General features: G+C 71.0%; 51 protein-coding genes and 1 pseudogene (2 of these 52 running past the window's edge). 22 read left to right on the forward strand and 30 right to left on the reverse strand.

The window, feature by feature from the left end; genetic code table 11:
• Window positions 1-1,311, forward strand: partial view of a glycoside hydrolase family 43 protein gene (locus WMF34_RS00645; protein WP_437992079.1) — the 3' portion only. 390 nt of this gene lie to the left of the window's left edge; 1,311 of the gene's 1,701 nt are visible here — the last part of the coding sequence; the start codon falls outside the window, past its left edge; its stop codon occupies window positions 1,309-1,311.
• A 10-nt stretch (window positions 1,312-1,321) separates the two neighbouring features.
• Here WMF34_RS00645 and WMF34_RS00650 read toward each other — a convergent pair whose 3' ends face one another.
• From WMF34_RS00650 to WMF34_RS00665, 4 genes are all read right to left on the reverse strand, one after another.
• Window positions 1,322-2,728: a hypothetical protein gene (locus WMF34_RS00650; protein WP_437992080.1), complete on the reverse strand. Its 1,407-nt coding sequence runs from the start codon at window positions 2,726-2,728 to the stop codon at window positions 1,322-1,324.
• A 369-nt stretch (window positions 2,729-3,097) separates the two neighbouring features.
• A complete protein-coding gene (gene metG / locus WMF34_RS00655) occupies window positions 3,098-5,185 on the reverse strand; it encodes a methionine--tRNA ligase (protein WP_437992081.1) in 2,088 nt (695 codons plus the stop codon).
• A 55-nt stretch (window positions 5,186-5,240) separates the two neighbouring features.
• Window positions 5,241-6,104 (reverse strand): DUF6209 family protein, encoded by an 864-nt coding sequence (locus tag WMF34_RS00660; RefSeq protein ID WP_012232763.1) that lies wholly within the window; start codon window positions 6,102-6,104, stop codon window positions 5,241-5,243.
• 236 nt (window positions 6,105-6,340) lie between these two features.
• A complete protein-coding gene (locus WMF34_RS00665; protein ID WP_012232764.1) occupies window positions 6,341-7,972 on the reverse strand; it encodes a DUF1552 domain-containing protein in 1,632 nt (543 codons plus the stop codon).
• A gap of 418 nt (window positions 7,973-8,390) precedes the next feature.
• Here WMF34_RS00665 and WMF34_RS00670 point away from each other — a divergent pair, with 418 nt between their 5' ends.
• On the forward strand, window positions 8,391-8,897 hold the full coding sequence (locus WMF34_RS00670; RefSeq protein ID WP_437992082.1) for an RDD family protein: 507 nt from the start codon (window positions 8,391-8,393) through the stop codon (window positions 8,895-8,897).
• Window positions 8,898-8,955: 58 nt separating this feature from the next.
• Here the strand turns inward: WMF34_RS00670 and WMF34_RS00675 are convergent, their stop codons facing one another.
• The 3 genes from WMF34_RS00675 to WMF34_RS00685 form a co-directional block, all read right to left on the reverse strand.
• Window positions 8,956-9,276, reverse strand: a complete 321-nt coding sequence (locus tag WMF34_RS00675; RefSeq protein WP_012232766.1) for a hypothetical protein — start codon at window positions 9,274-9,276, stop codon at window positions 8,956-8,958.
• Between the two features lie 137 nt (window positions 9,277-9,413).
• Window positions 9,414-10,358, reverse strand: a complete 945-nt coding sequence (locus WMF34_RS00680) for a radical SAM protein (protein ID WP_044963607.1) — start codon at window positions 10,356-10,358, stop codon at window positions 9,414-9,416.
• A 199-nt stretch (window positions 10,359-10,557) separates the two neighbouring features.
• Window positions 10,558-11,817, reverse strand: coding sequence for a hypothetical protein (locus tag WMF34_RS00685; protein ID WP_044963610.1), 1,260 nt, complete (start codon window positions 11,815-11,817; stop codon window positions 10,558-10,560).
• A gap of 212 nt (window positions 11,818-12,029) precedes the next feature.
• Here WMF34_RS00685 and WMF34_RS00690 point away from each other — a divergent pair, with 212 nt between their 5' ends.
• Window positions 12,030-13,046: a zinc-binding alcohol dehydrogenase family protein gene (locus WMF34_RS00690; protein WP_012232769.1), complete on the forward strand. Its 1,017-nt coding sequence runs from the start codon at window positions 12,030-12,032 to the stop codon at window positions 13,044-13,046.
• A 21-nt stretch (window positions 13,047-13,067) separates the two neighbouring features.
• On the opposite strand, the gene WMF34_RS00695 is transcribed toward WMF34_RS00690, so the two are convergent.
• From WMF34_RS00695 to WMF34_RS00715, 5 genes are all read right to left on the reverse strand, one after another.
• Entirely contained in the window at window positions 13,068-14,936 is a 1,869-nt protein-coding gene (locus WMF34_RS00695; RefSeq protein ID WP_437992083.1) for a hypothetical protein, read from the reverse strand.
• 48 nt (window positions 14,937-14,984) lie between these two features.
• Window positions 14,985-16,097, reverse strand: a complete 1,113-nt coding sequence (locus WMF34_RS00700) for a hypothetical protein (RefSeq protein WP_080598733.1) — start codon at window positions 16,095-16,097, stop codon at window positions 14,985-14,987.
• A gap of 88 nt (window positions 16,098-16,185) precedes the next feature.
• On the reverse strand, window positions 16,186-16,608 hold the full coding sequence (locus WMF34_RS00705) for a hypothetical protein (protein WP_044963613.1): 423 nt from the start codon (window positions 16,606-16,608) through the stop codon (window positions 16,186-16,188).
• A gap of 33 nt (window positions 16,609-16,641) precedes the next feature.
• A complete protein-coding gene (locus WMF34_RS00710) occupies window positions 16,642-17,229 on the reverse strand; it encodes a hypothetical protein (protein WP_012232772.1) in 588 nt (195 codons plus the stop codon).
• Window position 17,230: 1 nt separating this feature from the next.
• Entirely contained in the window at window positions 17,231-17,485 is a 255-nt protein-coding gene (locus WMF34_RS00715; RefSeq protein WP_012232773.1) for a YdeI/OmpD-associated family protein, read from the reverse strand.
• A 162-nt stretch (window positions 17,486-17,647) separates the two neighbouring features.
• Between WMF34_RS00715 and WMF34_RS00720 the strand changes: the two genes are divergently transcribed.
• The 4 genes from WMF34_RS00720 to WMF34_RS00735 are packed head-to-tail and all read left to right on the forward strand — an operon-like array spanning window position 17,648 to window position 20,746.
• Window positions 17,648-18,556, forward strand: coding sequence for a hypothetical protein (locus WMF34_RS00720; RefSeq protein WP_437992084.1), 909 nt, complete (start codon window positions 17,648-17,650; stop codon window positions 18,554-18,556).
• A 2-nt stretch (window positions 18,557-18,558) separates the two neighbouring features.
• Entirely contained in the window at window positions 18,559-19,335 is a 777-nt protein-coding gene (locus WMF34_RS00725) for a hypothetical protein (RefSeq protein WP_437992085.1), read from the forward strand.
• Window positions 19,332-20,234, forward strand: coding sequence for a DUF692 domain-containing protein (locus WMF34_RS00730; RefSeq protein ID WP_437992086.1), 903 nt, complete (start codon window positions 19,332-19,334; stop codon window positions 20,232-20,234). Before WMF34_RS00725 ends, WMF34_RS00730 begins: the two co-directional genes overlap by 4 nt.
• Complete coding sequence (locus tag WMF34_RS00735) at window positions 20,231-20,746, forward strand: hypothetical protein (RefSeq protein WP_437992087.1); 516 nt, start codon at window positions 20,231-20,233, stop codon at window positions 20,744-20,746. Before WMF34_RS00730 ends, WMF34_RS00735 begins: the two co-directional genes overlap by 4 nt.
• 202 nt (window positions 20,747-20,948) lie before the next feature.
• Here the strand turns inward: WMF34_RS00735 and WMF34_RS00740 are convergent, their stop codons facing one another.
• A complete protein-coding gene (locus tag WMF34_RS00740) occupies window positions 20,949-21,644 on the reverse strand; it encodes a Uma2 family endonuclease (RefSeq protein ID WP_437992088.1) in 696 nt (231 codons plus the stop codon).
• 114 nt (window positions 21,645-21,758) lie between these two features.
• On the opposite strand from WMF34_RS00740, the gene WMF34_RS00745 reads away from it, so the two are divergent.
• Complete coding sequence (locus WMF34_RS00745; RefSeq protein WP_437992089.1) at window positions 21,759-23,795, forward strand: hypothetical protein; 2,037 nt, start codon at window positions 21,759-21,761, stop codon at window positions 23,793-23,795.
• 622 nt (window positions 23,796-24,417) lie between these two features.
• Here WMF34_RS00745 and WMF34_RS00750 read toward each other — a convergent pair.
• Window positions 24,418-25,537: pseudogene (locus WMF34_RS00750) on the reverse strand (IS1 family transposase).
• Window positions 25,538-25,818: 281 nt separating this feature from the next.
• Between WMF34_RS00750 and WMF34_RS00755 the strand changes: the two are divergent.
• A complete protein-coding gene (locus WMF34_RS00755) occupies window positions 25,819-27,132 on the forward strand; it encodes an IS701 family transposase (RefSeq protein WP_437992090.1) in 1,314 nt (437 codons plus the stop codon).
• A 475-nt stretch (window positions 27,133-27,607) separates the two neighbouring features.
• On the opposite strand, the gene WMF34_RS00760 is transcribed toward WMF34_RS00755, so the two are convergent.
• From WMF34_RS00760 to WMF34_RS00785, 6 genes are all read right to left on the reverse strand, one after another.
• Complete coding sequence (locus tag WMF34_RS00760) at window positions 27,608-28,372, reverse strand: hypothetical protein (RefSeq protein ID WP_437992091.1); 765 nt, start codon at window positions 28,370-28,372, stop codon at window positions 27,608-27,610.
• Window positions 28,369-29,763 (reverse strand): AAA family ATPase, encoded by a 1,395-nt coding sequence (locus WMF34_RS00765; protein WP_437992092.1) that lies wholly within the window; start codon window positions 29,761-29,763, stop codon window positions 28,369-28,371. Before WMF34_RS00765 ends, WMF34_RS00760 begins: the two co-directional genes overlap by 4 nt.
• A gap of 298 nt (window positions 29,764-30,061) precedes the next feature.
• Window positions 30,062-30,331 (reverse strand): hypothetical protein, encoded by a 270-nt coding sequence (locus WMF34_RS00770; RefSeq protein WP_437992093.1) that lies wholly within the window; start codon window positions 30,329-30,331, stop codon window positions 30,062-30,064.
• Between the two features lie 23 nt (window positions 30,332-30,354).
• Window positions 30,355-30,624 carry a hypothetical protein gene (locus WMF34_RS00775; RefSeq protein WP_437992094.1) on the reverse strand — a complete coding sequence of 90 codons (270 nt, stop codon included), beginning with the start codon at window positions 30,622-30,624 and terminating at the stop codon, window positions 30,355-30,357.
• Window positions 30,621-31,115 (reverse strand): RNA polymerase sigma factor, encoded by a 495-nt coding sequence (locus WMF34_RS00780; RefSeq protein ID WP_437992095.1) that lies wholly within the window; start codon window positions 31,113-31,115, stop codon window positions 30,621-30,623. Before WMF34_RS00780 ends, WMF34_RS00775 begins: the two co-directional genes overlap by 4 nt.
• Window positions 31,116-31,178: 63 nt before the next feature.
• The gene (locus WMF34_RS00785; protein ID WP_437992096.1) at window positions 31,179-31,520 is read right to left on the reverse strand and encodes a transcriptional regulator; all 342 of its coding nucleotides are present in this window, start codon (window positions 31,518-31,520) and stop codon (window positions 31,179-31,181) included.
• A gap of 169 nt (window positions 31,521-31,689) precedes the next feature.
• On the opposite strand from WMF34_RS00785, the gene WMF34_RS00790 reads away from it, so the two are divergent.
• Window positions 31,690-32,079, forward strand: a complete 390-nt coding sequence (locus WMF34_RS00790; protein ID WP_437992097.1) for a hypothetical protein — start codon at window positions 31,690-31,692, stop codon at window positions 32,077-32,079.
• Window positions 32,080-32,099: 20 nt separating this feature from the next.
• Window positions 32,100-34,985 (forward strand): poly(A) polymerase, encoded by a 2,886-nt coding sequence (locus tag WMF34_RS00795; RefSeq protein WP_437992098.1) that lies wholly within the window; start codon window positions 32,100-32,102, stop codon window positions 34,983-34,985.
• A 13-nt stretch (window positions 34,986-34,998) separates the two neighbouring features.
• Here WMF34_RS00795 and WMF34_RS00800 read toward each other — a convergent pair whose 3' ends face one another.
• The 5 genes from WMF34_RS00800 to WMF34_RS00820 form a co-directional block, all read right to left on the reverse strand.
• Entirely contained in the window at window positions 34,999-35,766 is a 768-nt protein-coding gene (locus WMF34_RS00800; RefSeq protein ID WP_012232788.1) for a thaumatin family protein, read from the reverse strand.
• Window positions 35,767-35,894: 128 nt separating this feature from the next.
• Window positions 35,895-36,722, reverse strand: a complete 828-nt coding sequence (locus WMF34_RS00805; protein ID WP_437992099.1) for a hypothetical protein — start codon at window positions 36,720-36,722, stop codon at window positions 35,895-35,897.
• A 326-nt stretch (window positions 36,723-37,048) separates the two neighbouring features.
• On the reverse strand, window positions 37,049-37,708 hold the full coding sequence (locus tag WMF34_RS00810) for a lamin tail domain-containing protein (RefSeq protein ID WP_157906350.1): 660 nt from the start codon (window positions 37,706-37,708) through the stop codon (window positions 37,049-37,051).
• Between the two features lie 142 nt (window positions 37,709-37,850).
• A complete protein-coding gene (locus tag WMF34_RS00815; protein ID WP_012232791.1) occupies window positions 37,851-39,275 on the reverse strand; it encodes a M20 family metallopeptidase in 1,425 nt (474 codons plus the stop codon).
• Window positions 39,276-39,502: 227 nt separating this feature from the next.
• Window positions 39,503-40,762 carry an alpha/beta hydrolase family protein gene (locus WMF34_RS00820; protein WP_437992100.1) on the reverse strand — a complete coding sequence of 420 codons (1,260 nt, stop codon included), beginning with the start codon at window positions 40,760-40,762 and terminating at the stop codon, window positions 39,503-39,505.
• A 251-nt stretch (window positions 40,763-41,013) separates the two neighbouring features.
• Here WMF34_RS00820 and WMF34_RS00825 point away from each other — a divergent pair, with 251 nt between their 5' ends.
• The 3 genes from WMF34_RS00825 to WMF34_RS00835 all read left to right on the forward strand — a co-directional run bounded on the left by WMF34_RS00825 (window position 41,014) and on the right by WMF34_RS00835 (window position 42,914).
• Window positions 41,014-41,748 carry a hypothetical protein gene (locus WMF34_RS00825; RefSeq protein WP_437992101.1) on the forward strand — a complete coding sequence of 245 codons (735 nt, stop codon included), beginning with the start codon at window positions 41,014-41,016 and terminating at the stop codon, window positions 41,746-41,748.
• 130 nt (window positions 41,749-41,878) lie between these two features.
• Window positions 41,879-42,157: a hypothetical protein gene (locus tag WMF34_RS00830; RefSeq protein WP_437992102.1), complete on the forward strand. Its 279-nt coding sequence runs from the start codon at window positions 41,879-41,881 to the stop codon at window positions 42,155-42,157.
• A gap of 22 nt (window positions 42,158-42,179) precedes the next feature.
• Window positions 42,180-42,914 (forward strand): protein phosphatase 2C domain-containing protein, encoded by a 735-nt coding sequence (locus WMF34_RS00835; RefSeq protein ID WP_437992103.1) that lies wholly within the window; start codon window positions 42,180-42,182, stop codon window positions 42,912-42,914.
• On the opposite strand, the gene WMF34_RS00840 is transcribed toward WMF34_RS00835, so the two are convergent.
• The gene (locus tag WMF34_RS00840) at window positions 42,889-43,548 is read right to left on the reverse strand and encodes a YceI family protein (protein ID WP_012232797.1); all 660 of its coding nucleotides are present in this window, start codon (window positions 43,546-43,548) and stop codon (window positions 42,889-42,891) included. The two genes, WMF34_RS00835 and WMF34_RS00840, sit on opposite strands and share 26 nt — an antisense overlap.
• A 21-nt stretch (window positions 43,549-43,569) precedes the next feature.
• The gene (locus WMF34_RS00845; protein WP_044967598.1) at window positions 43,570-44,370 is read right to left on the reverse strand and encodes a dioxygenase family protein; all 801 of its coding nucleotides are present in this window, start codon (window positions 44,368-44,370) and stop codon (window positions 43,570-43,572) included.
• 234 nt (window positions 44,371-44,604) lie between these two features.
• Between WMF34_RS00845 and WMF34_RS00850 the strand changes: the two genes are divergently transcribed.
• From WMF34_RS00850 to WMF34_RS00885, 8 genes are all read left to right on the forward strand, one after another.
• A complete protein-coding gene (locus tag WMF34_RS00850) occupies window positions 44,605-45,531 on the forward strand; it encodes a LysR family transcriptional regulator (protein ID WP_437992104.1) in 927 nt (308 codons plus the stop codon).
• A gap of 406 nt (window positions 45,532-45,937) precedes the next feature.
• Window positions 45,938-47,002 carry an ABC transporter substrate-binding protein gene (locus WMF34_RS00855; protein WP_437992105.1) on the forward strand — a complete coding sequence of 355 codons (1,065 nt, stop codon included), beginning with the start codon at window positions 45,938-45,940 and terminating at the stop codon, window positions 47,000-47,002.
• On the forward strand, window positions 46,999-47,907 hold the full coding sequence (locus WMF34_RS00860; protein ID WP_012232801.1) for an ABC transporter permease: 909 nt from the start codon (window positions 46,999-47,001) through the stop codon (window positions 47,905-47,907). Before WMF34_RS00855 ends, WMF34_RS00860 begins: the two co-directional genes overlap by 4 nt.
• Complete coding sequence (locus WMF34_RS00865; RefSeq protein WP_012232802.1) at window positions 47,883-48,671, forward strand: ABC transporter ATP-binding protein; 789 nt, start codon at window positions 47,883-47,885, stop codon at window positions 48,669-48,671. Before WMF34_RS00860 ends, WMF34_RS00865 begins: the two co-directional genes overlap by 25 nt.
• A complete protein-coding gene (locus WMF34_RS00870) occupies window positions 48,668-50,020 on the forward strand; it encodes an LLM class flavin-dependent oxidoreductase (RefSeq protein WP_012232803.1) in 1,353 nt (450 codons plus the stop codon). The genes WMF34_RS00865 and WMF34_RS00870 overlap by 4 nt, the downstream gene beginning before the upstream one ends.
• 416 nt (window positions 50,021-50,436) lie before the next feature.
• Entirely contained in the window at window positions 50,437-51,759 is a 1,323-nt protein-coding gene (locus tag WMF34_RS00875) for a S41 family peptidase (RefSeq protein ID WP_437992106.1), read from the forward strand.
• Between the two features lie 156 nt (window positions 51,760-51,915).
• Complete coding sequence (locus WMF34_RS00880; protein ID WP_012232805.1) at window positions 51,916-52,554, forward strand: peroxiredoxin; 639 nt, start codon at window positions 51,916-51,918, stop codon at window positions 52,552-52,554.
• The gene (locus WMF34_RS00885) at window positions 52,554-53,864 is read left to right on the forward strand and encodes a hypothetical protein (protein WP_437992107.1); all 1,311 of its coding nucleotides are present in this window, start codon (window positions 52,554-52,556) and stop codon (window positions 53,862-53,864) included. Before WMF34_RS00880 ends, WMF34_RS00885 begins: the two co-directional genes overlap by 1 nt.
• A gap of 92 nt (window positions 53,865-53,956) precedes the next feature.
• On the opposite strand, the gene WMF34_RS00890 is transcribed toward WMF34_RS00885, so the two are convergent.
• The 3 genes from WMF34_RS00890 to WMF34_RS00900 form a co-directional block, all read right to left on the reverse strand.
• Window positions 53,957-54,505, reverse strand: coding sequence for a hypothetical protein (locus WMF34_RS00890; RefSeq protein WP_437992108.1), 549 nt, complete (start codon window positions 54,503-54,505; stop codon window positions 53,957-53,959).
• Between the two features lie 177 nt (window positions 54,506-54,682).
• On the reverse strand, window positions 54,683-55,090 hold the full coding sequence (locus WMF34_RS00895) for a cupin domain-containing protein (RefSeq protein ID WP_012232808.1): 408 nt from the start codon (window positions 55,088-55,090) through the stop codon (window positions 54,683-54,685).
• Between the two features lie 189 nt (window positions 55,091-55,279).
• Window positions 55,280-55,883, reverse strand: the 3' portion of a protein-coding gene (locus tag WMF34_RS00900; RefSeq protein WP_012232809.1) for an alpha/beta fold hydrolase. It continues 89 nt past the right edge of the window; only the last 604 of its 693 coding nucleotides appear in the window; its start codon lies off the right edge, out of view; the stop codon is at window positions 55,280-55,282.

Genomic DNA, 55,883 nt, shown 5'->3' on the forward strand with positions numbered 1-55,883 from the left:
TCCGATCCCGTTCATCTCAACTCGAGCGGCTTCGACCCCTCGCTGTTCCACGACGAAGACGGCCGCAAGTATCTGAGCAACATGCTGTGGGACCACCGGCCCGGCCGCAATCGCTTCGCCGGCATCGTGCTCCAGGAATACTCGCACGCCGAGCGCAAGCTCATCGGGCCTGTCACGAACATCTTCAAAGGCACGGCGATCGGCTACACCGAAGCTCCGCACATCTACAAGCGCGGCGGCTACTACTACCTGATCACCGCCGAGGGCGGCACGTACCAGGGCCACGCCGTCACCATGGCGCGCTCCCGTGACCTCACCGGCCCGTACGAGCTGCACCCCGAGACGTACATCCTGACCTCGCGCGCTCGCGCCGACGTCGCGCTGCAGCGCGCGGGCCACGCTGACCTTTGTGATACGCCGTCGGGCGACGTGTACATGGTCCACCTGTGCAGCCGTCCCATCCCGAACCGCGGGCGCTCGACGCTCGGCCGCGAGACCGCGATCCAGAGGATGGTCTGGTCGGACGACGGCTGGCTTCGCACGGCCGATGGTGAAGGTATCCCGCGCGTCGAGGTCCCAGCCCCCGGCCTGCCCGCGCATCCCTTCCCAGCCCGGGCCGCGCGCGAGGACTTCGATTCACCGCAGCTGCCGATCGACTTCCAGTGGCTGCGCTCGCCCTATCCCGACGAGCTGTTCAGCCTCACCGCACGTCCCGGTCATCTCCGGCTCTACGGCCGCGAGACGCTCGGCAGCCTGTTCCGCCAGTCGCTCGTCGCGCGCCGCCAGCAGGCGCACTGCTACACCGCGGTCACGTCGGTCGACTTCACGCCCGAGCATTATCAGCAGATGGCCGGGCTCATCTGCTACTACAACACGAGCAAGTTCCACTACCTGCACATCTCGCACGAGGAGACGGTCGGGCGCTATCTCCGGATCATGTCGGCGATCCCGGATGGGGTCATGGCAGACGCCTTCACCGCACCCGTCCCCATCCCGGGCACCGCGCCCGTGCACCTGCGCGCCGAGCTCGACCACGACCGGCTCTACTTCGCCTACAGCCTCGACGGTACGGACTGGAGCTGGTTCCCGGAGCACCTGGACGCCAGCATCCTCTCGGACGAGGCCTCCGCGCCCGGCCTTCCCAACTTCACCGGCGCGTTCGTCGGCATGGCGTGCCAGGACATGTCGGGTACCGGGCGCCCGGCCGATTTCGACTACTTCGAGTACCGCGAGCGCGAGTACCTGATCGACCCCAGGCGCCCGCAGCGTGATTTTCCCGCGAGGGAGGCGGGTAAAGAACCTCGTTGTTGACCCGGGGCCCTCAAGGCTCCTTCTTCTTCTTCCACTTCTTCTTTTTTTGCGGCGGCAGCTTCGTCTTCTTCGGGTCCTTGGGCGCCCACGGGACGCGCGTGTCGATCGGCAGGATGTCCTCGTGCGGCAGGGCGCGCTCGCCCTCGCGCTTCACCGCGAACGACGCCGAGACCACGTTGACCTTGTGCGCGCCGATGTCGGACAGATCGCCCTTGGCGCGGAGCCCGACAGGGATGCAGAACCTCCTCTTTCGCTCTTCTTCATCCATGTCGCCCGCCGGCGGCGCCCCGTCGCCCGGGCCGCGCAGCTGGCCGAGCCGACTCGGGTCCTCCATCGCCAGCTGGAGCTGCTCGAGCACCTCCTCGGCGCACACGAGCTCCGGCTTGGGCTTCTTCTTGCTGCCGGATGGATACTGCACCTTGGACTGGACCTTGACCGTGACGGTCACCGGCTGCCGGTCCGGCCCCATCTGCAGCGCGCTCCCCGCGAGCGCCCCCTTGGCCCCGTCCACGATGCGATCCCACGTGGGGCCGTCCCCGGCCGACGCGCTCACCAGCCGGACGCCGAGGACCTGGCCGTCGGCGCCGAGCTTGACCTCGAAGGTCGCCCGCGCGTCGAGGGGCGCGGCCGAGGAGCGGACCATGTCCGCCAGGGTGCTCGCCACGGCGCCCGCGGCGGGGACGCTGATCCCCACGCTCTTGTCCTTGCTGTGCAGCGTCTCGTTCAGCACCGTGCCTGCGATCGCCGGATCCACGGGGCGGGCACGCGGGGCGGCCGTCGGGGCGGCGCGCGGCGCGTCGGGGCCGGGGAGCACGCCGGGCACGGTCCAGAGGGGCGTCCCGAGCCCTGGCGCGAGCGCGATGCCCCCGCCTTCGGCGGGCGGTGCCCCGCCGTACTCGTCGCCGGGCGGCGCCGTCGCCGGGGCCCCCGGGGCCTCCGCGGTGGGCGCCGGGGCCTCCGCGGTGGGCGTAGGAGAGCCGGGAGCCTCGACGGCGGGCGCGGCGGCCTCGGTCGCAGGCCGGGCGGCGGCTTCGGCAGCGGGCGGCGCCGTCTCCGGAGGCGCGGCCTTCGGCTCGGCGGCGCGGGCGGCCGGCGCCGGCCTCGCGCGCTCCACCGAGGCGACCTTGGCCGCCGCGGCGCCCGGCGCGGGCGCCGGCGCCTTCTCGGCCGGAGCGGCCTTGCCAATCTCGCCGGCCGCCTCCGGCTCGTCCGCGACCGGCTCGCCCCCGGCAGGCGCCGCGGGTGCGGCCTGGGAAGCCGGTGGCTCCAGCTCGAAGTCGATGCCATCCACGATCGCGGACGGCTCGGCAGGGCCCTCCGGAGGCCGCTCCGGCGTCGGCGCGACGAGGATCGCGGCGTGCGCCGCGACCGCCATGGCCAGGGCCACGGCATCGCGCCCCCGCAGGGAGATGCTCACCGCCTCCTCGTGTCAAGGCAAGCGCGCATTGGCCAGGTCTAGCACGCCCTCCGGCGCGCGGACCGGCATCCCCGGTGGTTCCCTGCCCACCGTCATGCAAAGCACGATCGCGGCGCGGCGACCGCGAGCACGCTGCGCGGCCGGGGAGGCCGGGGGTGAGGGGATCGCTCCACCCTGCGGGAATGATGGAACCGCCAAGACGCCAGAAGACGCCAAGATTTTTGTGTTTTTCTTGGCGTCTTCTGGCGACTTGGCGGTTCAAAAGACCCCACCTGCGGCCAAGTCCCCCACCACCAGAGGCCGGTGTTTCGCTCCCGTCGTATCGTTGCGCTGTAAGCTGCGCTGAAGATCGCGTGCCGACGTGCGGTATCAGAGCACCGGCGTGCCCGGCGCGGCGTCCTCGACCGTGATGGTGCGGACTCGCCCCTCGACCTCGGCGGTCAGCAGCATGCCTTCGGACACGAGCCCTTTGCCGAAGTCGCGCGGCGGCAGGTTGCAGATGACGACGATCCGCTTGCCCACCAGCTCTTCCGGGGCGTAGCTCGCCGCGATGCCCGAGATGATGCGCCGCGGAGCGCCGTCGCCGGTGTCGACCCGCAGATCGAGCAGCCGGTCCTTCTTCTTCACGCGCTCAGCGCTCGTGACCACGCCGATCCGGAGGTCCAGCCGGGCGAAATCGTCGAACGCCACTGGGCTCTTGCCCTGGCGCGCCGGCGGGGCGGCCTCCTCGGCGCCGCTCGCCGCGGGCGCGGCCTTCGAATCGGCCTTCGCGCCGGCCTGCGCATCGACCTTCGCGCCAGCCTTCGCGTCGGCCTTCCCCGGCTCGGCGTCCGGCCGCGGCGGGGCGAACCGGGCGAGCAGCTCGGCCTCTTTCTCCTTCTCGAGGCGCGGGAAGATGGGCGAGCCCCTGCGGAGCTTCTCGCCCGGCGCTCGCGAGGGGAGCGCCATCGGCCAGCGATCGCTGCCCTCCTCGAACGCGATCGGCGGCAGCCCGAGCTGCTCGCGCATCCTGCCCGCCACGACCGGCATCACGGGGGAGATCATCACGCTGATCGCCTCGAGCTGCTCGATCAACGTCGCGATGATCGTCCCGAGGCGCGCCGGGTCCGTCTTCTTGGCCACCCACGGAGCGGCCTTGTCGATGTAGAGGTTCGCCGCGGCGATCACCGTCCAGATCGCGTCGAGCGCGCGCGTCGGCTGGTTCGCGTCGAACGCCGTCGCCGCGGCCGCCGCGGCCTGCCGCTGCGCCCCGGCGAGCTCCTCCTCGAGCGGGCCCAACGCCCCCTTCGCGGGGACCTCCTCGGCGAACGGGAGCACGCGATTCAGCAGGTTGCCGAGCGCGTTGCCGAGCTCCGAGCCATACCGCGACAGCACGTCCTGGAGGCTGAAGTCGCCGTCCTGACCGAACGAGATCGCGCGCATCAGGCAATACCGCACCACGTCCACCCCGACGAGGGGCGCGCCGGCCGCCGCGCCCGGGCCGCCGGGCAGGGCCGCCGCGGCCGCCTCGGAGAGGGCGCTCGCCACCTCGACGGGGCTGATCGTGTTGCGGAGCGTCTTCGACATCTTCTGCCCGCTGTACGTGAGGAACCCGTGGGCGAAGACCTGGCGCGGCAGCTCCGCCTCGCCGTAGCCGGCCGAGAGCAGGAACGCAGGCCAGTAGACGGCGTGGAAGCGCAGGATGTCCTTGCCGACGAGGTGCACGTCCGCGGGCCAGAAGCGCGTGTTGTCCTCCGGCTCCCGGAGGGCGGTCATGTAGTTCGCCAGCGCGTCGAACCAGACGTACATGACGTGCTTCGGGTCGTCGGGGACGGGGATGCCCCACTCGAACGTGGTGCGGGAGACCGACAGATCCTGGAGCCCCTCGCGCACGAAGCTCACCACCTCGTTCAGGCGGCTCGCCGGCTGCACGAAGGTCGGGTTGCGCTTGTAGTAATCGAGCAGCGCGTCTCCGTACCTGGACAGGCGGAAGAAGTAGCTCTCTTCCTTGACGCTCTCGGCGGGCTTCTTGTGCAGCGGGCAGACGTTCCCGGGCTGCTCCAGGTCCTTCTCGGTGTAGTAGGCCTCGCACCCGACGCAGTAGAGCCCCTCGTAGTGGCCGAGGTAGATGTCCCCGCGCGCCTTGATCCGGCTCCAGAGCTCCTGCACGGCCTTCTTGTGGCGCGGCTCGCTCGTGCGGATGAAGTCGTCGGGAGCGCAGCCGAGCTTCGGCCACGTGGCGCGGAAGACGGCGGCGATCTCGTCGGCGTGGGCGCCCGGCGCGACGCCGCGCGCCTCGGCGGCGCGCTGGATCTTGAGGCCGTGCTCGTCCGTGCCGGTGAGCATGCGGCTCTCGTGGCCGCGCAGCCGGTGGTAGCGGCACAGCACATCCGCGGCGATCGTCGTGTAGGCGGTGCCGAGGTGGGGGACGTCGTTGATGTAATAGATGGGCGTCGTGACGTAGAAGCGGCTCGCCATGGGAACGCCCTCTTAGCATGGGGCGCTCTCCCGCGGCGAGCCGGCGCGGCGCCGATCAGATCAGCGCGTCCTCGGGGAGCTCGGCCTGGTGAAGGACTCCATCCGTGAACACCTGGCCGTCGATCTCGTAATAGAGCCGGAGCTGCACCTTGCGCGCGTCCGGCCGCGGCGACACCGAGCCGGGCGTGGCGGTGGATCCCTGGAAAATCTTGCCGGCGAAGCTGAACTGCTGGTTCGGGCCCCACCCGGTATACGAAAGCGGGATCGTCTCGGCGTGGACGAGCGCGTCGTGGCCGTCGAACACGTGGACATCGATCCATGCGCTGGCGCCCCACGCCGAATGGCTGACCCACGCGTCGAGGTCCAGGTGTATCTGGATGTCTGTCCCCGCGCTCGGCCCCTGCGCGGGCCTCGGGAACGCGTAGACCTTCGAGACCCGAAAGGCCCGGACGTTCGTGATGTCGGGGCGCCGCTGCGCCCCCGCGCGGTAGAGGACCGGCTGCGCCGGGATCCGCGGCGGCGGGCCGCCCACGTCGAACCAGTAGTTGTCGCCGAAGCGCGTGTCCCACGCCTCGCACCGGCGGCTGGTCTGAGAGAAGCCGTGGAACCAGATCTCCGCCTGGGTCGCGTCGTCGGGCACCGAGATCTCCAGGGCCGCGGGCTTGTGCGCGACGACGTGCCCGGGCGGGTTCCCCGGGGCCCGCACCTCCTCGACGACGCTCCCCTGCACGATCGCGCCGCGCGGGTGGAAGCGGACGTAGGCGGTGATGTCGCCGATCTCGGCGCCGCGCCACGTCGTGAAGCAGCGCGACAGGCGGCTGAGCTCATACTCGATCCTGAGCTTCCCCCCGCGCTCGATCGGACCCTGCTGCGCGTGCTGCCAGTCAGGCAGGAACTGGAGAACAGCGGTCGTTGCCATCGGGACCCTCCTTGCATAAACGGGTAGCCAGGAATGGGCAGCCGACGCAAGCGGGACGACGTTTCGGCCGGCTTGAAGGCCGATCGCGCGTCGGCTGATCGCGCGGGCGCGGTTCAGCGGGGCGTGACGGCGGATCGCGCCCCCGCGGACGGCATGGCCCCGGACCGGGCCCAGCTGTCAAGCCCCGGGCCTGGGGAGCTCGCCCCGGCGCGCGACAGGCTCGGGGACGAGACCGCTCACGAGCTCGCCCTGAGCGCGGCGAACTCGCCTGGATCGTGGATGGTGGGGGGATTGGTCCCGCCGCCGATGAAGTCTTCCGTCCGGTCGTACATGCCGAAGTGGGTCACCGGCGCCGAACCGCCCTTCGCCGGGAAACCATCCGGGCCTGCCTTGACCCCGAGGGCGTTCATCAAGCTGCAGTAGTACTTGTTGATCGGCGCGTTGGCGAGCGACGGATCGGTCCCCGTTTCTTGGGATATCGCGTCGACCTGGTCCGACGTGCCGTCGGCACACGTGATCTCGCTGTTGCCGGTCGTGAGATCGGGCGAGCCGTCATCGACGTTCACGGCCCAGCCGGTCTTGAAATAGCCGCCGGCGCTGCCGGCCTGGACGATCGGCAGGTTGTTGAGGTTGCGGGCGCAGCCGTCGGACGCGTCCTGGAACCAGACGGCCGCGCAGTTGTCGAGGAGCGTCCCGTCGCCCTCGTCGATACCGTTCAGCTGCCCGACGAGGTGGGCGAACTTCCTCGCATAGTAGTCGTCGATCTTGAGGATCATGTCGATCACCCCCGGGACGCAGGTGCCCGTCATGCCCGCGTGGTCCAGGCGGCTCGCGAGACCGGCGGCCTCTTGCGTCAGGCCGAGCCCCTTGAAGCTGTAAGCCGCGGGGTACTTCAGGAAGATGACGGGGTTCGCGTTGCACGCCGCCGCGAGCACGGCGAGGTTCGAATAGAGGTCGGCTCCATCCAGGCTGTCCGAGATTCGCAGCGTCAGCTTGTCGGTGTACGAGGTGGTGCTCGTCAGGTCGATGTTTTCTTGCGTCACGCCGAGCGCCGTGGCGAGGGACGTGTTGCACTGCGAAGGAACCACCACGTTTCCTGTCGCGTGGAGGAGTTCCTTCCAGGCTGCGAGCTTCTGCTTGTCGGAGCGGCTCATGTCGAACCGCTCGAGCCTCTGCAGATCATCCCTCACGATGTCGAGGACGCTCTTGCCGCGCATCGCCGCGTAGGTGTCCGGAGACGCCGGCTCCCCCGCCTCGAAGAGGCCGGTGAGGCTGCTGAAGGCCTGCTGCGCGTTGAGGGCCTTGAAGAGGGTCTCGGCGGCGGAGTAGGAGATCGCCGACTGAGAGTTGTCATTCCCACCAGTCGTGTTCATGAGCAACGGAGTGCCTTGCGGGCTGAGCTGTCGTGCGATGACGTGGTCCAGCGAGGGACCGGTCGGCATGGCGTAGAACTTCGTCGCCGTGTTGAAGCTGAACGGGTCGTTGCTGTTGGGAGTGACCGGGTGGCAAGTGAAGTACGACCCGTTCACCTGCGTGTTTTCATCGTTCCCCTGCCCCCGAACCATCGTGGCCGTCCACTCGTTCATCGCGCGGATGCCTCGGGGCATGAGGAGCTTGTCGACGTAGGGCGCCAGGTGCTTGAGCGTCGTCGGCTCGAGGTCCGCGGCGGTGAGCGGGCCGTGCGACTTCTTCGGGAACCACCGCGTCGTGATGCAGCCATAGTGCGTGTACATCACGATCAGCCGCTTCGGTGGCGTGGCCGGCTGCGCCATCACGGAGCGGTCGAGGATCGAGCCGAGGAACGGCGCCGCGACGCAAGCTCCGCCCAGCCCCCGGAGGAAAATTCTTCGGTTCACGCGCTTTGCCATGGTCGTATTTTTCCTGCCTCAGTGGAGACAGCGCCCGGCTGACACTCGGAGCGCCCTCCGGATGCCCGCGTTCGCCACGTCTCCGTCACCCCTACAATGCCCGCAGGCCCGTGAACGTATTTGGATTTCGCTCGGCCGGGAGCGTTCGTCGAGCGGAAGGACGCCCCGCGATCAGCGCGCGACGCGGCAGCCCGGCACGTCGCCGCAGTCCTCGAGAGCGCAGAGAGCGCATCGGTCGCCCTTGCGATCCGTCCACACTCCGAAAAGCGGCGCCGGCTTGATCGTTCATCGCCGTCGACGGGGCTGTCTTCACGGCGCCGCCTTCGGGGCGTAGCATCTGCCAGGGCGCGTGGACTCCAGGGCAGCCTGCCCTCGAGCGCTGCGCCGCGACGTCACCCAACCCGCATCGAGAGGTCTCATGAGTTCTCCGACCGCCCAGCCCGCCGAGAGCTACAACCCCTACGAAGCACCCAAGGCAGACGCACCCGCGGCCCTGCAACCGGAGGAGCGCTCGCGGTTGCGGCTCGCGAGCGGCGGCCGGCGGTTCGTGAACCTCGTCGTCGACTACATGGGATTGATGCTGTTCACGTTCCTCGTGGGCTTGATCTTCGGGCTGCTCGGAGGCGCCGAGGTGTTCGAGCAGGCCAACGATACGTTGCTCGGTCTCGTGATGATGTTCGCGTACTATGTCTCGATGGAGGCGATCTTCGGCGCCACGCTGGGCAAGCTCGTCACTGGCACGCGGGTCGTGATGGAGGACGGCAGCCGCGCCGGCCTCGGTCGGATCGCGATCCGCACCCTGTGCCGGTTCATCCCCTTCGAGGCCTTCACGTTCCTGACCCGGGGCGCCGCGCCCGTGGGCCTGCACGACGGGCTCTCGAAGACGCGCGTCATCCTCGTGCGCGGCGCTGACGACGCACGTTGAGGGGTCGTGTTCCGAGCTCCTGCGTGGACGAGCGGTGGTCGCCTCGCGACGGGGCAGGTCAGGGGACGGCCTGCTTGCGAATGCGAGCGAGAGAGCGGGAGCACTGGAGGGCCATGGCGCCGAACCCGACAAAACAGACCCCAGCGCCAGACCAGCTCCGGAGGTCGAGGGCTTCGACGCGCACAAGCAAGAGGTACGCGACGGCGAGGTTGGCCAGCGCCCAGGCGACGTTCACCGCCGGCGGAGACAACCCCTTGAATGGCGGTGATGCAAACGGGGTCTGCAACGGTTGGCCGGACACGCCGGCGATCAAGTGGGGGAGCGCATTGGCGAGGAACGCCCCACCGAAGAAGTACGCGAAATAGACATACCACGGCATGGTGATCTCCTCGAGCTGTTCGAGCGGAGACGGCTCTCGCACCAAGAAGTACGCTGTGGCGGCTCTCACATGCAAGGAAGGAGAGACAGGGCCACCTCAGACCGCCGCGTGGCGTCGTCTGGACTTCTCCCGGCCTCCTAGCCGACCACGAACAGCCGCTGCGGCCTGCGTGCGTCAAAGCGGTGGAGCCCGGCTTCGCGGCCGAGGCGGCGCGCGGCTGTGATCTCGTCCACGGTCGGCCGTCGATCGATCTCGGGGTACTCGGAGGCGCGGTACTCCGGCCGGTACTGGCCCATGATGTTCACGTACGTGTCAGCGGACACCTCGCGCGCCAGGAACTCGAAGATCGCGCGCGACTCGTCGAGCAACCCGGGCATCACGAGGTGGCGCACGAGCACGCCGCGCCGCGCAAGGCCGTCAGGGCCGAGCTGGAGCGGCCCGACCTGGCGGTCCATTTCGCGGATCGTGCGGCAGGCGACCTCGCGGTAATCCTTGGCCTTGAGGTAGCGGATGCCCGACTCCTTCGTCCACACCTTGAAGTCGGGCATGTAAATATCGATGACGCCGTCCATCCACGCGAGGCTCTCCATCGAGTCGTACGCGCTCGTGTTGTAGACGAGCGGCAGGCGCAAGCCGCCTCGGATGGCGAGGGGCAGCGCCTCGAGGATCTCCGGCACGACGTGCTCGGGCGTGACGAAGTTGATGTTGTGGCAGCCCATGGCTTGCAGCTCGAGCATCATCTCGGCGAGCCGCTCTGGGCTCACCTCGTCGCCGTCGCCCGCCTGCGAGGCATCGTGGTTCTGGCAGAAGACGCATTTGAGGTTGCAAAACGAGAAGAAGATCGTGCCGCTGCCAGCCCAGCCGCGGAGGCAGTCCTCCTCGCCGAAGTGTGGAAAGTAGGTCGAGACGCGCGCGCGCCGGCCGGTAGAGCAGACCTTGGCGCGGTCGGCCAGACGATCAACGCGGCAGTTGCGCGGGCAGATCTCGCAGCGTGCGAGCGCGCGGACGGCCTCCTCGGCGCGCCGCTCCAGCTCGCCCGATGCATGCGCGGCGAGGTATGCGGGGTAGGTTTCGCTCGGCATCCCGCGAGGGTACGGCGCTCTGGGCAAGCCGCAAACTGGCGGACCAGCGGGATCGCCACACAGGTGATCTGGGGGACCCTGGCTGGGACGGGGCTCGTCTGGCTGCATCGGCACGGCGTCGCTGGCCGCGCGCAGCCACGTCCACCCGGCCGACCTCGAGACGAGGCCCGCCACGCTCCTCCACGAGCGGCCGGTAAACCTAGGGCGCGAGATCGATCATCGATTCGGTGCCCTTCAGGGTCACGGAGATCTCCGCGCCCAGGCCGGCCCCGCCGGCGAACGCCGGCGCATCGACGCGCACCGCGCATGTCCCGTCGGCGACGACCTCCGCGGAGCGCGTCAGCATATCTCCGCGGGGGACCTCGCTGCTCTCGCAGAACCGGCCATCGACGGCGCAGGCCTCCGGGGTGGAGGACGTCACCTCGAAATCCTCGGTCCTCGCCTCGCTGCACAGCGGAACACCGCCGGACGCGAGCCCGGAGATCACGGCGACCACCCGGTTCCCCCTGCGGTGGAACCCATCGAGCGTCTCGCCGTCCATGAGGGCCCTTTCGCCCCCCGCGACGCCCGGGATCGCGAACACCACGTCCATGGCGTCGATGCGGGCGGCAGGGATCACCGAGACCTCGCGCGATGCGCCGCCGTCGGCCGCGGTGATCACGACGCTGCCGTCCCCGGTCGCGACGATATCGGAGGGGGCGCCCCCCTCGCGCACCCGGAGGCCCACGCCGGTCCCCACCACGTCGACCGCAGGGTGCTCGACGTTCTGTGGAGAGAAGCGCAGGCCCGCCGCGTCGAACGCCGCCGTGGTGATCGGGAGAGGCCGGTTCGACTGGATGACGGCGCTCGCGCCGCACTCGGACGGTGTCTCGATCTGCCAGCGCGGGCGCGCCGCCTGGACGGTCATCAACAGCGTGACGGGGAGCTCGCGGGTGTCGTCGTACGCGGAGCACGCGTCGAGGCCGCCCTCCGGCACCGCGAGCACGCCCGAGACCTCGAAGGTCGATGTCCCCTCCTCGCTCACGCGGACGGAGAACGTCGTGGGCCCCGTCTGCTCGACGGCGATCGCACCCTGGACGGCGCCTATCTGGTCAATGGTGATCGCGCCCGGGATCGGATTGCAGCAGCAGCGCGGGTCGACGACCGAATCCAGCGCCATCGTCACGGAGCTCGGAGTGTCGGGCCCGATCGCCAGCGCGGCCTGGCCCTCCACGACCATGCGCGTCCGCGTCGAGCGCTGGTCGCTCGCGAAGTAAGCGCCGGTCAGCGTCGATACCGTGCGCGCCGGGAGCGAGAGCGCCGCGACCTCGCTGGTGTCCGGCTCGACGGGGCCGGGGCAGAGCGGGTTGGGATTGTCGCCGTCGTCGGGCAGCGGCTCCTCGCCGTCGTCGGGGAGCGGCTCCTCGACGGCCGTGTCCGGCGCGGAGGGCGCCGGCTGGCACGCCAGGCCAGCGCTCATGAACAAGAGAAACGGGAGTAAGCCTCTTCGCATGCCGTAGAAGTAACAGACGCAACCTGCGGAGAGGGGCAGTGGCAGGGTTGCGACCGGGTCGATCTGTGAACGGCATTCACAGATCTTCGTCGCCGAGCGTGGATTGTCCGTCGCGCCGGCGAGGGTCACGTTGCGGCGCGTGACGGGGCCTCTTGCCGGTCCCGCAGAGGAGCAACGCCATGCACGCCGTAGGAGTCCACCGCTACCTTCCCATCGAGCACCCCGAGAGCCTGCTCGATCTCCAGCTGCCGGAGCCGGCGCCGAGGCCGCGCGATCTGCGCGTGCGGGTGTGCGCGGTGGCCGTGAACCCGGTCGACGTGAAGGTCCGCGCGCCGAAGCCCCGGGTCGAGAGCCCGCCGCGCGTCCTCGGCTGGGACGCCGCCGGCATCGTCGAGGCGGTCGGCGCGGACGTCACCGTGTTTCGGCCGGGAGACAAGGTCTACTACGCCGGCAGCATCGCGCGGCCGGGCAGCAACGCGGAGGTGCACCTCGTCGACGAGCGCCTCGCCGCGCCGATGCCGCGGTCGCTCGGGTTCGCCGACGCGGCGGCGCTGCCGCTCACCTCGCTGACCGCGTGGGAGGGGCTCTTCGAGCGCCTCGGCGTCGACCCCGAGGGGCGCGACGCGGGGAGCACCGTGCTCGTCCTCGGCGGCGCCGGCGGCGTGGGCTCGATGGTGGTGCAGCTCGCCAAGGCCGCAGGGCTGCGGGTCGTCGCGACCGCCTCGCGCGAGGAGAGCCGGGCGTGGGCGCGCTCCCTCGGCGCGGACGTCCTCGTCGACCACCGCGCGCCGCTCCGGCCGCAGCTCGAGGCCGCGGGGATACAGCACGTGGAGCTCATCTTCGACACGCAGAGCACCGAGGCGTGGTGGGACACGATGGCGGACCTCGTGGCGCCGCGCGGGCGCATCGTGGGGATCGTCGAGGCGAAGGAGCCGCTCGATCTCGGGAAGCTCATGTCGAAGAGCGCGACCTTCGCGTGGGAGCTGATGTTCACGCGGTCCCTCTACGAGACCGCGGACATGGCCGCGCAGCGGGCGATCCTCACGCGCGTGGCGGCGTGGGTCGACGAGGGGCGGGTCCGCACGACGCGCCGCGAGCACTTCGGCCAGATCAGCGCGGCGAACCTGCGCGCCGCGCACGCCCGCATCGAGTCGGGGCAGGCGGTGGGCAAGCTGGTGCTGGAGGGGTGGGGCTGACCGCGAGGCGCGCGGGGCACGTCAGCGGGCGAGGAGCGCGATCGCGTCCTGGATCCCGGCGCGGGTCAGCCGTACGCGGACGTCGACGCGGGCCGCGCCGGAGCCGAGCACCTCGGAGGTGACGGCGATCGGGGTCGCGACCCCGCCCCGCGCAGGCAGCGCCGCGAGCGCGGCGAGGTCCTCGGCGGCCTCGTCCAGCGCCTCCGGCGTGTCGCCGTTTGCCATGAGCAGCGTCAAGCCAGCCAGCGAGAAGAGCCCGCCGGCCAGCGTCCCGCGCCTCCGCAGCACGTCCATGTCCGGCGCCGCGCCGAGCGTGCCCTCGTCGCGCCCCGGATCCACCGCGACGCGCAGCCGGGCCACCAGGGCGGCGTCGTCCTCGCTGACCCCGAGCCACGTCCGCGGGCCGGCGGGGACGACGTAGAGGTGGGTCGTGTGCGCGGGCGGGGCGTCCTTCGTGAGCGGCTTCGAGCGGAGCTCGACGTGGAGCGTCCCCGCGGGCAGCGAGGCGGGCGCACGGACGATCGCGTGCGTCGTGTGCTGCTTGTCCTCGTCGTCCTTGCGAGCGCCGTCCTTCGGCGCGCTCCGCTTGAACCTGTCGAGCTCATCGCCGCGCTGGAGGAGCTCCTTCACCCCGGAGATCCAGGTCTGCGCCGGCTCCTCGACCGAGGCCAGCACCCACCCCTGGAGCGCGAGGCGCGCCGCCTTTCGCGCGCGCGGCGCGCCCTTGTCGCGCTGGTAGGCCGCGAGCGCCTTCTCCGCCGCCGCGCCGTTCGCGCCCGCGCCGACGACGAGGGGGCCGCCCGTGAGGGCCAGCGCCTCGAGGCGATCGAGGACCTGATCGAGCCGCGCCTCGTCGTAGCCCTCGTCGATCATGTCGTCGCGCAGCGCCTTGAAGACGGCCTCCCGCAGCGGGGCGAGCTCGGCGCGCGACGCGCCCTGCGTGTGGAACGCGACCGCCGTGTCGGCCGGGAGGCGGAAGAACGCCGGCGGCGGCGCGGCGTCCTGCGCCGCGGCCGGCGCGAGGGCCAGCGTGAGGGGCGAGCGCCGGCTCGCGAAGCGCAGCGTGAGGCCGACCTCGACGTCCGCGCGGCCCCACGTGAGGTCGACGTTCAACCCCGCGATGTCGCGCAGGAACCCCGCGGCGAGCTCCTCGCCCAGCGCCCCGGCGCGGCCGTCGTCCTCGTCCGCGTCGCCCGCGGCGCTCGCCTCCTCCACGGCCTGGCGGAGGGTCCGCTCCGAGAGCTCGATCCGGGCGTCCGCGTCGAGCGGCTCCCGGGCCACGACCTGGACGAGGTAGGCCGCGGCGGCCTCGATGTCCTCCACGTCCTCGCCGCAGAGCAGGCGCGCGCCGTCCCGCCGCTCGCCCGGATCGAACGCGCAGGCCCACGGCGGCGCCTCCTCGTCGGGCTCGGCGTTGCGCGCGCGCTCGACGCGCAACAGGCCCGGGTGCCCCGCGAGCTCCTTGAGCACGAAGCGATCGGCCAGCCGCGGCACCTCCTGCTCCGCGACCGACAGGGAGGCCACGGCGTGATCGGCCGTGGTGCCCAGGAAGGCGACGTCGATCGGCCTGTCCAGATCGACGATCCCGGCGAGGTCCGGGCCCACCGCTGGCTCGAGCATCTTGGTGGGGTCCGTCGAGCCCATGGTGAACACGAGCGCGCTGCTCGGCAGGAGCTGCGCGGCGTTGTCCCAGGTCCGCTTCGGATGGGCGATCCTCAGCACGAAGGCGAGCTCCGCCGGCGCGCTCGCGGGCTGCGCCGCCGCGACCGCGGGCGCGGCGGCGGCGGGGCGCGGCGCCGCGGGCAGCGGCGCGACAGGAGCGCGCTGGGGAGCCGGGGCGCCGGCGCACGCGGTGAGGAGGGCGATCGGGAGGAGGGCGGCGCGCTTCATGGAGGCGCCGATCGTCGCGCTCGAACCGGGCCCCTGGCAAGCGGGGTGTCACTTCGGGAGCTTCATCACCGTGCCTGCGGCGCTGTTCGTCCAGTAGACGCTGGTCGCGTCCACGGTGATGCCCAGCGGATGATCTTGCCCCGTCGCGAGCGTCTCGGGATCGCCGCCTCCGATGGGCACCTTCTTCACGGTGCCGTCGTCGTTCGTCCAGTAGACGCTCTCGGCGTCGATCGCGAGCTTCCGCGGGTTGCGCTGCCCCTCGGCGAGCGCGACGGGGGTGCCGCCCTCGAGCGGAGCCTTCATGACGGTGCCTCCGTCGTTGGTCCAGTAGACGGCGGCGGCGTCCACGGCGATGTCCTGCGGATTGAGCTGCCCGTCCGCGATCGCGCTGGGGGCGCCGCCCGCGACAGGCACCTTCATCACCGTGCCTCCTTCGTTCACCCAGTAGACGTGGGTCGCGTCGACGGCGATGCCGAGCGGGGAGTCTTGCCCCTCCGCGAGCGCGACCGGGGCGCCGCCCGCGACAGGCACCTTCATGACCGTGCCCTGGTCGGCGCTCGTCCAGTAGACGTTCTCGGCGTCGACCGCGATGCCCATGGCGTATGTCTGCCCATCCGCGAGGATCGTGGAATCGCCCTCGTACGACGCCTGCATGATGATCTCGAGGCCGGAGTCGGTGAAATAGATCTGGCCGGCGGGGTCGAGCGTGATGCTCTGGGGGGCAAAGGGGGGATCTCCCTTGAAGAGGAACGCCGCATTGCCGCCGCGGATAGGCACCGTCATCACCTGTCGAGCGACGGGATCGACCCAGTACGCCGTTGTGTCGTCGACCGCGATGTCCGTCGGCTCGACGCCGCCCGACGCCAGGACGAGGGGCTGGCAGCGCGACGCCACGCACGGCGCTCCAAGGCAATAATGGCCGCAAGCGCCGCAGTGCTCCGGATCGGACGTCTTGTCCACGCAGGCGCCGCCGCAGAAGGACAGGCCGTCCTGGCAGCCGGGCGCGTCGTCGCCTCCGGCCCCCGCCGCGGCCACGGCGTCGCCTCCGCCCCCGCCGGAGGTCCCCGAGCTCGTCGCATCGGAGCTCCCAGGAGCGAAGTCCCGGGCTTCGGGGCTGCACGCGGACAAAGCAAGCACGCTCATCAGGAGAAAGCGGTTCATGGTGCGCAGTGTACACGGAACGCGGGAGCACGTCGGCGAGCCCGCCTCGGAGCGCTCGTGCCGATCGCTGCTGTCGGGCGCTGTCGTATCAGCGGGCCAGCGCGACGAGCGACTCGGGCATTCCGAGGTCGACGAGGGCCGGCCGCACGAGGGAGAAGAGCTCGATCCAGACGCGATCGAACGCCGCCTCGGGCGGCGTCGCGGCCCTCCTCGATAACGACCGGCGACGTTCGATGAGCCCATCTCTGGTGCGGCACCGGATGTGCCGGACAGGAGCGTCGTCGAGCGCCCACCGCTGGAGCTCCTCGGGGAGCTCGCGGAGCGCGCCGCTGAGCCTCTCGAAGGCTTCCGGGGTCAACGGGAGATCGCGGCGTGCCCCGGTCCGCTCCTCGGGGCCCGACGGCCCGATCCAGTGGCACCTCACCGCGCCACGGCCGCCCACGTTCAGCGTGGCCTCCCAGCCGGCGAGGGACGCGGAGAAGCCGGGGACGAACGCGAGGTCGATCTTCATGATAGAGCGGGCGGACGCCGCGGGGCGCGGGCCTCAGCGCGCCGGAGTCATGCCCGTGCCGTCGAGCGCCGGCCAGGCTGGCCGGAGCGGGAGGACGAGCGCGTGGAACGGCGCGGGCAGCGATACGGAGGTCGCCGCGTGCAAGCAGAACTCCCGGCCGGGCCCGAGCACCATCTGGCGCATCCACAGGCCGGCGCTCGCTTGCTCCAGGATCGGCGCGAGCCGGGCGAACAGCTCACCGTAGGACACGCCGTCGGGCTTGCCGAACCAGTGGGCGTAGCCGGGCGCGTCCAGCGCAACCCCGCCCCGCAGGCGATACAGGCCCCCGGCCCCGCCGCCGGCGACCGCGGCCGCCGCGTCGTGCGGCGCCGAGCGGCTGGCGGAGACCGCGGCCTCGTTCAAGGCGCCGAGCGCACCGAAATCCTGCACGAGGTACCAGTCCTCGTAGACGTCGCCGCCGCCGGCCGCCCACGGGGCCCCGGAGAGCCCGACGCTGAACGACCGGAGAAAGCCCGGCGCGGGCGCCGCGGCGAGCGCCGCGTGGAAGGCGCGCTGCCGGCGCTCGTACTCGCCCGCGGCGGCCTGCGGTTGCCTCCAGTGCCAGAACACGTAGGCCAGCATCTCAGGCCCTCTCCGACGCCGGGTGCTTCATGTTCATGTAAACACCGCCGGCTTCGAGCTCGTCCAGCATCTGGCGGAGGCGCTTCTCCCTGGTCTCCTGCCGCTTCGCTTGGTTGATCCACCCGATATAATCGTTTTGCTGGTAGGCAGGGCGCGCCTTGTAAGCCTTCATCAGGCCACGCTCGTTCAGCGCGGTCATGACGAAATCGGGGATCGGGTGCCTGGGCCGTCTCAGGCCTGACGGGTCGGCGCTCATGGCTTCCTCGTTATACCGATGCACGGCGTGGAGGTGAAGCAGAGGGGCGAGCCCCTCGCCGCTCGGGGCTCGCCCTGGGCGATCACGGGCTGAGCGCGGCCCTCGTGGTCGATGAAACTTTCACCGCCGTGGGGCGTCTCAGCTCGCCGGAGGTTCCGCCCGATGCCCGGACGTCGTGGTCTCTTCCTTGCGTTCTCCCTTCTTTGCCCGGCGCTGCTCTCCGCCGGGTGTGCCCAGCCGATCGACGCTCCGGACGCGACCGCGTACGTGCTGCTCGATCCCGCGGCGCGCGCTCGCTGGACCGTGGCCAGCGACGGCTGGCAAGGGGCGCCGATCCTGCCGGTCGCCCTCGACGTGGAAGAGTCGGCCGTGCTGCGCGGCCCGGAGGGCGCGCAGCGGATCGCGCTGCGCGGGGGCATGCTCGCGCACGTCCGCGGCGCCGAGGGCGAGATCCGCTGGCTCGCGCTGGGGGAGGAGGCGCGGGACGACCGCCTGACGCTGCACGCGAGCAAAGCGGCCGCGGCGGCGCTCGCGGCGCTCGTCGGCGGCGAGATCTCCCCGCGCCGCGACGGCATGTGGACGCTCACGGCGCCGGATCTGCTGGAGCGTGGCTCCTTCCTCGATCCGCCCGAGGGCGTGATCGAGGCCCTGCCCGACGCGCGGCGCGATCCCGGAGATGCCGCCGCGTTCGCGCCCTCGGCGGCGCAGGACGCCCTGGACGCGCTCGCCGCGGTGCCAGCGGCCGCCAGAGGCGGCGCGCTGGAGCCTGGCAGCGCGGAGGCAGGGCTGGTCGGCCTCTACGCCGCGGGGTCGCGGACGCTCCTCCTGGACGCGTCCGGGGGCTTCACGCTCAAGGACCGCTGCACCGGGGAGGTGGTCGCGACGGGCGAGTACTCGGCCGCGGGCGATCGCGTGATGCTGCGATCCGCGGGGGCGGCGCCGATCGTGCTGGGCCGGGATCGAGATAGGCTGATGCAGCTGGGCTGGGAGGCCTTCGCGCCGCTCGCGCCCGAGCCCTCGGGGCGCGTCGAGGCGGAGAGCGAGCTGCTCGGGAACGGCGGTGAGCAGTGACCATGAAGCGCAGGCATTGGCTGGGAGCGACTGCAGCAGGGCTCGCGGCCACCGCGTGGCCCGCGTTCATCCGCGACGCGTTCGGCGACGGCGCCGCGTGCGACGAGACGGGCAAGCCGGTGGCCGCCGCGGGGTCGCTGGTCCAGGTCTCGGCCGCGTTCCGCCGCGCCCGGCAGGCGAGCAGGGCGCTGCTCGTCCTCGTCATCCCTGCCGACGACAGCGCCAAGTGGGAGCGCGGCCACGCGTTCGGCGAGCTGCTCAACTTCGGCGCGGACGGGGATCTCGCCCCGCTCGCGGGCGTCGAGGTCGTCTGTGCGACCATGGCCGATCTGAAGAAGCTCGTGCCCGGCGCCGGCGACGGGGAGCCGCTCATGGTGGCTGTCAGGACCGACAAGGTGCCTGTCGTCGCGACGCAGCTCGACGTCGCGATCCCGAGCTACGACGGAATGCGCCGCATGGCGGGCGGCGGCCGGGAGGAGCAGCTGAAGCACGACGACAAGGTCGCCGCGCAGCGGATCGGCGCGCTCGGGGCGCTGCTCCGGAAGGGCCTTGGCGCCGACGCGCGCGACGTGGAGGCCCGCGCCGCGAGCGTGCGCGCGCGGCTCGTGAAGGCGCCGCCGGCGGGCGCGCGCTGGGCGATCGCCAGCGGCTGCGGGATCGACGTCGAGGGGGCCGGGGACAGCGGGCTCATGGCCTGCGGCATGGGGCACGTGCCCTCCAAGTCACGGCGCTTCCTGTACTTCTTCTCCGTCGAGGGGCGCGGGGCATCCACGCGTTGATCCCGGTCGGCCTCACGCTCCAGCCCGACGCGGCGTTCCTCGACCTGCTGGCCGAGGTGATCCTGCGCGACGCCGACTACTACGAGGTGGCGCCCGAGACGCTCTGGCGCGTGCCGGACGCCGCCGAGGCCGATCTCCAGGAGAACGGCTTTCACCGCCGCTTCGCCGAGCTCGCGCGCCGGTCGGACCGGCCCTTCGTCGCCCACGGCGTGGGCTGGTCGCTCGGCGGCGCCTCGGCCGCCGACGCGAGCCGGCGCGCCCGCTGGCTCGCGGCCCTGCGGCGCGACCACGCGATCTTCCGGTTCCGCTGGTACACCGATCACCTCGGGATCAGCGCGCCCGCCGGGCTCTCGACCGGGCTGCCGCTCCCGATGCCCATGAACGCGCACGGCGCCGCGGTCGCCCGCCGCGCGCTCCGGGCGATGCAGGCCGTCGTGGAGGACGTCGGCGTCGAGAACAGCGTCAGCTACTTCGTGCTCGGCGATCCGCTGGACGAGCCGCGCTTCCTCGAGCGCATCCTGAGGGCGCCGCGGACGCACCTGCTGCTCGACCTGCACAACGTCCACACCATGGCGGAGAACTTCGGCTTCGATCCGGCCGAGTACGTGGCGCGGCTCGATCTCGCCCGGGTGATCGAGATCCACCTCTCGGGCGGCGGCCCGAGCGATCCGGGCTGGCTGCCATCGGGCCGGGTGTTGCGGCTCGACGGCCACGACGACGCCGTGCCGGAGCCGGTGTGGCGCCTCCTGGACGAGGTCGCGCCGCGCTGCCCGAACCTGCGCGGGGTGACCCTGGAGCGCATGGAGGGCACGGTGCACGGCGCGGGCGACGCGGCCGCCGTGCGGGAGGAGCTCCGCCGCGCGCGGCGCGCGCTCGGCCGGCGCGGGAGGCGCAGGTGACGCGCGCGGCTGGCGGCAGGGCGGCGGGGCGCGCGGCGCGTGGCGGGGCAGGGGAGGCCCGCGGCGGGGCAGGGGATGCCCGCGGCGGGGCAGGGGAGGCCCGCGGCGGGGCAGGGGAGGGCGCGCGGCCGGCGCGGCTGACCGGGGCGCAGGCGCACGCGCGTTACGAAGCGCTCGTGGCCCGCGCGATGACCGCCGAGGATCCCGTGGCCGCGCTGCGCGCCGCGGCCGAGGATCCGGCGCTGCCGCCCGCGCTCCGGAAGGCGCTGCTCGGCGCGGACGAGGACGGCGTGAGGATGTCGGCGCTGCTCGTGGCGCGGCTGCGCTTCGAGCGGCTCCTGCGCGGCTCGCCCGAGGCCGAGGCGTGGTTCGACCGCGATCCTGCGGAGTTCAGCGCCGCATTCCGGCGGTACCACGCCGAGGTGCCGCCCACCGCGTTCTTCCCTCCGGGCGAGGCTCGCCTCTTCCGCCGCTGGATGGAGTCGCCCTCCGCGCCTGCGCGCGCCCGATGACCTGTGGGCGTCAGCAGCGCTCCCTTGCACCCCTGCCGGGCGTCAGCAGCGCTTCCTTGCACCCCTGCCGGGCGTCAGCAGCGCTTCCTTGCACCCCTGCCGGGCGTCAGCAGCGCTTCCTTGCACCCCTGCCGGGCGTCAGCAGTGCTTCTTGGCCTCGTCGGAGATGGTGGTGAAGTTGACCCGGCGGATGCCGACGGGGTCAGCCGCCTCGTCGGCGCAGCTCGGCCTCGAGCTCGGCGATGCGCCGCTCCGCCGTCGCGCGGGCGGCCTGCTCGGCCTCGGCGCGGCGTCGCGCCGTCTCCTCAGGGGTCGGGACGAGCTCCGCCCCGTCGGGGGTGCGGGCGAGACGAAGCGCCGCCGGCTGGCCTGCGGCAGGGACGATGACCCAGTGCAGATTGAGCACGGTGCACGGGCTGCGTTCCCCTTCGACGATGCGCTCGATCAGATCGTCGTCGATGCGATCCCAGACCCGCAGCCGCTCTCCGGGCGCGGCGTCAGGATCGAAAGCGACGAGCTCCAGCACGCCGAGCTCGTGGTACTTGCGGAGCTTGTCGGCCCACGTCTGCGGATCCGAGTCGCGCTCGCTCACGATCTCGACGGCGAGCTCAGGGGCACCACGCTCCCACGTCTTCCAGGAGCCGAACGGCGTGTCAGGGGTGTCGAGCCGGACAAAGGCGTCCGGCGCCAGACACCGGCTCGGATCCGACGCGGACCAGTAAATGAACTGGTCGGATCCGATCGACGCGCGATCCGCGAAGGTCTTGAGCACGACATAGAGCAGGGTCCTGATCTCGAGGTGGCGCTTGGTCTCCGGCTCGAGGGCCTCTTCCGGGAAGTGGAGCGGGGAAGGCGCGCGGACGTGGCGGAGCCGGCGCGCCAGCGCGGCGTGCTGCATGGGGACAGTATCCACACGTCGTGTGTGTACGTCGACCGCGACGCGGCTCGGTTTGCTCGCTTCGTCGAGATCGCCTCGAGATCGTCGCGGCGCGCGCCGGTGTAGCCTGGCAGCGTGCGCCCCCGCCGCTTCCGTCACGCCCTCGCCGTCGTCGCGCTGGTGGCCAGCGCCGGCATCGCCGGGTGCTCGTGGTGGCCATCCGAGGGGCCCTCCGCGGCGCGCCAGGATGTCGGGAGGGCAGGGGGGCAGCCGTCCGCCGCGCCGCCCTCTCCGGCCGCTTCCGGGGGCTTCGCCGCGGGAGGGCCGCAGCCCGCCGCCGCGCCGCAGGGAACCCCGCCGCAAGCGCGGCCCCTCCTGCTCCTCACGGACCCTGCCGTGCTCGCCGAGCTCGAGGCCGCGGGCCTCGACTTCGGCTCGGTGCTCACGGGCGCGCCGCGCGCGCCGGCCTCGCTCTCCGCGCTCTCCCGCACCGCCGAGCTCGCCTCGATCGCGCGCGTGCTCGCCGACGACCTGCGGCAGGTCCAGCGCGCCGATCCGAGGAGCGGGACGAGCATCGCGCGCCACGCGCACCGCCTCTTCGACGAGCGGTGGCTCTCGGCCGAGGGCGCCCGCTTCGAGCTCATCGGCGTGGTGAACCGGATGGATCGCCGCCCGTTCGACGCCTCCGCCTGTGGAGAGACCCGCCTCGTGTACCGGCTGGCCTATGCCGCCAAGGCCCCGGGCGGCGCGGCAGGCGCCACGTCCGCTGCGGGCGCCTCCGTCGCCACGCCGGCCCCCGCCGCCGCCTCGCGCCTCCCGATGACCGCGTCGTTCGAGCTGCGCGCGCCTGCCGGCGACGCGCTCTCGTGCCGCCGGCTCGCGCAGGCCTGGTCGCGCGCGGCGGAGCTCTCCGGGCCGGACCTCGTCCGCTTTCTCACCTCGCCCGAGGGCCCGCTCGCCCCGGGCGCCGCCGATCGCGCGAACCTCGCGCGGCTCGTGGTGAACCTGCAGAGCGTCCGCTGGCCCTCCACCGTGCGCCCGGACCTCGGCGGGCACGCGGAGTACGTGCTCCGCGCCTTCCGCTGGGACGCCCGCGCCGGGCGCTACGCGCCGCTCGCCCTCGAGAACACCCCCGACGTCGCCCGGCTCTCGCGCGACCCGGCGCGGCGCGAGCGGCTGCGCGCGTGGCTGTCTGCCCCCGAGAACCTCGCGCGCGTCGACGAGGGGACCGCGCTCCTGCCCGAGGAGTTCCTCGCCACGAAGGCGCTGTCGGCGACGCCCCACGGGCTCGCGCGCCGCGCCAACCGGCCCTTCCGCGTCCTGTTCGAGCCCCGCGACTTCGCAGGCGTCGACTTCGGCGGCCTCTCGCGCGTCCGCTCGCCGGAGGGGCTGCTCCGGCGGCTCGACCAGATGAGCTGCCCCGGGTGCCACCAGAGCGCGTCCGTCGCCGGCTTCCACCTGCTCGGGCAGGAGCCCCCCGGCCGCGTCCACGACGCCCTGTTCACCGTCGAGTCCGCGCACCTCGCGGGCGATCTCCCGCGCCGCCGGGCGGTGGTCGAGGCCATCGCTCGGGGCGTCGCCCCGGACGACGAGGTGCCGTATCCCGAGCGAGGCGACGGCGCGCGCGGCGGGTACGGCGCGCGCTGCGGGCTGGGCGACCCGAGCTTCGCGGGCTGGGCCTGCGCGGAAGGGCTCGTGTGCTCCGCGTACGACGCGGCCCAGGAGGACCGCGCGACCGTCGGCGTCTGCCTGCCGGCGGCGCCGGAGGTCGGCGACCCGTGCCAGGTCGGCGCCGTCGTCCCCCACGCCGACCCGCACCGCGATCGCGCCGCGGCGGCGCAGCCGGGGGCGTGCCCGCTCGCGGCGGTGTGCAACACGAGCCCCGTGGGGTTCCCCGGCGGCATGTGCACGAGCAGCTGCGTCGCGCTCCCGGAGGAGGGCGTCTGCGGCGCCATCGCCGTGCTCGACCCGTTCAACCGCTGCCTCGCCCGTGGGACGGTGTTCACCGAGTGCCTGAGCCGCCACGTCACGCCCGCGGGCCTGCGGCGCTGCTCGAGCGAGGCGCCCTGCCGCGAGGACTACGTGTGCGCCAGGACGAGCTCGGGCGAGGGCGCCTGCATCCCGCCGTACTTCCTGTTCCAGCTCCGGGTCGACGGCCACGCGGTGCCGTGACCCGCCGGCGCCCCGCGGCGCCGCCGGTGGCGCTCCGCCGGAGCGGCAGCCCCCGATGACCTGTCCATGGAACCATGACGGCCGAGCAATCCGTTGATACCGAGCCCGTGCCACCTATCACGAGGTTCGACCCGGAGCTGCTCGGGTGTCTTCAGTACCCGAAGCCGAGCGCTCTCACGGAGGGACGGGTAGATCCTGAGGCAGCATTGCCCGCTTCCTCACCGCGACCCATGAACGAGGCTTCGCGCCGCGCGCCGTCCGGCCACGGCGGCTCGCCGCGCCACACTTCCTCGCGCGGCGAGCCGGCTTCGTTTTCTTGCGCACTGGAGGAGGAGGAGCACGAAGTCGTCCGGGGGGGCGGACGACCCTCCCCGTGACCCGGTCCAGCTCGATCTGTTCGCCTCGAAGCCCGGCCCGTCGGACACGCCGGAGGGGTAGAACCCAAATTCAACCAGCCCAGCCCAGTGGCCGGATCCGGCCACCACCGATGAATCTCTGGCCGGAGGCTGTCGAGAGCCTCCCCGGAGAGATGAATCTCTGGCCGGAGGCTGTCGACAGGTGGTGGGGTAATTACCCCAGTCTGCTTGAAACGCCCCCACTTTTGTGGGCGCAAACAACCCCACTATCCGGCCGTCGGGTCAGAGGGCGGGTCCCCGAAGAGCGACATCTGGACCGGGGTCCTCGGCTTCGGGCGCCACGAGAGGAGGTCGAGTTGACCGGCCGGCTCGACGGTGGCGGGCACGTTCGGGCTCGCGGCGACGGGCGCGGGCGGGGGTGGCACTGGAGCAGCGGGCGGGGTTGGCGCGGCGCCGCCCTGGACCACGCGCAGGAAGCCCCTGCCGCCGGGGAGCTCGCGGGCGGTGCCCTCGGGCTTGCGCGGGGCGAGCGGCTTCGCGCTCGGCGCTGGCGTCTCGGGCACAGAGAGCAGTGCGTCAAGCAGCTCCGGGAGCTCCCAGATGTGACTCGTCACGCCGGCTGCCATCGCGGGCGTGACGCGCGTCGTCTTCACGATGAGGCACAGGTTGTAGTGCGTCAGCCCGAGCGAGACGGCCGCGCGGTGGTGCTCCGGGTCTTTGCTGAAGGCCAAGACCAGGCGTCTCATCCGCCCGATGTGGTGCCGCAAGGTGGCGTTGTTCCGCTCGACGTGCGCGGTCGTCGCGGCGTCGACGTTCGGAGCACCGAAGACCGCGCGGCGGGTCAGGAACGGGTTGCGGGGCGGTTCGTAGCGGTGATCGTCGTCCCGCTGTCCACCCCGCGAGAACGTTTTGATGACCTGGGCGAAATCTACGCCAGGACCGAAGCTGGCACCGATCGCGCCCGGGTACGCGGTGAAGCCGTCGGAGGTGAGCGACGGCATGACGACGAGTCGCGCGCGGAGATCCTTGATGAACGCGGAGGCGCTCATCTCGTCGCGCTTGCCGACGTACCACGTCACCACGTAGCGGCTTGGCATCGCGAGCGCCGTGAAAGTGTACGCCTCACCGAGGCCCGCCGCGTGCTCCGCGGGCGTCACGCGCGACTGCTTCTTCTTTACGAACGACCAAACCTCATCGCTCTCGATGAGCGAGAGCGAGAGGTCGCGTGTTGTGCAGGCTCTGCGCGGCCATGCCGACGCGGAGCGCGAAACGGCGGATCGTCTTCCGCTCGACGCCGGTCATGCGCTCGGCTGCGCGCTCGCTGTTGCCGTCCACCAAGGCAGCGAGCACGGCAAGTTGCCGCTCGCGTGGGAGCACGTTCGCCACGGGACCCTTGCCTTTCCCCGGCGGAGGGCCCACGATCCGGTCTGCTAGGACGTCGGGCGGGTCGCTCCGCACGGCTTCTGCCGCCCTGCTCTCAGTTTGCCGCTGAAAGCGGGGCGCTTTCGTCTAAGTTCAAGTTTCGCACTTCCATCGCATGAGCCGACCCGGCTCTGCTGGGGCACGGCTTGGTCTGTTCCCGCGGACGTCGCCCGGTAGCTCGAACAGCACGGGCCCCGCTGCTAGCGCGAGGGTTCTCACACCCAACTCGACGCCGCAGGAGGCCCGTGCTCACTCTCGTACCGTCGTTCGTCGCCCTTGTCGAACCCCTCGGCTGGACGATGCAGGCGCGCAGCTTTCGCTCGTTCCTCACTCTTCTAACCGGCTGGATCTTCGCCACTCGGCGCACCATCACGGGCATGCTGCTGGCCGCTGGCGTGGCAGGACGTCGCCATCATGCGGCGTACCATCGGTTCTTCTCGGCCGCGCGGTGGTCGCTCGACGAGCTCGGTCTGCTGCTCTTCCATCTGATCACGCCGTGGCTTGCGCCTGGGCCGGTGCAGCTCACGCTCGACGATACTCTGGCGCGAAAGCGCGGCCTGAAGGTCTTCGGCGCTGGGATGCACCACGACCCGCACTTGAGTACGCGCAAGCTGGCGGTGCTGCGCTGGGGGCACAGCTGGGTGGTGCTGGCGGTGGTGGTGAAGCTGCCGTTCTGCCCCCAGCGCGTCTTCAGCTTGCCCCTTCTGTTCCGCCTCTACCTCAACCAGAAGGCGTCCAGCCGCTGGCGCCGGACGTACAGAAAGCGCACCGAGCTGGCCGTGGAGTTGCTGCAACGACTGTGCAGGGCACATCCAGAGCGCTCCTTCCATGCGCTCGCCGACTCGGCCTACGGCGGCGAGACGGTGCTGGGGCATCTGCCCTGCAACTGTGGCCTGACGAGTCGGATGCCGCTCAACGCGCGACTGCACCAGCCACCGCCGGTGCGCAAGCCCGGGACCAACGGCCGACCGCGCGTGCGCGGCATGCGCCTGCCCACCCCCCAGCAGGCACTCCAACAGCGAGGCCGACGCTGCGAGCTGGCAATCTACGGCCGTCACGACCGCGTCCGCCTCGTCGAACTCGTCGCGCACTGGTACGGCGTACCCGCCAGGCCGCTCAAGGTCGTGGTCGTCGAGCCGCTGGTCGGCGGTCGGCCGGTGCAGGTCTTCTACTCGACCCGCACGGAGCAGGCGGCCGAGCAAGTGCTCGTCGACTACTCGCGGCGGTGGTCGATCGAGGAAGCGTTCCAGGGCAGCAAGAGCCACCTCGGTTTCGAGCAGCCGCAGGGCTGGAGCCGCCACGCCGCGCTCCGCACCGCTCCCATGGCGCTGCTGCTCTACAGCTTGGTGGTGCTCTGGTTTGCTCGTGCAGGGCATGCGCTCTGTCGGCCGCTCGTTCGCCCCTGGTACCGGACCAAACGTCAGCCATCGTTTGCCGACATGCTGATGACACTGCGGCGCGAAAGCCTGCGCGCGTGGGTTTCTGCGCACCCCGCAGCGTCCACCCTCCCACAAAACTTTCTCCGCTCGCTCATCGACATGCCTGCCTTCGCCGGCTGAGCAGCGCCACCGAGGGATTCCCCACGAGCAAGGGGAAGCAGAGCTCGCTGGCCCCAACCCGGGGAAGTGCGAAACTTGAACTAAGGTCCTCTGATTATAGCGATTCTACCGAGGAAAACCGCTCGGAAGGGCGCCCGGTAGATGCCGAGAGGACGGGGTATGTCATAGCGCAAAGGCAGCGTTACACGCGGGGGGCAGCGATGACGCGACCGGCGATGCCGATGAACGGAGATTCCTCCGAGTGGTCAGGGCGGGACACGCCCGCCGCGCCTGTGTGGCTCTACAGCGCCTGCGATCCTCACACCCGAACAGGAGCCAGAGCCGCCGCTGCCCGAGCCGCAACCGAGGCGGATAGTGCCGGTGTCAACTCTTCCGTGGGGGGATCTGGCGGCCATTTCGAGACATGCTGTTCACTGCAATACATATGACACATAGCTAACTTGTGCCGCGATGCCAACTCTCATGTTTTGCGGCATTACGCCAACTCGCTCAGCTCCTCTCGATGCTGTTCTATGAATTGCCGAATCCACTCTCGAGGCCGCTCGAGCTCGACGTGTGGATGAGGCTGAGCCGGCTCTGCTAGTCTTCGAGCCTTGTACTTCAGATAGCTCCGCGTCATAGACGAATACGGAGCATCGCTCTGCATAGACCAAATCAGCAATCGACGCGCCTCCGGGCGCGTTCGCGCGTTTACACAAAGAACCAACAGCGAATCGATCTGCATCAGCCAAAGGTGCCGCTCGTCCTCTAGCGGACTGCGATCAATCTTAAGGAGACGAACAGTTTCCTCTCCACGCGCGCTCGTGCCGTGAACAATATGGTCAACGTATCCCACATGCTGCTGTGGATCGTCCACCGTCGGATCGATGAGGCAGGGAACTCCGCCACAGTCTGGGAAATGCGCCCATTTGCTTTCGTTGCAACGACCACATGACAAGAGCCAGTTATCCCACTTGAACACAATACCGCTGAACTCGATCCTGCTTTTGGGTCGATAGTGCTCTATTTGCGGGTTTGCCACGTGCGCCATCTTAGCCTCGCAAAAGGCGCACTTACCAGAGAACACATGATAGAGTGCAACAGCATCGTCGCGCAGTTCTTTGCGGACTTGCGCCCAGTACTTGCCCATCGTGAGTTTCGGGTTCTTGTTGCGTGCAGCCTCGAACCGCTGGACCCACATCTGGCTGCGCTTATCGAAGCCCTCAGGCTTGTTCGTGTCATCGCGCCTTACCGAAATCATTCAAGCTCCTGAAGCTTCTTATCGTGCTTCTTTAGCGCGCGGCGGAGGGTATCGGCCATCGCACGATCTTCGGCGCTCTCTAGACCAGACGGCAGGGGGTCGAAGTCTAGGCTGAGCTGGGCGTGCTCTGCTCGCTCCTTTTCTACAAGTGCGCCGCTTCGCCGTTTCATTTCAAGGGCAACATATCGCGCCAGTCGTTTCTCAACCTCTGGGGAACGTGTGCTCTCAAGGCCAAAGAGCTCGGTTAGAATTTGATCGGCGCGCCAATTTATGACAGACGTAACGTCAACGCGCGGCTTAACCTCCTTCCCAGTGTCCTTGAGAACGATGTTGCCACCGGCGCCAGCTATCTGCGCCAGGAACGGGCTGTGCGTTGCAACAATAAATTGAAGGAGTGGGAATTTCTTAAGAAGCCACGTGCCGATCCGCTGTTGCCAGCGGGGGTGCAGATGCGCGTCGAGTTCATCGATCAAGACGACCCCTCGTTGCATGAGAGGCTCAGACGACTCTGGGAAGGCTTGGACGAGCCAGCGGAGAAGATCGATTCCTAGCGCTAGCATGCTACGGTATCCATCACTGAGATTCTTGAATGGAACCGCCTCTCGCTTGTCAATCTGGAGAAGCGCGCTCCGTGCATCTACATGAAGCCTGGCTCGCTCCAGGAGGAATTCTGTTTCGAATGCACCCTTTACAAGTTCCAGCGAGCGTCGGCTGGTTTCGTCTCCCTCTCGTGCCGTGTTGTGCAACTCAATCAGCCATTCGGCCGCGCTCGTGAGTGCGGCGTCCTCCCGGAAGAGTGTGACGAACCGAGCTGCCCTCCTGCCGGAATAGAGAATCTTGTCTGCATCCTGTGAGCCGCCACTGAGTCGACGGAAAGGGCCGTATCCACATGCCAGCCATCCGGGCTTGCCCTCTGCATAAGCTGTTTTTTTGAGACGGCTGATTTCCTTGTTGATCTTCTCTCGCTCTCTGCTGTCTCCCTCTCCAGCCCACTCGATGATTGTAGGAATGGTAGGCCGATCAATTTCGGGAACAATGTCGGGAAGAACGTCGGGGTCAGAGCCAGAGACAATGAAACGCGCGTTGTACGGTGTCTTCTTAGGCCACCGGGGCAGCTGTGCATCACCTTCGGTCCACAGTATTACGGCGTCGATTTCACCATAGGGCTGCCCCTGACGAACCCAACCTTCTGCGACGGGCAAGAGTTCGCGGGTCGCTCCCGGACCGGCAAGGGGCACGGCCATGGCTTGCAATAAGGTGCTTTTGCCGACCCCGTTCTGACCAAGGAGGGCTGTCCAGCGGCGCACCTCTTCTCCTTGTTCCCCCGCGAAGTCGAGCTTCAATTCGGCGAAGCACTTGATGTTTTTTAGGGAAATTTTTCGCAGATACATGAGCGGCTCTCGTCAAACGGTGCGATGGGCGAGGCGGGAGCTCACCGTACCACATGCCGCGCCTGACGGCCGCCACAGGGTATCGGCCGATGACTCCGCCCGGCTTCAAGCCCCGCCGTCGGGCCGAACACGAGCCCCGACCACGCCCGCGGCGCGACCTGACGGATCTGGCAGGGCTGGTTGGTACGCCGGCGGCCCCCTCCCGCTGGCTATCCTTCGCGAGTTCGGCCTCTCGAGAGGCAGGGGCCCATGGCCAGACCGCGAGCACGGCATGCACTGCAACGCAGGCCACGGGGCCTCAGAATGTGTGCGCTGTCTGGCGCGAGCGCCGGAACTTGCTTGGGCCGGGCTCCTGTCCCGCTGCGCCGTACTTGCGCTCGAGCACGTCGAGCGCTCCCAGCGCCTGCTGGAACCGCTCACGGTCGCTCGCCCTGCGGGCGCGAACGCCCAGGTCGAGCACGGCGCCCCAGAGCGTCGCCATGTCCCACGGCCGCACGCCGGGGAAGCCGTCGAGCACGCTGGTCTCGTCGGCGGTCGCGCTCAGGTCCTCTTCGGCGAGGCGCAGCACGCGCGGCGCCCGGTCCGTGGGGCTCAGGCCAAGGGCCCGTGCATCGATCGCTCGGAGCGTCTCGCCGGGGGAGCGATGCTCCGCCTTCGCGATGGCGGCGATGATTCCAGCGTGTGGTCGTCGCGCGACGGCACGGGCACCGCGTGGGCGCCGCGGAACAGCCAGTGCCCGCTGCTGCCGAGCCACCACGTCGCGCGCAGGTAGGCGAGCACGTCGGCGCGCGAGACCTCGCCCGTGATGGCCGGCCCGGGCAGCCTGAGGCGATGCCGTCGCTTCAGAGCGCGAGCCTTCATCGCCGCCACCTCTTGAGCTTCAGCGCCAGCGCCTCGCGGGCGATGCGGAGCCTCGACGCTGCCGTGCTCGGGTTCATCCGGCGCCGCTTGGCGTACTGGACGAGCGACTCCGGGTCGTCCACCGACAGGAGCGCCTCCAACTGCCAGGGCGGGAGCTCGGTCATCGCCTCCAGTACCTCGCGCGCAGCAACCTGCGCCTCCAGGCTTGGGCCGACGGGCTCGCGGAGCAGGCCAAGTGGCTGCGCGTGGAGCACGGCACGGCGCGCCCACGCCCTGTTGACGTAGTGCGACGCCAGCCGCCACGCGATGCCGTGGAGCCACTTCCGCAAGGCGTCGCGCGGCTTGTCCTTCGGGTCAGGCCGGTAGAGCCCGCGTCGGATGGCGTTCCAGGCGTTGAGCAACACCTCAGCCTCCACGTCGCGGCGGTCGCGCTTCGGGATGCCGGCGAGCGTGGCGAGGACGATGCCGCGCTCAGCAAGGATCGCCTCCATCGTCGGTCGCTTTCGGGGATGTCGTGCGGCAGGCGGGCGTCCGGCCCCCTTCCCGCGGGCGGCTCACATGGGCCTCCCGCATCCGCAGCAGCGATCGGCTGCCATGGGTGGGCTCAAGAGGCGCTCGACGCTCGTCCCAGCGACGCGCGCGGCGAGCAGCACCAGCGCGGGCGATCCGCGCTCGGCACCGCAGGCGACGCGGTACAGCGTGCGGGTGTTGACGCAGCCCATCGCGGCGCTGACGTCGCGCCACGCGCCCAGGCGAGCCTTGATGCCGCGCAACGCGGCGCGCAGCCTTCGGGTCTCGTCGGGGGTGAGGGAGAGGGAGGGGCTTCGGCGGTACGGGCGGCGCGCGGGCGCACCGGTCCCTTGCCCACCGTCGGGAGGGATCAGGTATAACTGCATTTGTTCGGCTCCGTGTGAGCGGATGTCGGACCACGCAGTCCGGTCGGTTGGCGCCGACGCGGGCTGCACTTCTTCCGGCCGAACCTAGCCGCTCACGCGAGCCTCGGAGTCAAGTGACCCCACTTTCGGTCAAATGACCCCACTACCTGTCGACAGCCTCCCCGGAGAGATGAATCTCTGGCCGGAGGCTGTCGAGAGCCTCCCCGGAGAGATGAATCTCTGGCCGGAGGCTGTCGAGAGCCTCCCCGGAGAGATGAATCTCTGGCCGGAGGCTGTCGAGAGCCTCCCCGGAGAGATGAATCTCTGGCCGGAGGCTGTCGAGAGCCTCCCCGGAGAGATGAATCTCTGGCCGGAGGCTGTCGAGAGCCTCCCCGGAGAGATGAATCTCTGGCCGGAGGCTGTCGAGAGCCTCCCCGGAGAGATGAACCTCTGGCCGGAGGCTGTCGAGAGCCTCCCCGGAGAGATGAACCTCTGGCCGGAGGCTGTCGAGAGCCTCCCCGGAGAGATGAACCTCTGGCCGGAGGCTTCGGTTTGCCGCCACACTGGACAATTCGCGTGAAGGAGACCTAAAAGATCGCGATGCGTACGAGCGAGGAGATCTACCACCGCATCCGTTGGGATGCGCGCCTCGATCCCGCACGCTTCGTGATGGGCATCGACGTGCACGCGGCGGAGCCCAAGCGCGTCCCGCTGCCGGCCTTCGTGCCGGGGGGCGACCTGCCCTGGCATCGGGTCGTGTACATCGAGGCCGAGGGCGAGAGGGTCTGGGATCGTCAGACGGGCCTCGACTCCCTCGACACGACGCAGGCCGGCCGGGTGCGCGCGCCGCAGCGGCTGCGGCCGCCGTTCTTCACGGCGCGCGCGGCCATGCGCTGGGAGGCGACGGAGGGCCGCTGGGCGCCGGCCGAGGCCGCGGCGCCCCGGTTCACGCCGGGAGCGAGCGCGCGGGTGCGCGTCCTCTCGTGGAACACGCTCTGGGACCGCTACGACGCCGAGCGCATCCACACCGCGCGGCGCCGGCCGCTGCTCGTCGAGGCGCTCGGCCGCGCCGACGCCGACGTGATCGCGCTGCAGGAGGTCGAACTGCCGCTGCTCGATCTCCTGCTCGGCGCCGGCTGGGTCCGCGCCGACTACACCGTCAGCGACGGGCCGCGCGGGCGCGACGTCGAGACCTGCCACCTGCTGCTCCTGAGCCGGCTGCCGGTGCTCGAGGTGGGGTGGCACGCCCTGGGGAAGTACAAGGCCGCCGTCGCGATGACGCTGGCGCTCGCGGGAGAGCCGCTCGTCGTGGTGGCCACGCACCTCACGAGCGATCACGCGGAGGAGGGGGCACGGAAACGCGCGGCCGAGCTGGAAGACCTCGCCGCGGGCCTCTCCGCCGTCGAGGGCGATCTGGTGCTGCTGGGCGACCTCAATGACGGCGGGCCGGGTCCCGCGTCGAAGCTCGGCCTCGTGGACGCCTGGCTGGAGGCCCGCGGCGCCGGGGACGAGGCGCCCACGTTCGATCCCACCGTCAACCCGCTGGCCGCCGTCTCGTCGCTGACCGGCCGCGCCTGCCGGCTGGATCGTGTGATGTTTCGCGGGGCGGCGCTGCGCCCGATCACCGCCGATCTGGAAGGGACGACGCCGCTTCCGCCGGATGGCCTGTTCCTGTCCGACCATTACGGCGTCCGTGTCGAGCTCTCCGTCGGCGAGGCGCCGGGCGAGGTCCTCGACGTGGCGACGACCGCGCGCACGGCCCTCGCGTGGGTACCGCCCGAGCCGCTCTGGCCCGAGATCCAGGCCATCCGCGCGCTCCACGACCCGCAGATCGACCGCTGGCCGCCGCACGTGAACCTCCTGTTCGGCTTCGTGCCCGAGTCGAGCTTCGAGGCGGCGCTCCCGCTCCTGTCGGCCGCCGCGCGCGAGGTCGGCCCGTTCCCCGCGGTGCTGGAGGGGACGCGCTCGTTCCGGCACGGCGCGGACGCCACCGTCTGGCTCGACCCCGCCGCGGGCGGCAAAGATCCGTGGGCGCGGCTGCATCAGGCGCTGGCGCGCCGCTTTCCGCGGTGCGTGGGGCGCGCCGAGGGCTATACGCCCCACCTGACCCTGGGCCGCGTGGACGACCCGGCGCGCGTGCTGCCCGGCTGGGCCGCGCAGCTCGGCCGCCGCGAGGCCGCGGTCGGCGAGCTGGTCCTGCTGTCGCGGCGCGGCGCCGAGCCGATGCAGGTGCGGGCCTCGGTCGCGCTGGGCAGCGGCTCGGTGCGCTGGGCGGCCGAGCCCGCGCCGGCCGCGTCCCCCCGCGCTCCGAAGCCCGACCGCGCGTCAGCGCTCGTGGCCCGGCTGAAGGCGGCCCTGCCCGGGGGCGCGCTCCACGTCACGGGCTCGCGGCGGCTCGGCTGCGCGCTGCCCGGCGCGGACCTCGACCTCGTCGCCGCCCTGCCGGGGCCCATCGATCTCGACGCCGTCGAGGTCCAGGTGCGCTCGGCCCTGCCCGAGGCGTCGACCGTGCGGCGTGTGGAGGCGATCCGCGTGCCGTGCCTCGAGCTCTGCGCGGTTGGCCTGGACGCGGACCTGACGCTCGTCGACGCGGGCGCGGTGCGACCCGAGCACGCCGTCGCGCGGCGCCTCGAGCTGGGCGAGGCCGCCGCGATGGCCCTGAGCGCCGTCACCGACGCCGACGCGCTGCTCGAGGCGGTCGATGCGGCGTCCGCTCCCTCCGCTGCTCCTCGGCGCCGCGAGGCATTCCTGGCGCTGGGCCGCGCCGTCAAGGCATGGGCTCGCGCAAAGGGCATCGACGCTGCGCCGTTCGGTGGTCTGCCGGGCATCGCGTGGCTCGTCCTGGCCGCGCGGGTCGTCTGCGAGGCCCCGGACCTGGAGCCCGGGCCCCTGCTGTCCCGCTTCTTCGGCGCCTGGGCAGCCTGGGATTTTCGCCGGCCTATCGCGCTGGATCCTTCGGCTCCGGCGGTCGGCACGCCCGGGGATCCCGTGCGCATCGCGACGCCGACGGCGCCCGTGCGCTCGTGCAGCGATACCGTCGGCGCCGCCGCCCTCGCGACGCTGTCCGACGAGCTGTACTCCGCCTGGGAAGCCGTGGAGTCGGCCCTGGCCGCCGGCCGCGATCCGCTGCCCGATCTGCTCGCGCCCCCGCCGCTGCACCGGCGCCACGCCGCCTGGGCCGTGATCACCGTCGAGGCGCCCGAACCCGAGGGCGTGGCTTCCGGCCTGGGCTGGGTGCGCGGCCGGATCCGCGCGCTGCTCTCGTCCTTCGAGCGCGCCGGGGTCGGAGATCTGCGGGCCTGGCCTCATGCATTCGACAGGGGCCCGCGCCTCGCCCGCCATGCCATCGGGCTGGGCAAGAGCCCGCCTGCGGCCGCGGCCCTCGAGAAGCTCGCGGCTCCGTGGGCTGCGGGCCTGCACGGGGTGCACGTCGCGTGGGTCGAGGGCGGCGGGGTGCCGACGCTGCGCGCTGACCAGGGCGCGTGAGCGCTTCCGCACATCAGGGGCAAAACACGATGTCGTAGTCTTCCCCGGCGCAGGCGGCCATCGACTCCTGATCATCGCCGGACCACGAATACGCGTCCTTGCATGCCTCTTCGAAGTACGCGGCCACGGGGTTCGCGGGATCGTCCCGGTCAGGGCTCACGCAGGAGATCGTCGCGCCGCTCTCGTCCTTGTAGCGACCCACCTCCGGGCACGCCGCGAGCAGGCTCGCCGGGCACGACAGCGTCCGGCAGTCCGGCAGGCCGACGGGCACGATCGCCAGCGGGAGGTTGTGCGCGTCCACGTGGCTGATGTTGTACCAATCGAAGTCGTTGAAATCGGTGTTGAGGGTCATCTCGGCCAGCGTGTGTCGGCCGCCGCCGGGGTCCGACCCGGCGTATGCCCAGTAGCGCAGGGACGACAGCGGCTCCTCGCTGGTGCCCACGTCGCGGCACGCGAACTGCCCCGGGCCGAGCTCCCCGCCGTCGATGAGGCTCCCCAGGAACTGGAGCGGCTGGTCGCACTTGTTGACGAAGGCCAGGGTGGACTTCCCGTCTCCGGGGGTGCGGCAGTCGACCTCGCCCGGATTGACGGGCGGCTGGCCCGTCGACGCGCTGCTGGCTTCGCTCGACGACGCTCCGCCGGTCGCGCTGGACGCGGCGCTGACCGACGTGGATCCGCCGCCCGTCGCGCCGGAGGATGTGTCCTGCTCGGAGGACGCGCAGCCGGCGTCGAGCAGCGCCATGGCGAGCAGCGCGGCCGCAGCCTTCCTGTGTTGCGACATGATGGTCCTCCTTGCGGACTCGGTGGTGGAAGGAGGATGAGGATACAGAAAGCCTTGTACACCGAGAAGCCGTGTCCTCATCGGGCCGCGAGCAATGACCCGCGCGGACTCGGCACCTCAAGCGCCATTCAGGGCGCCTGGCAGGACACGCGGTGGATCGGCTCCTCTTTCCCTTCACCGACCGTCACGTAGTCCCATCCACCGGGCACCCACGTGATCGCCTCGGCCTGCTCCTCGTCGGGCGACGGCAGCACGCAGGGCGGTTCGGCCAGCGCCTGCGCCACCGTCTGATCCGGTGTCATGGGGTAGTAGAGCACGTGTGTCGAGGTGCGCAGCAGCACGCCTGTGCCGTCCGGGTGGACGTCGCCGCCGGTGAAGCGCGCGCTCCCGGCGGGCGGCTCGATGGATCCCGTCCGGACGAGCGTCGCGGGCGCGCCCGCTGCGGGCAGCGCTGGCAGCTCGTAGACGCTCGAGGTGCCCTTGTTGACCTTCGTCACGAGGGTGAGCGCTCCGGTGGCGGGGTGAATGAGCAGCGTCTCCGCGTCGTGGTCTCCGTCGGGGTACGAGAGCACGAACACCTCGGCGGTCGAGGCGAGCGGCCCTCCTCCGAGCGTGTCCGGCTCCGGCACGCCGTAGATCGTGATGCTGTCGCGCTCGCCGTCGTTGTCGCCGATGTCCGCGAGGAAGAGGCAGCTGCCCTCGCCCGAACGGCAGGGCCCGCGCGCGATGTCCTCCCAGTCGATCGCGGCCGCGCCGGCCACGGTCACCTCGGCCCGCAGCGCGCCGCCGAACCCGATCGCGAAGAAGCGGGGGTCATCGCCGTGGTCGTTGTGAACATAGAGCACGTCCGGGTGCAGCCCGCTGGCGACGACACCGGAGCACTCGTCGATGTCGCCCGGCGGGAGCGCGCCGACCCGCGCGGCCCCGGTGCAACGAGGGCAGCCCGTCTCCCGCACCGGCGGCGGATCCGAGGCCCCGCAAGCCGACAGGAGCAGCGAGAGCGCGAGCGCCGGCGCCGCAGAGCGGTGTGCAGAGGCGCCTGGCGCAGGCCCTCCCTCCGGACGGGGCGCCCGGAGGCGGCGCGGTGGCAGCTGCGGAGCGCGAAGGATCTCGAGTGCAGACGTCGGTGACATGAGCATCGCGGTTCGGTGACGTTTTCGCACGCTTCGCTCTGCTCGGCACGGCCGCTCGGCATGGCGGGATAGCCGTCGACGGCCGACGGGCGCCCGGGAGGGAGCCGCGGCCCAGCCGGAGCGCCGGGGGGCCGCGCCTCCGCTGGGCGTCAGGGGGCCGCGTTCGCCGCCCCGGGGGTCGGCGCCGTGGCGGCGCCCTCGCCGGTCAGGTCGGGCAACCTGCCCCACGTCTCCCCATCTGCTGCGGCCTCGATCGGGTACTTGAGCTCGGCGAGCACCTGGTCGCTCTCGGAGATGAGGTAGACGGTCTCGCCTCTGGAGGCGCTCACCTTCCAGGTCGCATAGAAGCAGCTGCTCGGGCCGCCGTCCGGCAGGCACGCGGTGTGGGGCCCAGGGCCGTCCTCGGGCAGCTGGTCGCCGACGATGAGCAGGTACGCGCCCGGGGCGAGCTGCGTGCCTTCGGGGAACCTGAGCGCGTCGGCCGTGTTGCACTCCCCGCTGTCGCCGGAGTCGCACAGGCCGAGCCCGCCGAGGTCGGCGGAGCCCGGGCCCGGGTTGCCGAGCTCGATCCAGTCGCCGTCCTTGGCCGAGATCTCGTTCACCACGACGGTCGTCGTCGCGGTCCCGCCGCCCGTTCCCCCTTGGTCGCCGCCTGCGCCGCTCGAGCTCGAGCTCGAGCTCTGAGACGTGGTGGTCGCGCCCGCGCCGCCCGTGCCCGGCGTGCCCGTGTCTCCGGGCTCGTCGCTCGAACCGCAGCCTCCCGCGCAGAGCGCAGCGAGGCAGAGCGCGGCATATCGAAATTGTGCCATCACGATGTTCTCCTCGGCCCCAGCACACGGCGATCCCGGCGGTGTGTCAACCGTGTGTCGACGGGCGGCGCGCGCGGGCTCCCGGTCGCGCCCGCCCCCGCCGTGGACGCGCGCGCGTCCACAAAGCGCGCCGCCGCGCCCCTCAGCGCGCCCGCGCCGCGTGGTCCGCGATCACGCTCGCCACGCAGCAGGTCAGCTTCTTCCCCATGCCGAGGTGCAGGAACTCGTTCGGGCCGTGCGCGTTCGATTGCGGCCCGAGCACGCCGGTGATCAGGAACTGCGCCTCCGGGAACTTCTCTCCCAGCATCGCCATGAACGGGATCGTCCCGCCCTCGCCGATCCCCATCGCCGGCCGGTCGAAGAACGTCTTCGACGCCTTGCGCACCGCCGCTTCGAGCCAGGGCGCCGTCGCCGGCGCGTCCCATCCGGCCGACGGCTCGCTCACGTGGAACCGGACCTCCGCGCCGTACGGCGGGTCCCTCTCCAGCGCGTCCTTCAGGGCCGCCGCCGCCTTCCTCGGGTCGAGGCGCGGCGGCAGGCGCATCGAGAGCTTCGCCCTCGTGAACGGGCGCAGCACGTTGCCCGCGGCGGCGATGGGGGGCAGGCCGTCGGCGCCCGTCACCGAGAGCGCGGGGCGCCAGGTGCGGTTCAGGAGGAGCTCCGCCGTGTCGCCGGTCACGGGGCACGCGCCCTTCACCCATGGCAGCTCGCACACGACCGACGCGCCCAGCACGTCGGCCGCGGCCCGCGCCTGCGCCGCGCGCTCCTCGGGGATCTGCACGTGCAGCGCGTCCACGAGGACGCGCCCGGTCCGCTCGTCCTCGATGCGCGACAGGAGCTGCCGCAGGATCCGGAAGCTCGAGGGCACCACGCCGCTGCCCACGCCCGAGTGGACGCCCTCGCGCAGGATGTTCACGTCGAGCGTGCCCTGGAGCAGCCCGCGGAGCGACGTCGTGGTCCAGAGCTGGTCGTAGTTGCCGCAGCCGGAGTCGAGGCACACGACGAGGCTCGGCTTGCCGATGCGCCCCGCGAGCGCGTCGATGTAGGCCGGCAGGTCCGGGCTGCCGCTCTCCTCGCAGCCCTCGATGAGGATCACGCAGCGCGCGTGCGGGATCCCCTGCTCGTGCAGCAGGCGCAGCGCCGCGAGCGACGCGAAGGCCGAGTAGCCGTCGTCGGCGCCGCCGCGGCCGTAGAGCTTGTCGCCCTCGCGCACCGGCTCCCAGGGGCCGAGCCCCTCGCGCCACCCCGTCATCTCGGGCTGCTTGTCGAGGTGCCCGTAGAGGAGCACCGTGTCGTCGCGCGTGCCCGGCACCTCCATCAGGATCACCGGCGTGCGGTTCCCGATGCGCACCACCTCCACCGTGAGCCCGGGGATCGGCTGCGCCTCGCACCAGGCCGCGATGAGCGACGCCGCCCTGTCCATGTGGCCGTTCTCGCGCCAGGCAGGGTCGAAGGCGGGCGACTTGTTGGGGATGCGGATGTAGTCGTGCAGCGCGGGGACGATCTCGTGCTCCCAGCAGCGATCGCAAGACGCGACGGCTTCACGCTCGTTGAGCTTCGTCAGCATGAACCTCTCCAGGGGCTTGAGGACGGCGGCGATCTCCGGGGATCGACTCTACAGCGCCCACGACGTGGGTGTACCGCGGACATGGGGGGTTGACATCTTCGGCGTTCCAGAGCGCCGAGGCGAGGAGCGCGAGGCCGGCGGGCGGGCGTGAGGCCGGCGGGCGGGCGCGGCGCGTGGACGGGCGGGCTCAGCGCATGGACGGGCGGGCTCAGCGGGCTCGCCCCGCGTCAGGGCCGCTTCTCGAAGGTCACTTCCGGGTACTCCGGTGAGGGACCGTCGAGCAGCGGCGCCGCTTCGCCGCGCACGTGCGCCTGGACGAAGGCGCGCGTGTACGCGTTCGTGATCTCGACCGCGCGGGCCGGCTCGAGCGTGCCGAGCAGCTCCGGGAGGGCGCCTTCGCCGAGGAAGTGCTCGACGACGATCGGCAGGTCCGAGAACGTGAGGTGGGCGGTGTCTTCGACCCGCGCCCGGTAGCCCTGGCCGTTCAGCGCGTCGTAGGTCTCGTCGATGCTCGGATCGTCGGGGTGGTCCGCCGCGAGCATGATGAAGAAGGGCTGCGCGAGGCCCCTGCCGGCGCCGTCCTGCGGCCCGAAGAGCCTGCCGTCGATGTCGAGGCCGGCGTCGAAGCGGTCGTCGCGGGCGCATACCTCGGCGGCCATCGCGCCGCCGTAGGAGTGGCCGAGCACGCCGAGCCGCTCGAGATCGAGCCGGCCCGTGAGCAGGCCGCCCGGGTCGTCCTGCGCGGCGGCCGTGAGCTCGTCGAGCACGAAGAGCGCGTCGTCGGCCCAGACCCCGACGTGCTCGCCCATCGCCTGAGTGAAGGCCTCGATCTCCTCCTCCGACGCGTCCATCGCCGGCGTCAGGACGACCGAGCCGAAGGGCACGGCGCGGCCGTCGGGGAACACCGTGAGCTCGGTGTCGTAGGTGTGGCTGATGGCGGCCACCACGAAGCCGTGGCTCGCCAGGTCCTCGAGGAGGCTCGTGTAGTCGGCGCGGAGCATCCCGAACCCGTGCGAGAAGAGGAGCACCGGGTGGGGCGCGCCGTCCTCGGCGACCGGCACGCCCACGCGCGCGTGCGTGAGGATGCGCGCCTCGAAGCCGTCCTCGGCCGGGAGGCCGCCGGTCGTGCGCCGGCTGTCGCCTTCCTCCGGCGACAGGTACGGCGCGAGCTGCCCTGTGCCGCAGGGATCGGCCGGGTAGAAGAGCTGCACCATGAGCTCCCGGCGATCGTCGGGATCTTCCGTCGCCTCTTCTCCACGTGCGCTGTCGGTGAGGGCGCGGATCTGCGTGCCGACCGGGTGCGGGCCGGTCGGGCGGGGCAGCTCGAGGACGCCGTCGGCAGGCGCCTCGTCGCCCCAGCCGGAGCAGACCGGATCGCCTTCGTGCGGCGGCAAGGCCTCGTCATCGGCGCAGCCGGCGAGGAGCGTGGAGGCGGAGAGGGCTGCGAGCAGGCAGAGGGCGTGTCGAGAGACGTCGCTGTGGAACATGCGCGCATCGTTCTCACGGCCTGGCCGAGACCGGCGCGGCGAGCACGATCGTGGCGCTCGATCGGGCTCGGCAGACGCGAAGATCCGCCTGATAGAAACCGCAGACCCCTGTAGTATCGGCACCATGCGGGCAGTTCAGGAGGTGTGGCGGCGACCCAGTGGGCGACGCGTCAGGCAGACCAGCGACGGCGGTACGAGGCGAGGCCACTCTCGAGGAGCCGCGGCTCCGCGACCGCATGGAGACATTTCAGATGTTCGAGCACAGCCCCGCATGGCCGCATGGCGAGGTTCAGGACGCATTCCCAGAGGTCTTTTATGTCTTGGGTACGAACAAAACTCACCACGCCGGGATCAATCTCCAGACGAGCCGCACGATGACCGTGCTCCGACAGGACCGAGAGCTCACGCTCGTGAACACCGTGCGCCTGACCGAGGAAGGGTTGCGCCAGCTCGACGCCCTCGGCCAGGTCCGCCACATCGTGCGGCTCGGTGCATTCCACGGTCGAGACGATCCTTTCTATCGCGACCGCTATGGCGCCACCCTGTGGGCGCTTCCCGAGGCCGTGGCGGCCGACGGCCGACCTGCCGACCGAGCGCTCGCTGAAGGGGGCCCGTTCCCGGCTCACGGGGGCATCGTATTCGTGTTCACGACGGCGCGGTTCCCTGAAGCCGCCGTCTTACTCCCGCGGGAGGGCGGAATCCTCATTACGTGTGATGCCGTCCAGAACTGGTCACACGTCGATCCCTTCTTCTCCGAAGAAACGGGCGCGCTGTTCGTCGCCCAAGGGTTGATCGGCGCGGCGAACATCCCCGCGACCTGGCGAGAGGCGTGCGCCCCCGATATTTCAGATTTTCGCCGCCTGGCCGATCTGCCGTTTCGCCATCTCATCAGCGCTCATGGTGAGCCGCTTCGTGACGGCGCCAAAAAACTACTCCAGGCCCGCATAGACGAAGAATTTCGCCTGCGAGGACAGGAGCCGGCGTGACACTGGTGACGCCGCCCGACGAGCCGTCGCAGACGACGGCGCCCTCCCTCACCATGCCCGATCCGGCGTCCGCGGCTGAACGCCAGGATCGGTAGACACATCGGGGAACGCGATGCACAGCGCACACTCCATGCCCGCGATCCTGCTCACCCGCGGGCGCGATCCCTGGCTCAGCGTGCTCCTGCTGTCCGGCCTCGCCCTCACCGTGTTCGGCGCCGGCTCTCTCCTGCGAATCCCGGCTGGCCGCGTCGGCGGGGTCTACGTGGTCGTAGCGGTGGCCTTCTTCGTGGTCCGGAGGGCCTTCGGCGGGCTCGAGCGGAATCTGGAGCGTTTTGGCGTCGTGCACCTGTTCGCGCTGGTGCTCGTGGCCTTCGCCCACGCGGCGATGCTGGTGCAGAGACATCCGTGATCAGTTAGCCAAACTAAGCGTCATGGGACTGTTCGACATCGTCATCGCCCGAGCGGGCTGCCCCAGCTGTGGACATTTCCAGGAGTGGCGCGTCCAGTACCGGTACGGCTACTGCTGGCATCACGAGTACAGGCTCGGTGACCGAATTTGTTGGTTCGATCCGCCTGGGCGCCCGGCGCCGCTCAGCGATGATGGCGAGAACGTGGGCGGACTCGTCACAGTGCCCGGGTTCGTTGAAAGCGGTTGCTCGAAATGCGGCCTTGGCGAGGGCGCGGCCCTCTGGTTCCGGGACAATGTTGTTCACGCGATGGAGATCACGCTCTCGGAGCGCGGCGGCGAGTGGGAGCGGCTCGAACCTTCTTCTGGATGGATGCGCTTCTGGTCACGCCGCGTGGCAGGTAGCGCGAACGAGGACCGCCTCGAGCTGAGCTGCCGTGGCGATCGGTGGACCGTGGCCATCGCCGACGGGGCGGGCGGGCTGTCGGGCGGCGCGGCCGCCGCCCGCTCGGCGACGAGCGCGATGGCGGCGCTCGGCGCCGAGATGGAGCTCGACCCGGACGGCTGGTGCGATCGCCTCAGCCTGCTCGGCCGTGAGCTGGAAGCCGAGCGCAGATGTGGTGAGACGACCGTCGTCGTGGTCCAGGTCAGCCGAGGCGAGCTCTGGGGCGCCAGCGTGGGGGACTCGGGCGCGCTCCTCGTCACGCCCGACGGACCGATCGAGCTGACGGCGCTCAGCCCTGCTTGCGGGGCGCCTTGAGCGAGAGCTTCAGCAGCACGTCGTCGCGGATCAGATCGTCCTGCTTGCCCGGATAGACGATGCCGAAGTCCTTGCGGTTGATCACGAACTCCGCGCTGCCCGACACGGCATCGGCGCCCTCGGTGATGGTCGCCGGGAAGGTGATCGTCTTCTTCACGCCGTGCAGATCGAGCTCGCCCGTGATGGTGTGCGTCGCGCCCTTCTCGCCGCCGGCCTTGATCTCGGTCGAGGTGAACGTCGCCTTCGGGTACTTCTCGACGTCGAAGAAGTCCGGCGACTTGAGGTGGCCGTCGAGCTTCTCGGCGTCGGTCTTCACCGACGACGCGTCGGCCTCGACGGTGAGCTTGCCGCCCGCGGCCTTGCCGCCGGCGAGCGTGATCGAGCCCGAGATCTTCTCGAATTTGCCCTCGTGTTTGCCCGTGACCTTCGAGCCGACGAAGCCGATGGTCGAGGCGGCCGCGTCGAGGGGCAGCGCCTCGGCGGGGCCCGCGGGCGCGGCGGCGGCCTGGGTCTGCGCGGGCGCGGCGGTCGAGATGGTCGCCTTGGGCTTGTCCTTGGTCGGATCTTCGCACCCCGCGAGCGAGAGCAAGAGCGCGGCGGGGAGGGCGATGCGAGCGAAACGAGCGGTGAACATGAGAGACAATCTCCTTATTGGTCAGCCAAACTGCACAGAACGTCTCGTGAACGAGCCATAGGTGAGCCCCGTGATGGGGAACTGCACCGGCTCGCTCACGTCGATCGACGCCCCCATGGCGGCGACGACCGGCACGAAATGCTCGTGGGTCGGGAGCGCCATCCGCACGCCCGGCGCGCGGGCGCGGTACTCGATGAGCGCGCCCACGTCGCGCTGCGAGAGCACCTCGGCGCACCACGCGTCGAACTCCGTGGCCCAGGGCTGCGCGACCGCATCTCCGCGCCAGTCTGCCGCGCGGAGGTTATGGGTCAAGAAACCGCTGCCGACGATCAACACCCCCTCGTCGCGGAGCGGCGCGAGCGCTCGCCCCATCTCGAGGAGCGGAGCTGGAGAGAGCGTCGGCAAAGAGATCTGGAGCACCGGGACGTCCGCGCCCGGGTACATGCAGAGGAGCGGCACATAGGCGCCGTGGTCGAGCCCGCGGCGAGGAGCCTCGGCGACCGGACCCAGCGGGCCCAGCAGCTCCCGGACGCGCCGCGCGAGCGCGGGGGCGCCGGGCGCGGGGTACGTCACCTCATAGTACTTCTCGGGGAAGTTGTAGAAGTCGTAGACGAGGGGCACGGTCTCGGTGGCGCCGAGCGTGACCGGCGCGTCCACCCAGTGGGCCGAGATCATGAGGATCGCCGTGGGGCGCGGCACCGCCTGCGCCCAGGCGGCGAGCTCGGCGACCCACGCGCGATCGTCGAGCAGGAAGGGAGAGCCGTGCGCGAGGAACAGGGCCGGCATGCGCCCCTCGCGCGCCTTGTGCTGGGTGTCGGACATCGAACCTCTCTCGGCCGCGGTGGACGTGGAGCTCGAGGCCGGAGCCGCGCCGGGCGCGGTCGACGTCGAGCGCCCGCAGCCGCCGGCGATCGGTACGGCCCCGCCCGCGGCAAGGAGGAGCCTCAATGCAGCCCGGCGATCCATGATGAGCCCACCCTAGGTCGTTTCCGGTAGTGGTACAATGACCCTGCAATGAAACGCCAGGTTGTCGAAACGGAAACGATCGACGCGAATGTGAGCGATTTGCGGGCCTTCTGCCTGGTGGTCGACCTCGGATCGATCACGGCGGCCGCGAGGACGCTGGGCGAGACGAAGGGGAGCGTCAGCCGCCGCATCACGCGCCTGGAGCACGCGCTCGGGGTGGAGCTGCTCCGCCGCAGCCCGCGGCTCGTGCAGGCGACCGAGGACGGGCTCGCCTACCGGATGCGCGTCGGCCGGGCGCTCGAGCTGCTGGAGGACGCGAACGTGGCGGTGCAGCAGGCGCGCTCGAGGCCGCGCGGGCACCTGCGCGTGACGGCGCCGTTCGATCTCGGGCTGAGCATCCTGGCGCCGCTCTCGGCCGGCTTCGCGGAGCGCTTCCCCGAGATCTCGCTGGAGCTTCTGCTCACCGAGGCGCTCCTCGACTTCGACGCCCACCAGGTCGACGTGGCCCTGCGCGCGACCTCGATCCTCCCGGACTCGTCGCTCATCGCCCACAAGCTGCAGCACATCGAGGTCGGCCTGTTCGCGGCGCCCTCCTACCTCCGCAAGCACGGGGCGGTGCGCCGCCCGGAGGACCTCGAGGGGCACCGGCTGCTGCTCGCCCAGACCGCGCGCGGGCACGCGACGATCGCGCTGTCGGCGCGCGCGCGCGACGGCCGCGATCGCGCGGAGCTCCGGGTGCGCGCGGCGATCTCGGCCTCCGATTTCTCGTTCTGCCGCGAGGTGGCGCTGGCCGGGGGCGGGATCGCGCTGGTCCCCGCGATCAACGTGCGGGGCGACCTCGACGCGAAGCGGCTCGTGCCCGTGCTCAAGGACTACGCGATCCACGGCGCCGCCTCCCTGTACCTCGTTCACCCGGGCACGCGCTTCCTGCCGTCCAAGATCCGCGCCTTCCGCGACTACCTGCTCGACGCGTTCGGCGTCCAGGGGCGGCGCGAAACCCCCGCCGCGGCGCGGTAGCGGGCCGCCCCCGCCGCGCCTGCCCCCGCCGGAGGGAGGCGGGCCGTGCTCGCGCCGGAGCAGCGGATCACCACCGGCTGTTGCTGGGGAAGCAGCGCGGCCCTGGCCCGGCCGTCCCGCGGCCGGCGGGCGCCGCGCGATGGCGGGCGCGGGCCGCTGGACGGCGCCGTCCACGGGCGAGCGGCACGGCGGCATGGGCGTTGCTGGTCATGGCGAGACGATCGCGAGGACGGGCCGCGAGCCATCGGCTCCGCGAGGCCGGTCCCGGCGTCTCCCGAGCGCTCCTCTCCCCCGCCGGCTGGGCGGCGGGCGGGGCGGCGCCTGGGCATCCGCGAAACGGCACCGCTTCCAGCCGCGCACCGAGGTCCATCTGCGCTCGTTCATCGACAGGATTCGCTCACTCGCGATGTTCGCGGCGCTCTCCGCGCTTTCTGCGCTGATTGCCTCGTCCGGGTGCAAGCGCGACGGCGAGGCGAGCGCCGCTGCCACGCTGGCCCCGGACGCCCCGATCCCGGCCGAGATCCCGCGCGAGACGCGGCTCAGCATCGGTGATCCGACGGTGCAGAAGCAACTCCAGCTCTCCGGCGACATCGACAGGCTGCCGTTCCGCGTCGACTGGCAGAACATCAGCGGAGGACCGCAGACCATCGAGGCGTTCCGCGCCGGGGTGCTCGACGCGGGCGCGGTCGGCGACACGCCGCCCATCCACGCCACCTTCACCGGGGTCGACGTGAAGATCCTCACGGTGCAGGTGCGGGAGAAGCCCATCTACGAGCTGGCCACCGCGCCGGGCGCGCAGGTCGCGTCCATCGGCGATCTCCGCGGCAAGAAGATCGCGTATTCGCCGGGGCAGGCGCAGGGCGCGCTCGTCCTGCGCGTGCTGAAGAAGGCCGGGCTGTCGCAACAGGACGTGACGCTCGTCCAGCTCGGGAGCACCGAGTTCAAGGAGGCGCTCACCAGCCGCCAGGTCGACGTCGCGCCGCTGTCCGGCGTCACCCTGCTGCGTTATCTCAACGAGTACCGCGCCGAGGGCGCCTCGTCGATCGCGCATGGAGTCCGCGACAACCTTGGCTTCCTTTACGTGCGCGCCGAGGCGCTCAAGGACGCTCACAAGGCGGCCGCGCTGGTCGACTACGCGAAGTGGCGGACCAGGGCCCAGCTGTGGGCCTACGCGCACCCGGAGGCGTGGATCGAGGCGTACTACGTCAAGGATCAGGGCCTCTCGGCGAAGGAAGGGCGATTCCTTATCGAGGCCGCCGGCAAGCCGCAGGTTCCGCGCGACTGGTCCGAGGCGATCGCGCTGACCCAGGAGACCGCCGACTTGCTCGCCGAGGCCTCCGGCCAGAAGCGGTTCGAGGCCAGGACGATCTTCGACCTCCGATTCCAGACGATCGGAGCGGAGGTGGCCGGCGCCGCCGAGGGCGCCGGACCGACGGACCGGCCGGCGACGGCCGACAGGAGCACTCCATGACGACCGCACTGCCCACGAGCGCCGGCTCGCCGCGCCTCGCCAGCTTCCCGGATCTCACCGCGACCGCGGACGTCTCCGCGGCGCCGTCCGGCGCCCCGACCGGCCGCCGCGTGTCTGGCCGCCGCTTGCGGCGCCGCCTGGGCCCGGGGCGGCGCATCCCGTACGGCCTCGCGCTTGGCCCGGCGCTGCTGCTCGCGCTCTGGGCCGCCGCCTCGGCGACGGGCGCGCTCGACGCGCGCGTGCTCTCCGCGCCGTGGACCGTGGTGACCACGGCCCACGAGCTGATCGCCGACGGGCGGCTCCTGTCCAACCTGCTCACGTCGGCGCAGCGGGCCTTCCTGGGGCTCGCGCTCGGGGCCGGCCTGGGCACGGTGCTGGCGCTCCTCGCCGGGCTGACGCGCGTCGGCGAGGCGCTGCTCGACGGGCCGGTGCAGATCAAGCGCGCGATCCCGACGCTGGCGCTCATCCCGCTGCTGATCCTCTGGTTCGGCATCGGCGAGCAGATGAAGGTGCTCACCATCGCCCTCGGCGTCGTCATCCCGGTCTACGTCCACACCCACGCGGCGCTGCGCACCATCGACGCGCGCTACGTGGAGCTGGCCGAGACGGTCCGCCTGACGCGGTGGCAGTTCATCCGGAAGGTGGCGTTGCCGGGGGCGCTTCCGGGCTTCCTGATGGGCCTGCGGCTGGCGGTGACCGGCGCGTGGCTGGCGCTCGTGGTGGTCGAGCAGATCAACGCCACGAGCGGCATCGGCTACATGATGTCGCTGGCGCGCTCGTACGGGCAGACGGAGATCATCCTCCTTGGCCTCGTCGTGTACGGGCTGTTCGGCCTGGCCTCCGACTCGGCCGTGCGGCTCATCGAGCGAAAGGCCCTGTCATGGCGCCGCATCCTGGCCGGCTGACGGCGGCCCCGCCCGCGGTGCGGATCCGCGGCCTGGTTCGCCGCTTCGGCGCCCGCGTGGTGCTCGACGGGATCGATCTCACGATCGAGCGGGGCGAGTTCGTCGCGCTGCTCGGCCGCAGCGGATCGGGCAAGAGCACCCTGCTCCGGGCGATCGCCGAGCTGGACGACGAGGTGACCGGCTCGGGCGAGCTGCACGTGCCGGATAATAGAGCGGTCGTGTTCCAGGACACGCGGCTCTTGCCGTGGGCGCGGGTGCTCGACAACGTGATCCTGGGGCTCGACGCGCCGCAGGCCCGGGAGCGCGGCCTGGACGCGCTCGCGGAGGTGGGGCTCGCCGGGCGGGAGCGCGCGTGGCCCGTCGAGCTGTCCGGCGGCGAGCAGCAGCGGGTGGCGCTGGCGCGGTCGCTGGTGCGCGATCCGGAGCTCGTGCTGGCCGACGAGCCGTTCGGCGCGCTCGACGCGCTGACCCGCGCGCGCATGCACGACCTCCTGCGCGAGCTGTGCGCGCGGCACCGGCCGGCCGTGCTGCTGGTGACCCACGACGTCGACGAGGCGATCGCGCTCGCCGATCGGGTGCTGGTGCTCGAGGGCGGCCGCATCGCCGAGGAGCGGCGGATCGATCTGCCGGCGCCGCGCCCGCTGCGCGATCCGCGGTTCCTCGCCCACCGCGAGTCGCTGCTTTCGGCGCTGGGGGTCGCGCCGGGCGCGGCCGCTGCCGGAGATCCTGACGCGAACCCTGAACTGGAACGGAGTTCCCCGTGACCCAACGACCCGGACAGCTGCATCTCAACGCGTTTCTCATGAGCGTCGGCCACCACGAGGCCTCGTGGCGCTTGCCCGAGAGCGATCCGTTCGCGAACACGAGCGTCGCGCACTTCAAGAACCTGGCCCGCATCGCGGAGCGGGGGAAGCTCGACTCGGTGTTCCTCGCCGACAGCCCGGTGCTGTGGAACAACGTCGGCCGCAGGCCGGCCGGGACGCTCGAGCCGACGGTGCTGCTCGCGGCGCTCGCCGGGGTGACCGAGCACATCGGGCTGATCGCGACCGCCTCGACGACGTACAACGAGCCGTTCAACCTGGCCCGGCGGTTCGCCTCGCTGGACCACCTCAGCGGGGGTCGGGCGGGCTGGAACATCGTCACGACCGCGGGTGTGGACGCGGCGCGCAACTTCAACCTGGATGAGCTGCCGGCACACAGCGACCGGTACGCGCGGGCGGCGGAGTTCATCGATGTGTCGCTGAAGCTGTGGGACAGCTGGGGCGACGACGCGCCGCTCGGCGACAAGGAGAACGGCGTCTGGGGCGATGACCGCAAGATTTACCCGCCGCGGCACGTGGGGCGGTACTTCAAGGTCGAGGGGGCGCTCAACGTGCCTCGCTCGCCGCAGGGGTATCCGCTGCTCGTGCAGGCCGGCTCGTCGGACGACGGCAAGGAGCTGGCGGCGCGGTACGCGGAGGCGGTGTTCACGGCGCAGCAGACGCTGGAGGACGCGCAGCGGTTCTATGTCGATCTGAAGGGGCGTGCGCGCGCGCTGGGGCGCGATCCGGGGTCGATCAAGATCTTGCCGGGGATCGTGCCGGTCATCGGCGCCACGGAGGCCGAGGCGCACGCGCTCGACGCCGAGCTCGATCGGCTCATCAAGCCGGAGTATGCGAAGCGCCAGCTCGCGCAGACGCTGCGGGTGAAGCCGGAGGAGCTCGACCTCGACGCGGAGTTGCCGCGGGATCTTCCGAGCGAGGATCAGATCGAGGGGGCGAAGAGCCGGTACACGCTGATCGTGAGCCTGGCGCGGCGGGAGCGGCTGACGGTGCGCCAGCTGATCGGGCGGCTGGGCGGCGGCCGCGGCCACCGGACGTTCGCTGGCGCGCCCGAGCAGGTGGCGGACGCGATCCAGCACTGGTGGGAGCAGGGGGCGGCCGATGGCTTCAACGTGATGCCGCCGGTGCTGCCGTCGGGGCTGGAGGCGTTCGTCGAGCACGTGGTCCCGATCCTGCAGAAGCGCGGGCTGTTCCGGACGGAATATGTGGGGACGACGTTGCGGGACAACTATGGGCTGCCGAGGCCGGCAAACCTCAACCTGGGTCGGGATCTGGTCGCGGCGGCAGAGTGAGTCGGATTACAGTAAGCCTCAAACTCGGTCGGGAAATGGACCAGGCAAACCTCAACCTCGGTCGGGAAATGGACCAGGCAAACCTCAACCTCGGTCGGGGAATGGACTGGGCAAACCTCAACCCCAGTCGGGATCTGGTCGCGGTGGGAAAGTGAGATAATTCACAATTGACCGAAGCCCCGGTCGGGGAATGAACCGCGGCCGCTGAATCCAACCCCGGTCGGTGAACCTGAACCCAACCCCGGTCGGGGATCGCCGGTCGGTGAACCTGAACCCAACCCCGGTCGGGGATCGACCTGCAACCCCGCTCGGGAGGCCGGCAAACCCAACCCCGGTCGGGTCGCAACCCCGGTCGGGTCGAACCGCCAACCCAACCCCGTTGCTCGCCCTTTCCGTTTCGTGGTGTGCTGAGGCGCATGGTCGCCTCGAAGCTCGTCGCGGTCCTCTCCACATGCACCCTCGCGCTGGCCGCCGCCGCGACGGGAGGCTGCACCGCCTCGGACGGTGATGCGGAGCCAAAGGCAGACTGCTCGCTGCAGGGACATAACCAGTTCCTGTTCGAGCTGATGAAGGACGCCTATCTCTGGTACGACGGCGTACCCGACCTGGACTACCGAGCGTACCCCTCGCCCGAGGCGCTGCTCGTGGATCTCGTCACCGAGCCGCGGGACCGCTGGAGCTACATCTCGACCAAGAGCGTCGACGACGCGTTCTTCCGGGAAGGGCAGACCCTCGGGTTCGGCATGCGGTGGAGCTTCGACCAGGAGGGCAGCCTCCGGCTCGCGCTGATCCAGCCGGGCTCGCCCGCCGGAGAGGCGGGCCTCCGGCGGGGCGACGCGGTGGTGGCGATCAACGGCATCGACGTCGAGCAGGTCGTGAGCGACGACCTCTGGGAGGAGCTCGCGGGCCCCGACGAGGAAGGGTACGAGATATCGCTGACGATCGAGCGCGCGGACGCCGAGGCCTTCACGGTCGCGCTCCGGAAGGCGTGGTATGGCATCACCACGGTCGTGAGCCCGCGTGTCCTGCAAACAGGGTCCGCGACCGTCGGATATCTCATGCTCACCACCTTCATCGAGCCTTCGGTGAGCGAGCTCGACAGCGCCTTCGCGCTGTTCAGGGAGAGCCAGGTCGACGAGCTGGTGCTCGATCTGCGCTACAACGGCGGTGGGCGCCTCTCCGTCGAGAGGCACCTCGCGAGCCTGATCCACCGGCCGGCGGAGGCCGGCGCGCTGCTCGACATCACCGCCCACAACGACAGGCACGTCGACTGGGACAAGCGGGAGACGTTCGACGACCTCGACCAGCCGCCGCTCCCCCTGTCCCGGCTGGTCGTCATCACGTCCGGCGGGACGGCCTCCGCGAGCGAGTCGCTGATCAACAGCCTGCGCGCCTACATGGACGTGAAGATCGTCGGCTCGACCACGCACGGCAAACCCGTCGGCATGTACGGATGGGACAACTGCGACATGGTCGTGCACCCGATCGCGTTCCGGGTGCTCAACGCCAAGGAAGAGGGCGATTTCTACGATGGCCTCCCCCCCGACTGCGCCGCCGACGACACGCTCGGCGCAGAGCTCGGCGACGCGGGCGAGACGTGCCTCGCCGAGGCCCTGCACCTGCTGGAGCACGGCGCGTGCTCGACCGCGGCGCAGCCGGACGGGGCGGGCGAGCGCCGCGCCTCGCCGCCGCGGGAGATCCCGTGGCGCGGCCTCCGGCGCGAGGTCGGCGCGCTCTGAGGCGCCGCCGCGCCGGCCAGGCGCGGCGCCGTGCGGTCGAGCACGCCGGCGGCGTCCCGGCGCGAAACACCGCCGCTCCCGGCTTGACACGCTGAGCGGCTTGACGGAGATTCCTCCGCCATAGCGGAGACTGGGCCGCGGCCAGGAGGGAATGTCATGAGCCTGCAACTCGGAAGCATCGCGCCTGATTTCGAGCAAGAGTCCACGCACGGGACCATCCGATTCCACGAGTGGGCCGGGAGCTCGTGGGTGATCCTGTTCTCGCACCCGAAGGATTTCACCCCGGTGTGCACGACCGAGCTCGGCGCGGTCGCCAACCTCAAGGCGGAGTTCGACAAGCGCGGCGTGAAGCCCATCGCGCTCAGCGTCGACGACGTCGACTCGCACAAGCGCTGGTCGGTGGATATCGAGGAGACGCAGCGCACGAAGCTGAATTACCCGATCCTCGCCGACGTGGACCGGAAGGTGTCGGGCCTTTACGGGATGATCCACCCGCAGGCGAGCGACACGCTCACGGTGCGCTCGGTGTTCGTCATCGATCCGAACAAGAAGGTCCGCGCGACGTTCACGTACCCGGCGAGCACGGGGCGCAACTTCGACGAGATCCTGCGCCTCATCGACTCGCTCCAGCTCACGGACAGCCACTCCGTGGCGACGCCCGCGAACTGGAAGGACGGCGATGAGGTGGTGATCGTCCCCTCGCTCCAGGACCCCGCCGTCCTCGCGCAGAAGTTCCCCAAGGGGTACAACGCCGTCCGCCCGTACCTGCGCCTCACCCCGCAGCCCAACCGCTGATGCGGCGTGGCGCCGCCCGCGCGCGCGAGGCGTCGGCGCGACGCCTCGCCGCGCTCGCCCTCGTGTTGCCGGCGGCGTGCTCGCGCGCGCCCGCGCCCGAGGCGCTCGGGGCGAGCGGCGGCGGGCCGAAGCCGGCGGCGCGGGCCGCCGGCGCCGGCTGGAAGCTCGTCCACCACGAGACCTTCGATGCGCCGTTCCAGGAGCCCGCCGCGTGGACCGAGGATCGGTATGGCGACGAGAGCCCCTATCACGTCGATGTCTTCGACGAAGATGGTGAGTTCTTCTCCGCGCGGGGCGGCGAGGTGTTCCGGGAAGGGCTGCGGAGGTTCCGATCGTTCCGGAAGTCCTTCACGTATGGCGAGGGCGGCTGGCTCACGGTCGAGCTGTATGGCCGCGACAGCGACCGCGACGGCGTCCCCGAGACGGGCGGCCGCTTCGAGGCGGCGGGCGGCAAGGCGAGGCTCGTCTCCACCCGCCATTACGACGGCGCGATCCTCCGCTCGACCGCGCCGCTGCCCGCGCAGTACCGCGTGGAGGTGACGGTCTCGAACATCGACTTCGGCGGCCTGCGCGAGGGCAGCTGGACGCACGCGGGCAAGACCAACGGCTACGACGGGGACGAGCTGGCCGACCCGTGGCGGTTCAGCGATCGCAGCACCGCGCCGCGGTCGGCGACATCCGATAACGGTGTTTACTTTCTCTGCATCACCGATTACCCGCGGCCGGCCCCTCACAACAACGTCTTCATCCATCACCACCGGAAGGTCGTGATGGACACGGACAGCAACTTCGGCGAGGACGGCCCCTGGTCGCAGGTCTGGAACCCCTCGACCGGCCGGGCCGAGCAGGATGGATCACGTTATGTGAGCATGATCTGGCTCCGCGGCGATGCGTTCGGGAGCCCGTGGACCGGAAATGGGTTCACGTCGTACACCGCCGGCGGGTGGAAGGACGGCCCCATCTTCGTGGACAAGTACCTCGACAGGGAGGCTTACGTGTTCACCGTCGAGCGCGACGGCCGGGGTTATGCGATGTCCGCGGCGGGCAGGTTCCACCACGGCGGCCGCACGACGTACGCCGCGCGGAGGGATTTCCGCGAGCTGCCGGTGACGTGGCACTACAACCAGCGCCCCGACGAGATCGAGGCGGAACACCCCAACGAGACCGTCGATTTCGGCAAGACCTTCGAGACCTGGCCTGCGGGGTCGGCCTACCCGGATCACTTCTTCTTCGGTGATCCGCACATCAACTATTACGAGGGCACCGCCGAGTTCGATGACGTGAAGCTCTACCTGCCGGACGACGGGTAGCGCCGCTCCGGCGGGCCGCGCTGGCCGGGCGCGGCTCCGGCGGAGGCGGTCTCACCCGGACGAGCCGACCCGGAGCCTCCGGTCGAGCGTGTTCACCTGGGCGTGCACCCCGACGAGAGCTTCAGGAGCGGTCCCGGTGTGCAGGAGTCCAGGCCGAGCCGGAGGTTGGCCACCAGGTGATCGAGCGCCGACAGGGGTGCTGGCGCGTCGGCGTACTGATAGCTGTGCGACGTCTCGAGACCATCGCGGCGCAGGCGCACCGACGTTGCGCCGCCGTCGGCGCAGTCAGGGCAGCCGTAGCGGTCGTCGAGGGCGACGCTCGAGAGCACGTCCTCGATCTCGTCGAGCTTTCGCGCGCCTTCGTCCGTCAGCGTCGCCAGGTTCGAGCGGGGACAGCCCTGGTTGCGCGTGCAGGCCGTGAGCGTTAGCTCCGCGCCGTCGCGGGACACCGTCGTGATGCACTCGCCGGCGCAGAGACCGAAGGAGTATCTCGTGGAAAGCCAGATCCCCTCGGCCTCGGACGAAGCGCCGAGCGACTGTTGCTCGGGCGCTGCTTCCTCCTCGGAACCGAGAGCGCAGCCGGCGGCGAACGGGAAGCTAGCGACCAGCGCAAGGACCTTGAAGAGCGTGTTCGGTTTCATGCCAGCGCCGGATGGCAACCGCTGTGCCACGAGCCAGGACACCGCGTGTGGCTCCGGTGCGGGCAGGGGGCTGCGGCCGGGCAGAACAAGACTGCACGCTCGCCCGGTTGCGCGAGGCAGGCGAGCTCGCCGGAGCGCGGCGGGCGGCCTGGCTCGGCCTGCGCAGCGGCATGAAGGTCAGATCTCGCACTTTTTGCGAGCGAAGCGGTGCTGATCCCACGGCAGCTCGATGCGCTCGCCGGCAGGCGTCTCCACGGTGACCGGGGCCGCGCCGAGCGCGGCGACGACGTGCATCTCTTCCTCACCCGTGTTCGCGATCTGGTGCGGGACGCCCGCCGGCACGATGAGCGTCGAGCCCGGGCCGAACGTGAGGGCCACTCCATCGATCTCGCATGTCCCGGAACCGCGGAGGACGACGATCACCTCCTCACATGCGTGCCGGTGACGCGGCGTTTGCGCGCCCGGCGCAATGGTCTGCATCCACACCTCGAGCGTCCGGAGGCCGTCGCGAGGGCCGGCGAGGGTCTGGTGGGCGAGCCCGGGCAGGCTGAGCTTCTCGATCGAGGCGATGTTCAGGACAGTCATGGCTTGATCCTCCAGGCGGCATCGGGCGCGGGTCCGCCCATCGCGACAGGCCGTCGCGGCAGGCCACCCTGCTCGCTGGATACGGCAGCCCTCCGCCTCCGTTTCGCTGGCCGAGCCGAAATGTCGATGCGGCCGCGGGGCCAGGCGCGGGCGATGGCCGCCCCGACGTCGGGGTGCGCCGGCGTCGGCTCAGCCGGCAGCGGCCGCGACGATGTCGCGCACGAGCGCGGCCACCTCGTCCGGCTGCGACAGGAACGGAGAGTGGCCCGCGTCGAGGCGCCGCACGTCCCTCGCGCGCTGCGACATCGCCTCCTGCGCGAACACCGGAATGGCGTTGTCGCGCTCGCAGATCACGTAGGTGGAGGGCAGCTCCTGCCAGGCCGCGGCCCCCAGCGGCTCCGAGAAGGACGCCTTGGACTGAGGCTGCAGCGCCGCTGCCGCGGCGGCTGCGACCTCGTCGCTGCAGTCGTTGTAGAAGATGTCGCGCGCGCGGTCGGGCAGCATCGTCCGGCCATCCGTGGAGGTGATCCACCACGGCGGCTCCTGGCCTCCGATCGCCGAGAGCAGCGATTCCCCCGGGCCGAGCATGAACGCGCACAGGTAAACGAGGTGGGCGACGTTGCCCGCGCGGGCCGCCACCTCCGTGACCGGCAATCCCCCGTAGGAGTGCGCGACCACGACGGCCTCGCCGGGCGCCTCGGCCAGCGCCGCCCGCACCACCTCCGCGTCCGCCGCGAGGCCGCCCGCGGCGGGCCCGACGCTCCGCAGCTCTGGCACCCGGACGTCGAGCCCG

The organism is Sorangium sp. So ce145 (assembly GCF_051525985.1).
GTDB lineage: Bacteria > Myxococcota_A > Polyangia > Polyangiales > Polyangiaceae > Sorangium > Sorangium cellulosum_B.

Bases quoted from the DNA above. Each gene is read 5' to 3' on its own strand.
- WMF34_RS00695 (WP_437992083.1), bottom strand. From the start codon at position 14,936: ATGAAGCGCGCCGCCCTCCTCCCGATCGCCCTCCTCACCGCGTGCGCC.
- WMF34_RS00855 (WP_437992105.1), top strand. From the start codon at position 45,938: ATGTTCGCGGCGCTCTCCGCGCTTTCTGCGCTGATTGCCTCGTCCGGG.
- WMF34_RS00760 (WP_437992091.1), bottom strand. From the start codon at position 28,372: ATGATTTCGGTAAGGCGCGATGACACGAACAAGCCTGAGGGCTTCGAT.
- WMF34_RS00715 (WP_012232773.1), bottom strand. From the start codon at position 17,485: ATGAGCGCCGACCCGTCAGGCCTGAGACGGCCCAGGCACCCGATCCCC.
- WMF34_RS00790 (WP_437992097.1), top strand. From the start codon at position 31,690: ATGAATCTCTGGCCGGAGGCTGTCGAGAGCCTCCCCGGAGAGATGAAT.
- WMF34_RS00885 (WP_437992107.1), top strand. From the start codon at position 52,554: ATGCGGCGTGGCGCCGCCCGCGCGCGCGAGGCGTCGGCGCGACGCCTC.
- WMF34_RS00680 (WP_044963607.1), bottom strand. From the start codon at position 10,358: ATGCCGAGCGAAACCTACCCCGCATACCTCGCCGCGCATGCATCGGGC.
- WMF34_RS00895 (WP_012232808.1), bottom strand. From the start codon at position 55,090: ATGACTGTCCTGAACATCGCCTCGATCGAGAAGCTCAGCCTGCCCGGG.
- WMF34_RS00815 (WP_012232791.1), bottom strand. From the start codon at position 39,275: ATGCTGACGAAGCTCAACGAGCGTGAAGCCGTCGCGTCTTGCGATCGC.
- WMF34_RS00710 (WP_012232772.1), bottom strand. From the start codon at position 17,229: ATGCTGGCCTACGTGTTCTGGCACTGGAGGCAACCGCAGGCCGCCGCG.
- WMF34_RS00880 (WP_012232805.1), top strand. From the start codon at position 51,916: ATGAGCCTGCAACTCGGAAGCATCGCGCCTGATTTCGAGCAAGAGTCC.
- WMF34_RS00890 (WP_437992108.1), bottom strand. From the start codon at position 54,505: ATGAAACCGAACACGCTCTTCAAGGTCCTTGCGCTGGTCGCTAGCTTC.
- WMF34_RS00690 (WP_012232769.1), top strand. From the start codon at position 12,030: ATGCACGCCGTAGGAGTCCACCGCTACCTTCCCATCGAGCACCCCGAG.
- WMF34_RS00685 (WP_044963610.1), bottom strand. From the start codon at position 11,817: ATGAGCGCTGGCCTGGCGTGCCAGCCGGCGCCCTCCGCGCCGGACACG.
- WMF34_RS00665 (WP_012232764.1), bottom strand. From the start codon at position 7,972: ATGGCAAAGCGCGTGAACCGAAGAATTTTCCTCCGGGGGCTGGGCGGA.
- WMF34_RS00720 (WP_437992084.1), top strand. From the start codon at position 17,648: ATGCCCGGACGTCGTGGTCTCTTCCTTGCGTTCTCCCTTCTTTGCCCG.
- WMF34_RS00775 (WP_437992094.1), bottom strand. From the start codon at position 30,624: ATGAAGGCTCGCGCTCTGAAGCGACGGCATCGCCTCAGGCTGCCCGGG.
- WMF34_RS00875 (WP_437992106.1), top strand. From the start codon at position 50,437: ATGGTCGCCTCGAAGCTCGTCGCGGTCCTCTCCACATGCACCCTCGCG.
- WMF34_RS00740 (WP_437992088.1), bottom strand. From the start codon at position 21,644: ATGCAGCACGCCGCGCTGGCGCGCCGGCTCCGCCACGTCCGCGCGCCT.
- WMF34_RS00700 (WP_080598733.1), bottom strand. From the start codon at position 16,097: ATGAACCGCTTTCTCCTGATGAGCGTGCTTGCTTTGTCCGCGTGCAGC.
- WMF34_RS00660 (WP_012232763.1), bottom strand. From the start codon at position 6,104: ATGGCAACGACCGCTGTTCTCCAGTTCCTGCCTGACTGGCAGCACGCG.
- WMF34_RS00830 (WP_437992102.1), top strand. From the start codon at position 41,879: ATGCCCGCGATCCTGCTCACCCGCGGGCGCGATCCCTGGCTCAGCGTG.
- WMF34_RS00825 (WP_437992101.1), top strand. From the start codon at position 41,014: ATGTTCGAGCACAGCCCCGCATGGCCGCATGGCGAGGTTCAGGACGCA.
- WMF34_RS00785 (WP_437992096.1), bottom strand. From the start codon at position 31,520: ATGCAGTTATACCTGATCCCTCCCGACGGTGGGCAAGGGACCGGTGCG.
- WMF34_RS00725 (WP_437992085.1), top strand. From the start codon at position 18,559: ATGAAGCGCAGGCATTGGCTGGGAGCGACTGCAGCAGGGCTCGCGGCC.
- WMF34_RS00670 (WP_437992082.1), top strand. From the start codon at position 8,391: ATGAGTTCTCCGACCGCCCAGCCCGCCGAGAGCTACAACCCCTACGAA.
- WMF34_RS00675 (WP_012232766.1), bottom strand. From the start codon at position 9,276: ATGCCGTGGTATGTCTATTTCGCGTACTTCTTCGGTGGGGCGTTCCTC.
- WMF34_RS00795 (WP_437992098.1), top strand. From the start codon at position 32,100: ATGCGTACGAGCGAGGAGATCTACCACCGCATCCGTTGGGATGCGCGC.
- WMF34_RS00860 (WP_012232801.1), top strand. From the start codon at position 46,999: ATGACGACCGCACTGCCCACGAGCGCCGGCTCGCCGCGCCTCGCCAGC.
- WMF34_RS00820 (WP_437992100.1), bottom strand. From the start codon at position 40,762: ATGTTCCACAGCGACGTCTCTCGACACGCCCTCTGCCTGCTCGCAGCC.
- WMF34_RS00780 (WP_437992095.1), bottom strand. From the start codon at position 31,115: ATGGAGGCGATCCTTGCTGAGCGCGGCATCGTCCTCGCCACGCTCGCC.
- WMF34_RS00800 (WP_012232788.1), bottom strand. From the start codon at position 35,766: ATGTCGCAACACAGGAAGGCTGCGGCCGCGCTGCTCGCCATGGCGCTG.
- WMF34_RS00810 (WP_157906350.1), bottom strand. From the start codon at position 37,708: ATGGCACAATTTCGATATGCCGCGCTCTGCCTCGCTGCGCTCTGCGCG.
- WMF34_RS00845 (WP_044967598.1), bottom strand. From the start codon at position 44,370: ATGTCCGACACCCAGCACAAGGCGCGCGAGGGGCGCATGCCGGCCCTG.
- WMF34_RS00865 (WP_012232802.1), top strand. From the start codon at position 47,883: ATGGCGCCGCATCCTGGCCGGCTGACGGCGGCCCCGCCCGCGGTGCGG.
- metG (WP_437992081.1), bottom strand. From the start codon at position 5,185: ATGGCGAGCCGCTTCTACGTCACGACGCCCATCTATTACATCAACGAC.
- WMF34_RS00835 (WP_437992103.1), top strand. From the start codon at position 42,180: ATGGGACTGTTCGACATCGTCATCGCCCGAGCGGGCTGCCCCAGCTGT.
- WMF34_RS00765 (WP_437992092.1), bottom strand. From the start codon at position 29,763: ATGTATCTGCGAAAAATTTCCCTAAAAAACATCAAGTGCTTCGCCGAA.
- WMF34_RS00840 (WP_012232797.1), bottom strand. From the start codon at position 43,548: ATGTTCACCGCTCGTTTCGCTCGCATCGCCCTCCCCGCCGCGCTCTTG.
- WMF34_RS00705 (WP_044963613.1), bottom strand. From the start codon at position 16,608: ATGAAGATCGACCTCGCGTTCGTCCCCGGCTTCTCCGCGTCCCTCGCC.